We start from the raw sequence: 55,418 nt of genomic DNA, 5'->3' as shown, positions 1-55,418 counted from the left end.
GCCGATCTGGTGAAAATAATCTCCATCCCAGCGCTTTTCATGGGCGAGATAGGTCCACTTGCAGGTGACCGTGCAGGTCGAACGCGACAGATCGCCAGTCGCTCGCCAAGTCAGGAAATCTGCAAGGTCGAAGAATTGCCACGCGGCATCAAAAACCTCAGGGCGATTTTCCTTCAGCCAGAGGAGTTTGGGCGTTTCCATCTCAGGCGAGATACGGCCGCCGACGTAACGTAGGACGTCATGGCCGAGCGCATTGATGCGCTCCGCCTGCGGCACGGCGCGGTGGTCCATCCAGACGATGATGTCCCGGTTCGGATCTTCCGAAGGCCCGACAGGAAGCGGCTTACCGCCTTCGCCGAGGACGACGAGTGAACAGGTGGCATCGAACCCAAGCCCCATGACGGACGCCGGATCGATCCCGGCCGAGGAAACCACGTCGCGCACTGCCGCGCAAACGGCCGCCCAGATCTCGGTGCTCGATTGCTCAACCATGGAACCCGGCTCGTGAAACAGGGTGATATTCCGCTTGGCGGAGGCGAGCATCCGGCCGGTCAGGTCGAACAGGCCGGCGCGGGCGCTGCCGGTGCCGACGTCGACGCCGATGACATGTTTGGCATCTGCTTCTAGCGTGCGAGATGTGTCGCTCATTGTCTCTCCTTTGAAATCGGCAAGGATCAGGCTAATTGCAGTCTGGGCCGGTCTTTACAGATCCACGCTGTTCGGCAGAATCACCAGATCGCGGATCGTCACATTACGCGGCCGCGACAGGATGAAAAGGACGGCGTCGGCCACTTCTTCGGCTGCATCAGGCTGCCATTGGCCAGAGCTTCTCCATTTTCGCCCTCGGTCAGTCCTCGAGCAAGGCCGTGACGACAGGTCCTGGCAGCACCGCACCGACGCGCACGCCGTGCCGCGCCACTTGCCGGCGCGTGGAATGGACGAAGGCCTGAACTGAGAATTTCGAGGCCGTGTAGATCGGCTCCCACACGACCGGCGCGACGCCTGACGGCCGTCATTCCTGCGGAAACTGCTGCTACCACGCCATGAACGCTATTTCCACGTGCGCCTGCGCATCTCAGGAACTCTCCGGTCGCCCATTTGTTTTACATTTTGCACCGCCCAGAAGTTTGCCCCCAGATGCAATCGGCGACAAGTGGAGCTGATCCATGGATATGACGCGCATCCGAGATCGTATGGTGGAGCACCACGTGACGCGTCGTGGCATTCGCGATCAAAGCGTCATCGAGGCCATGCGCATGGTACCGCGCGAAAAATTCGTTCCTCCGGGCTCCGAGGAATTCGCCTATGAGGATGCGCCGCTGTCGATCGGCGAAGGCCAGACAATTTCGCAGCCGTTCATCGTAGCTTTGATGCTCGAAAAGGCCAATCTGGATGCCGGCGACACAGTGCTCGAGGTCGGAACAGGCTCGGGCTACGCTTCAGCCCTCATCAGCCGGATAGCCAGGCATGTCTACTCCATCGAGCGCCACGAAAGGCTGGCGGTTGAGGCCAAGGAACGGTTCGAGAAGCTTGGGTACCGCAACATCGACGTTCGCGTCGGCGATGGCAGCAAGGGCTGGGCGAAAGCCGCTCCATTCGATGCCATTATCGTTTCCGCGGGCGCACCCGAGGTGCCAACCGCCTTGAAAGAACAGCTGAACCACGGAGGGCGGCTCATCATCCCGGTCGGCGGCGGTGAAGGGCAGCGCCTGAAGCGGCTCACGCGCACCGGCGCTGCCGCATTCGAGGAAGAAGATCTCGGCGGGGTGCTCTTCGTTCCCTTGATCGGCGAAGACGCCTGGACAGCTTCACATCCGATGTACACGGCGACGGCCCCCTCACTGCCGGGAACTATCGCGTCCGTACCAAGTTCTCCGCAAGACGCACAGGGAGGGGGTATGGGAAAGATAGACACATTGCCCGCGCTGCCGGAAGGTGTGCTCGATCATAGCGAATTTCAGCAACGGTTCTGGGCTGTTCAACGTATTTCCTGGATCATATTCGCGCTTCTTTTGGTGACCTGCTTGCTGGGATTGCTGGGAAGAGGCGGTCCGTTTTCGCGGCAAACACTGCTGTTGCCCGAAGGATCCGTGGATTTTCCCGTCATCTCCCGATGGAATGCCCCCGAGGACGTGACCGTGACCTTCACGCCGTCATCCGAAGACAGGGTCTTCACGATCGATGCCGCCTTTCTTCAGAGCTTTTCAGTTCAGGGTATCGATCCGCCCCAAAAGGCGACTTTCGCGCGCGATGGCCGGATAGGCTATGTGTTCCCCGCCGACCCGGCTGGGCCGACGCAGATCGTCTTCCGTCTGCAAACGCAACTGCCCGGCCCTCGTCGCGCCCTCATCGGCATGGGCGGCGAGACGCGCACCCAATCGACTTTCATCTTTCCATGAGGGCGGCACGGTGGATGCGGTATTACGCGGACTGGCAATTTATTTCACGCTGCTCGTGATCATCCGTCTGTCGGGAAGACGGACATTGGCCCAGATGACGCCGTTCGATCTGGTGATCGTACTGGTGATCTCCGAAACCACCCAGCAGGCGATGCTAGGGGATGACTTCTCGATCACCAACGCCGTCATCTTGATCCTCACGCTGTTTACGACCGATATCGGCCTGTCCTACGTGAAGAGGTGGTGGCCTCGCGCAGCTCATATCATCGACGGCGTTCCAACCGTTCTGGTGACGGATGGCGTCTACGACGAACGCGCGCTCAAAGGCGCCCGGCTGCAGAAGGAAGATGTCATGCAAGCGGCTCGAAGCCAGGAAGGCATCGAGAGCGTGACGGAAATAAAATTTGCCATCCTCGAAGTGAGCGGCAACATCAGCATCATCAAGAAGCAGAAATCCGGCTGAGTCATTTCGAGCGGATAACCGCTTGGGGAAGCACTTCAGAAGGACAGATCGAGCACCCTGCCCTCGAACAGCCGGTCCCGAGAACCTTCGAGATGCGCCTTCATCAGTCTTTGTGCATCGTCTGGTCGGCCATCGGCGATCGCCTTGTAGATGGCGTTATGCTCTTCATAGACCTGTTCCAATCCTTGCCGAGGGCCGAGCAAAGAGAGGCCGTGGAGATGCATGCCAACGGCGATATGGGCCTTCAGCGCATCGATGGAGGCCGTGTAATAATGATTGTTGGCAGCCTCTGTCACCGCGCGGTGGAACAGAAAATCGGCGTCGGTCCGGTGAAGCTGATGGCTGGTCGCCTCGCGCAGATCCGCAAGCGCGCTGGCGATCTTCTGAATGGCCGATTCGTTGCGGCGTTTGGCGGCGAAATAGGCGGCCGCCGGCTCGATTGTCAGGCGGAATTCGTAGCAGCGCTGAATGTCGGCGATCGTCTTGACCGGCGAATAGGCAAGCTGCGTCGTTGGCGATCCATGCGCGCTGACGAAGGTGCCGGCGCCCTGCCGGGCATAGACCATGCCCTGATCGCGCAGGCGCGCCAGCGCATCGCGGACGATCGGCCGCGACACACCCAGCATCGAGGCAAGCTCATGCTCGCCGGGAAGGCGTGAATCCGGCGGATAGTTTCCGCCGCGGATACGCTCGAGCAACTGGTCGAAGACGCGATCGACCAGCTTGACGGCCTTGCCGCGTTCGGGCTTGCCCGGCGGGCCGGCTTCCGCGTTCAAAGATTCGCCATTCACTTCAGCCACGTCATTCTCCCCGGCGGTATCTTACTATGCCGCCCGATTCCAAAGAACCAGTCTTAGCAAACTATCGGGATTGCCGAAGCCCCCCGACTTCACGGCGCACCGAAAATGCCGCCCGTCGGCTGCCGTGACATCGAACCACGGCACGCCTGCCTCGATTTCACCCTTCGGCGCCACCACTCTGACATCGAGCGCCTGGAAAATGGCAAGGGCCGTATCGCCGCCGCCGACCATCAGCATGTCAGGCCTGGTATCGTCGATGACCGATCTGACGCCTGCCGCAAAACGGCTGGCGACCAATGCTGCATCGGCTGCCATATCGCCGGTGCAACGCAGCAGTGCAGGCAGCGCCATGCCCTCTCCGACTTCGACCTGCCCCATCGGCGCGTCCACCACCATGCGCAGGACACCCGAGGCTTCAAGCTGGTCCATCTGGGTAGCCGTAATCGGATCGCGTGATCCAAAGGCGAACAGGCTGCGTCGGGTCGCTACAAATTCCGGCATCGGCTGCCGCCCCATCTCGCCGAGATGGCGGGCAAGTGCAGCACCCAGACCCCGTGCGCCGACCGCTAGCGTCAGCCGCCAGTCATGATCGGCAACGATCTGGTCGAGATCACTATCGTCCTCCGCATCGGCAACAGCAACATTGCCCGCAAGGTCCTCGAACAGATCGGCGATCGGCAGTGGCTTGTCGACGCCGCGGCCGACAACACAGCCTCTGTAGGTCACACGCTCCTGATCGGGAATAGCGGGCGCCACCAGGATGGTCTCCAGGCCGAGCGCATCGGCCAGCGCCAGGCTTTCCGCCGCGACATTGCCCTTCAGCCGGGAGTCGATCTTCTTCATCACGACTGCGGGCTTCACACCGCAAAGCGCCTCGGTCGCCAAGCGCACCCTTTCGGCAGCTTCGCGCTCGCCGAGCGCGCGCGAGGCGGTATTGATAACGACAACGTCACAGCCGGTGGCGATCGCATCCTCTGCGGCCTCGACATCGACGGCGACCGCAACCGAAAGGCCGGCTTCGACGAAGGGCGTGCCGGTATCGAGCGCGCCCGTCAGATCATCGGCAATGATGGCGGCCTTCAACGTCATGCGGTCTGTCCGGTGTTGACGGCATGACAGGCGACGAGATGACCGGGCTTGGCCTCCTGCCATGCGGGAATGACCTTGCTGCAGACATCCATCGCGATTGGGCAGCGCGTGTGGAAACGGCAGCCGGTCGGCGGGTTCAGCGGGCTCGGCACATCGCCCTGAAGAATCTGGCGCTGGCGGGTACGCTCATGCTCCGGATCGGTCTCCGGAACGGCCGACAGCAGCGCCCTGGTATAGGGATGCAGCGGATTGTCGAAAAGTTCCTCGCGCGTCGCGAGTTCGGCGAGCCGCCCGAGATACATGACGCCGACACGGGTGCTGATATGGCGAACGACCGCGAGATCATGGGCGATGAAGAGATAGGTCAGCCCGTATTTTTCCTGAAGATCGAGCAACAAGTTGATGATCTGGGCCTGGATCGACACGTCGAGCGCCGAGATCGCCTCGTCGCAGACGATGAATTTCGGCTGGCAGGCGAGTGCCCGGGCAATGACGACGCGCTGGCGTTGGCCGCCGGAAAGCTCGTGCGGGTAACGCTGGGCAAACCGCGTCGGCAGGCCGACATCGGTGAGCAGCGTCGCCACCCTCTCCTTCAGTTCGGCCTTGGTGCAGAGCTTGTGAAAGAGGATCGGCTCGCCGATCGCCTCGCCCACCGTCATGCGCGGATTGAGCGTCGAATAAGGATCCTGGAAAACGATTTGCAGGTCGCGACGGAAGGGCCGCATCTGTTTTTCGTCGAGCGCCGCGAGATCCTGGCCTTTGTAGACAACCTTGCCGCTGGTCGCCTTGTAGAGGTTGAGGATGGTGAAGCCGGTCGTCGACTTGCCGCAGCCGGATTCGCCGACGAGGCTCAGCGTCTCGCCTTCCATGATGTCGAGGTTGACATTGTCGAGTGCATAGACGGTCGCCGAACGCTCACCGAAGGCGCCGAGCTTGACGTGGAAATGCTTGACCAGGTTTTCGATCTTGAGCAGCGGTTGAGCACCCATCATGCGGCTTCCTGCATTCTCTGGACGACGAAACAGGCGGCGCGGTGATTGGCGCTGCCGCTCAACGGTTCGAGCTGTGGTACCTTCTCGTGACAGATGTTCTCGGCAAGCGGGCAGCGCGGCGCAAATGGGCAACCCTTCGGCCGGCGGCCAGGCTCCGGCGGCGTGCCGCCGATCGAGCTCAGCCGGCTTGCCGGCGGGTCCGAGAGCTTCGGGATCGATGACAGCAGGCCGCGCGTATAGGGATGGCTCGGGCGGGCATAGAGCTCGTCGACCGGCGCATCCTCGACCACCGTGCCAGCATAGAGCACGGCGACGCGATCGACCAGGCCGGCGATCAGCGCCAGATCATGGGTGATCCAGACGACCGACATGCCAAGCTTGGCCCTGAGATCCTTCACCAGATCGACAATCTGGGCCTGGATGGTGACGTCCAGCGCCGTTGTCGGCTCGTCGGCAATTAAAAGCTTCGGATTGCAGGCAAGGCCGATCGCGATCATCACGCGCTGGCGCATACCGCCGGAAAGCTCGTGCGGATAGGCTTGCAGGCGCTCTTCCGGGCCGGGAATGCCGACAAGGCGCAGAAGCTCGACGGCACGGGCGCGGGCCTCCGTCTTCTTCATTCCGCGGTGATAGATCAGCGGCTCGCAGATCTGGGCACCGACGCGCATCACCGGATTGAGCGAGGTCATCGGATCCTGGAAGACGAAGCCGATATCGCCGCCGCGCACCTTGCGCAGTTCTCTATTCGACATCGTCTGCAGGTCGCGGCCGTCGAATGTCGCCGATCCCTTGGTGACTTTGACCTTGTTCGGCAGGAGCCGCATCAGGCTCAGCATGGTCAAGCTCTTGCCGCAGCCGGATTCACCAACGACGCCAAGGGTCTCGCCCCTGTCGACATGGAGATCGATGCCGTCGACGACGATGGCGGGGCCGTTGCGGCCGTCGACTTCGACAGTGAGGTTCCTGACATCCAGCAGGCGGTTGGTGCTTTTCGTATCCATCATTTGCTGCCCCGCGGATTGAGCGCGTCGTTGAGGCCGTCGCCGAGGAAACTGAAGGCAACCGAGGCAAGGCCGAGCACGGCCGCCGGAGCGGCGAGAAGATGCGGATAATGCTGCCAGACGCGCAGGCCGTCCGAGATCATGTTGCCCCAGCTCGGCGTTGGCGGATTGACCCCGACGCCAAGGAAGCTGAAGGCGCTTTCCAGCACCATCGCCGTGCCAAGACCGGCGCTGACCGAGACGATCAGGGGGCCTAGCGCATTCGGAATGACATAACGCTTGATGATGATCCAGTTCGAAAGCCCGAGCGCCTGGGCCGCGGTGATATAGGGTCGACTGCGGATCGACAGCACCTGGGCGCGCACGAGCCGAGCATATGGCGGCCAGGAGATCAGCGCCATAGACCCGAAGACGAGGGCGAAATCCACCCACATGGTTTCGCGATAGAAGGGATTGAGGGTCTCGAGATAACGCGCTTCCATCCATTTGCTGATCGGCGATTTCAGCGAGGCGTTGATGACGACGACGAGCAGCAGGTTAGGAACCGACATCGTTACATCGGTCAGCCACGTGATGGCGCGATCGAAGGGATTGCCGAAGAAGCCGGCCACCGCGCCGAGCGTAAGGCCGATCACCACGGCGAAGAAGGTGACGATCACGGCGACAAGGAAAGCCGTGCGTGTGCCGAAGACCACACGGCTGAAGACGTCGCGGCCGAGATCGTCGGTTCCGAAAAGGTGGCTCATCGACGGCAGGACGTTGCGGGCGTCGAGATCCTGGCTCAGATAATCATAAGGCGTAAGGTAGGGGCCGAAGATAGCCGTGAAGCCGAGGATCACGACGATGACCAGACCGAAGACGGCGAGCTTGTTGCGCTTCAGCCGATACCAGGCGTCGCGCCACAGGCTGACCGGCTCTTCGACGGTTTCGATGGTGGGAAGAGGGATGGCGGACATGGTCAGCGGCTCCTTCTTGAATCATTGGCTCGCGGGTCGAGCAGCGGATAGAGCACATCGACCAAAAGGTTCGACACCATCACCAGGAACGACCCGATCAGCGTGATCGCCAGAATGACCGGATAATCGGAATTGATCAGCGCCTGTACCGTCAACCTGCCAAGGCCCGGCAGGCCGAAGACGAGTTCGACGAAAATGGCGCCGTTGACGATGGTGATCATGATCAGGCCGAGCTGCGTGACGACGGGCGTCAGCACCGGCCGCAGGATATGGCGCAGCGCCACGATGATCTCCGGCACGCCCTTGGCGCGGGCAGTCCGGACGAAATCCTCCGACAGCACCTCGATGACGGCGGCACGCGTCTGGCGCACGATCAGCGCGATCGGCTGGAACGAAAGGACGAGCAGCGGCAGCAGGATACGGACATCGAAGATGCCGCCCCAGCCATAGGGCACGCTCGCACCGGGCAGCAGCACGATGAGGCCGACCATCAGCAACGGGCCGGCGACATAGGCCGGGATCGCCCAGAGGAAGAGTGCGGAGCCCAGAATGGCATAGTCGATGCGCGAATTCTGGTTGAGCGCGGCGATCATGCCGAGCGGGATCGCGACGACGGCCGTCAGGATGATGGAACAGAGGGCAAGCTGGAAAGAGACGGGTGCCGCGGCCGAGACCATCGCCCAGACGGAGCGGCCCGAGGTTAGCGAATTGCCGAACTGGCCGTGCAGCAGGTTCCAGATGTAAAGGCCGAACTGGACGATGAAGGGCTTGTTGAGGCCGGCACTTTCGCGAATGGCTTCGATACGCTGCGGATTATAGGCGACATCGCCAGGCGCGCGCAGGAAGATCAGCTTGATCGGATCGCCGGCGCCATAGAAGGCCAGCGCGTAGACCGCCAGCATCACCACCAGAACGGACGGAATCCAGATGGCAAATCGGGTTAGCACGTAGCGCAGCAAGGGCCACCTCTCACCTGTTGTTCGATGCGTTCCCGCTTTTGGCTGCGATCGCATCTCTTCGTCTTGAAACTTGCGCGAAGACCTTGCGGCCTTCGCGCGTTTTGCCAGGAACTATTGTTCCGGATCAACCGATGGAAATGTTCCAGGGTTCGACGACCTGCCAGTCAAGGTTCTTTTCAAGGCCCTTGACCTCCTTGGTGGCCCAGCGCGACATCGCCTGAGAATACCATGGGATGAAGGCCCAATCCTCGCGGAACGCCTTCTGGGCTTCCTGGGCGAGAGCGATGCGCTGCGGATCATCCGCAGCCTTGGTCGTGGCCTCGGCAAGGGCACTGTCGACCTTGTCGTTCTTGTATCCGCCAAGCTTGTTCTGGGCGTTCGACGAGGTCGAGGCAATGCTGCCCGCCAGATAGGAGACGGCATCCGGCACGCGGGTGCCGACGTCGTCGCGGAAGATCTGGACCGAGTTCTGATCCGGACCCGCATAGGAATCCTGCTGAGGCTTCATGTCGACGGCGGTGATGCCGAGATTCTGGCGCCACTGCTCGGCGATGAACTGGGCGGCAGCCTGAATGGCTGGCCCCGAGATGCCGACGAACAGGATCTTCGGTAGCCGCTCCGGGCCACCATAGGTCGATTCCGCAAGCAGCTTCTTGGCAGCCTCAGGATCATAGGGATAGGCCTCGAAGCCGGAATTCTCCGCACCCGGGACCGAATTGAGGATCTGGTCCGCCTTCTTATGCGGCCCGTCGGGATAGGACGCCTTGAACAGGCCGTCGCGATCGACCGCCATGATCAGTGCCTGGCGGACTTTCGGATCGTCCATCGGCGCACGGGAAATGTTGAACCAGAAGTGCTGGCTGGTCGGGATCAGCGGGCCGGCCGAGAATTCCGGGCCGAGATCCTGGATGATGGTCGAGGTGATGAGTTCGGTATGAGCGTTGAACTCTCCCGACTTGATCAGCGACGTCGCGCTGACGTTGTCCTCGATCGAGGTGACCTCGATGCGCGCAAGCTTCGGCTTCGGTCCGAAGAAGTTCTCATTCGGCTCGAAAGTGAGTTTGCCGGCGTCGATATCGATGCTCGTCAGCTTGAAGGGACCTGAGAAGGCCGGCTTATTGTCAGGCTTATACCAATCGATGATCTCCTCACCGTCGCTACCGCGCGACTGCGATGCCTTGGTGATCGGCGCGATGTGGTTTGCCAGGCGCATGAAAAAGATCGGATCGGCGGCGGCCAGCGTCACGACGACCGTCCCCTCGTCGGGTGTTGCGACACCCGTCAGCTCGTTGCCGGAGCCGGCGGAGATTTCGGCATAACCCTTAACCTTGCTCAGCACCTGGTCGGCGCGCTGGCTCTTGGTGTTCGGCATCGAGGCGACTTCCCACGATCCCTTGACGTCGGTCGAGGTGATCTTGCTACCGTCGGAGAAGACGGCCTTGGGGTCAATTTTGAAGGTCCAAACCGTATTGTCAGCCGATTCCCAGCTGGTGAAGACGTAAGGTTTGATATTGCCTTGGGTGTCGAAATACATCGGCGATGCCCACCAGATTGAATTCCAGCGGAACGTCCTGCCGCCGCCGCGCAGCGGCGACCAGTCCTGGTCGAAAGCCGGATGCGCGACCTTCAGGACCTGGCCTTCATCGGCCATGACGATGCGGGCATTTATCCCGAAAACGGTGAGGCCGACGCCGGCCGCAAGGCCGAGCTTCAGCGCGTTACGACGTGATATATTGGTCTTATCCGATTGATCAGACATGGCATTCCTCCCAGAGTGAATTCGGCAGCGCTCTCCCTGCACCTGCCAGGCGCAGCACAATCCGCTCCGTATCGTTCTCTCGTTATTGTAAATATGTCAACAAAAAATCGCGATTTCAATTCCAACAAAATTTTCTTCTGAAAATATATAAGTTATAACAGATAGATAACTTTTCGAAACAGCGTCACAGCATTTTGTCTTCTTGACAAAAGCGCGGCAATGGAAAAGTTCTTTGCACTCCACAGCGACAGACCAATGACATTGCATGCGCAGCCGGGCGGTTCGAACACGGATCCAGCCAGACAGGACGCGCCGAGGAGGGCGAAATGAGCCATCACAGGATTACCGGAGTTTTCAGCGCCTCCGCAACGCCACTGACGGCGGACAACAGGCCGGATTTCGCACTTTTCACCGATCATTGCCGACAGTTGCTGGCCGACGGATGCCATGGCGTGGCGCTGCTTGGTACCACGGGCGAGGCCAATTCCTTCTCCGGCGCCGAGCGCCGCGCCATTCTGGAAGCAGCACTGAAGGCCGGCATTCCTGCCGACAGACTCTTGCCGGGCACCGGAGTCGTCGCCATTCCCGAGACTGTGGAACTCACCCGGCACGCACTGTCGCTTGGCGTTACCAAGGTGGTGATGCTGCCGCCTTTCTACTACAAGGGCGTCTCCGACGATGGTCTCTTCGCCGCCTATTCGCAGGTGCTGGAGAAGGTCGCCGACACGCGCCTGCAGGTCATCCTCTATCACATTCCGCAGGTCTCTGGCGTTCCGCTATCCATTCCGCTGATCGGGCGGCTGATTGCGGCCTTCCCGGAAACGGTCGTCGGCATCAAGGAATCTTCCGGCGATTTCAACAACATGCAGGCGATCATCGCTGCCTATCCCGGCTTCTCGGTGCTCGCAGGCGCCGATCCACTGCTGCTGCCGCTCTTGAAGGCGGGTGGTGCCGGCTGCATCACCGCCACCTCCAATCTCGTGGCGAATTCGCTGCGCACCGTCTACGACCATGTCCATGACGAGGCGCGCGCCGCCGATGTCGAGGCGGCGCAGGCACGCATCAACGCCTATCGCACGCTTTCCAATTCCTACGTCCAGATCCCGACCATCAAGGCGATGGTGGGACTGAAGACCGGCAATCCCGCCTGGAAGCGCACACGTGCGCCGCTGATGCCGCTCAGCGATGCCGACTATGCCGCGCTCGCCGAAAGCTATGCCAAGCTGCCTTGAGGAGATCCGTCATGAGTTTTACCGGCCTACCCCCGGAAGCCGTTCCGGCCCTGATGACCGGGACCATCACCCCTCACCCCACCATCGAGGCTCGTGCGGATACTTATCTGCCCTCCCCCTGCATCCAGAACCACGCCGCAAATCTCGCCTTTCTGCCCGACGGCACGCTAACCTGCGTCTGGTTCGGCGGCACGATGGAGGGCATGGGCGATATCTCGATTTACATGTCGCGCCTGGCGCCGGGCTCCGAGCGCTGGTCCTTGCCGGAAAAGATGAGCGACGATCCGGAGAAATCCGAACAGAACCCGTTGATTTTCAACGCCCCGGACGGAAAAGTATGGCTGCTCTATACCTCGCAGACCTCGGGCAATCAGGACGGTTCTGTTGTCAAATGCCGGATTTCAGGTGATGGCGGCCAGACCTTCGGCCCGGTCCAAATGCTCTGCGACAGTCCCGGCACCTTCGTTCGCCAGCAGATCGTCGTCACCGGCAAAGGCGATTGGCTGCTTCCGGTGTTCCGTTGCGTCGGCCTGAACGGCCAGCGCTGGAGCGGCGATGCCGATACGGCTGCGGTGCTGATGTCGCGTGATGGCGGCGCGAGCTGGCAGATGCGCGATATTCATGACAGTATCGGCGCGGTGCACATGAACATCCTGCCGCTTGGCGGCGAAGAGATGATCGCCTTCTACCGTAACCGTTTCGCCGAGAACATCCTGTCCAGCCGATCATCCGACGGCGGCGAGACATGGAGCGCGCCCGAGCCCGCCGAACTGCCGAACAATAACTCCTCGATCCAGGCCACGATCCTGAATGATAGAGTAATCGCAATAGTTTACAACCATTCGAATGCCGGCATGTCGGATGCGCGGCGCCAGTCTCTCTATGACGAAATCGAGGGTGGCGAGGCTGGAGAGACCGCCGTCGTTGCCGATAGCAGCGCACGCAAGGCCGTCTGGGGTGTTCCGCGTGCGCCGCTGAGCCTTGGGATATCGAGGGATGGCGGCAAGAGCTTTCCGCATCGCATCGATCTCGATACCGGCGACGGCTTCTGCCTCAGCAACAATTCGAAGGAATCGCTGAACCGCGAATTCTCCTATCCCTCGATCGTCCAGGGCGGCGACGGCACGCTCCATATCGCCTACACCTACTACCGGCGCGCCATCAAATATGTGCGCCTCGCCCCGCAATTCCTGCCGTAAACAAAGCGGCGTTATGAAAATTGTTCATCCTGCATCCGCTCGCATGGGAAAGGTGCGGGATGACAGCACGTGTTGGGTTGCCTGACGAAAAATTTGACAACAGGTCGGATAATTCACCGCCGCCGCGAAGAGATGGCGAGCTGGTGTCTGACATGTCGTGTTCATCATGAAATATATCATAACACACTGAAATCTCTATTGATATGAGCACGCTAAGGCGCCGCTAAGCGCACATCAAAGCGCACATCAGACCATAAAAAATTCGGCTCGCAGGAATGTCGGCTTGACATTGACCTTACAACTTTACATTAAAGAGGGCGACGATAGTGCCGCAAGATCTTGCAGGGAGGACTGGTTCATGGCCAGCTTGGATTCGCCGATCACGATAGTTCGGCCGCATCTGATCGAATTCGGCGTCGGCACGGCGGGAAAGCTCGGCAGATGGGCCGCCGAAAAGGGCTATCGGCGCGCACTTGTCATCTCCGATGCCTTCAACGCCTCGCGCATCGACGTGCTGGAGCTGATGGGTGAGGTAACCGTCTTCTCCGACGTGATGCCCGAGCCGGATACGGCCAATCTCGAAAAGGTCCTAGCGGCGGCAAATCGCGCCGATGCCGAGCTAATTGTCGGCTTCGGCGGCGGCAGCGCCATGGACCTGGCAAAACTTGCCGCCGTGCTTGCCGGCTCCGCCCAGACGCTGCACGAGGTTGTGGGCCCGAACAAGGTGCATGGGCCGCGCAAGGTGGCGCTCGCCCAGGTGCCGACGACATCGGGCACCGGCAGCGAGGCCGGCATCCGCGCGCTCGTCACCGATCCCGCCACTATGGCCAAGCTTGCGGTAGAAAGCCTGCATATGCTGGCCGACATTGCCGTCATCGATCCTGCTTTGACCTTCAGCGTTCCTGCCCGCACCACGGCGGCCACCGGCGTCGATGCGATGGCCCATTGCGTCGAGGCCTTCACCAACCGCAAGGCCCATCCGATGGTCGACATCTATGCGATCGAGGGAACGCGCCTCGTCGGCAAATATCTCGCCCGCGCCGTCAAGAACGGTAATGACGCCGAGGCGCGCGCCGGCCTCTCGCTCGCCTCGCTTTACGGCGGCTTTTGCCTCGGCCCGGTCAACACCGCCGGCGGCCACGCGCTTGCCTATCCCCTCGGCACGCGCTGGCATGTGGCCCATGGCGCGGCAAATGCGTTGATTTTTCCGCATGTTCTCGCCTTCAATACACCGTCCGCGCCTGAGAAAACCAAGGCGGTGATGGAAGCGCTTGGGCGTGAAACCTCCGGGAACGTCACCTCCGTCTTCGATGCGGCTTACGCTTTCTGCGCCGAACTTGGTATCGAGATGAAACTTTCCAGTCTCGGCGTGCCGGAAAGCGATCTCGACGCCATGGCCGACGACGCCTTTGCTATTCGCCGTCTGCTCGATAACAATCCGCGCGATCTCTCGCGCGCCGATATCCGCGCAATCTACGCAGCCGCTTTCTAAATAAGGAATTCGATCGATGGACAGGAATGCGAAAGTCGCGGTGACGCTCGGCGATCCGGCCGGCGTCGGCCCCGAGGTAATCGTCAAGGCCTTGGCAGCTCTGCCCAGGGAAGAGCGCCGCGATTTCGTCATTGTCGGCAATGTCGAAGCGCTGGAGCGCGCCGACCGCGTCACCGGCACCGGACTGCGGTTCGGGCCTGCCGATGCCCCCGGTGACGACAGGATCGCCGTCGACGAAGTCGCGCTCGGCGCGGCTCTACCCGAAATCGGCAAGGTCAGCCCCGTCGCCGGCGATGCCTCGGTGCGCTACATCACCCGCGCCGTCGATCTCGCCATGTCGGGACAAGCCGACGTCATCGTCACCGCGCCGATCAACAAGGAAGCGATGAACCTCGCCGGCCATCACCATGACGGCCATACCGGGCTGCTCGCGCATCTCACCGGCTCGAAGAGTTCCTTCATGCTGCTTGCCTCCGAGCGGCTGAACACCATCCACGTCTCGACCCATATCTCGCTGAAGGGTGCGATCGAGCGCGCCAAGACCGAGCGGGTGCTGGCCACCATCGAAGCTGGCCATCGCCACTTCCTGCGGCTCGGCAAGACAGCACGCATCGCCGTGGCCGGCCTCAATCCCCATTGCGGCGAAAACGGCCTGTTCGGCACCGAGGACACGGAATTCCTGGCGCCCGCCGTCGAGCAGGCGCAGGCAAAGGGGATCGACGTCGTCGGCCCGATCTCGGCCGACACGGTGTTCGCCCGCGCCTATAACGGCGCCTTCGATCTGGTCATCGCCCAGTATCACGACCAGGGCCATATCCCGATCAAGCTCGTCGCCTTCGACACGGCGGTCAACGTCTCGCTCGGCCTGCCGATCGACCGCGTCTCGGTCGACCACGGCACCGCCTTCGACATTGCCGGCACCGGCAAGGCCAACCACGTCAACATGCTCTCGGCCATCGCCTATGCCAGGCTGATGGCTCGCTCGCCGCGGCAGAGAACGTGATCGCGGCTTCCAGAAGGACCGACCGGCGCCGATCGCCGACACAACGATTTCGAACTTCGTTATGACACCTCATAGCAGAACCGGACTCGTCGTTCAGGACCGTCCCGTCGTTGACGCACCAGCATTTCGCGCGTATAGCTAGACAGTCTAGCCAGGAACAGAATCGATGGAATGGCAACTACAGGACGCCAAGAACCAATTTTCGAAGGTCGTGCAGAAGGCCCGACAAGAAGGGCCGCAGGTGGTTACCGTGCGGGGCGAACGCACGGCCGTCGTTCTGTCCGCCCGCGACTACGACGCCCTGCGCGCCGGCAGGCCGACGCTAGTCGACGACTTGCTCGGTGGCCCCGCCTGGGATGATGAGTTCGCCGATGCAGTCGAAGCACGCAACAAGACTCCCAGCCGCGACGTTGCCTTCTGATGTACCTGGTCGATACCAACATCGTCTCGGAGGCGCGACGCGGCACGCCGCAGGCGGTCTCCTGGCTGCGCTCCGTCGATCCGCTCACCATCCACCTGAGCGCGCTGACGCTTGGCGAGATCATGCGCGGCATTGCCCTTAAACAGAAGTCGGATCCGAAGACCGCGGCCCATCTTACCGAATGGCTGCGCAAGCTGCGTTATGATCATGGCGACCGGATCCTGCCGGTGACAGACGAGATCGCCGTCGAATGGGGCCGTATCGCCGCCATCCGGCCGCGTGGCGATATCGACGGGCTGATCGCCGCAACCGCGATCGTTTATGATCTGATTGTCGTCACTCGCAATGTCGGCGATTTCGACGACACCGGCGCAGCGGTGATAAATCCGTGGGAGACGGACGCTTGAGCAGTCGAGGCAGCCACCTCCTTGTTGAAAATGGCCTTCTGTGCCTTTGGATAAAGGATCTGGCTACGTCGGGCCGAGAACGATTGTCGGTGCGTTGATGGCAGCATCGTGATCTGCTGACCAAGTCTCGTCTGCCCGGCGTTTTGGTCTGCTCTGCGGAAACGCTGATTGCATCGTCCGGCCCATCACATGCCAAACAAGCGACGATCCCAGAAGACCGGTTGGTGGAGGCTTACTGAGATCGACGCGAATTCTGGGTGGGCCGGGTTGATCAATATGTTGTTGTCGACGCGGGCGACGACGCTTGGGACCAGCAGGATGGCGCTGCGCTTTTCCTGGCACCAGCGTTCGCCGAAAGCCTTGCTGACGTTTGCCGGCATGCTGTCCCAGCCGGGCAGCGCGGGCTGAGAGAAGACCTCGTAGCTTAGCCCCCTCGGTAGGGTGATCGTGATATAGTGCTGATTGGGCGGCAGCCTTCCGCTGCCATGGACGAGCTTTTCGAGCAGCGCCGTCGAATAGTGCTCGCTCGTATAGATGATCGGGCTGCCCGATGTGTTCCACCGCCCCGGCGCGATGGTCGAGCCGGTGGCGTCGAAGATTGGATAGGTTCCGTTGGGATCTCCGATGCGGATGGATGTCAGCGTACGGTCGAGATGCTGTGTGCTCACGCAGCGCTGCCGTATTTCAAGCTTCCGAGGATATCGAGCACGAGTTCGCCGCCGATCTCGCTCTGGATGACCACGTCGATCGGCCGCCTGTCCTCCAGCATTGCATGCGGACGAAACAGGAAATCTCGCGCCTCGGTCTCGGTCTGCCAGACATCAAGCGCCGATCCCCAGACACGCGCGAGGCGGGCGAGTTTTATGCCCTCGTCGGAAGAGAGCCGATGCTTGGATTTGCGCCGCTCATAGGTGGCCTTCGGAACGAGCCTATACTTGAACTGGGTATCATCAGGTGCCAGAAGCAGCGCCATGCGATCAAGCGCCTTGACCGGCAAGCCTTCCTCGATGCTGGAGAGCAGGCCAAAGGCTGAGCGCGATGCCGGTTCCCTGGCGGGCAGTCCGAGAACGTCGGCGATGGCTGCAAATCCCATCATGGCAAAGCTCCTTTTCACTTGAGGTTATATTTAGCCTCAAGTGAGACAATCTTCAAGAGTGCCATTTGGCTTATCTTCGATAGCGGCAGGTTGCCGTGCGCGCCGGAGACCGCTATCTCTTCCGAAGGCACACGAACAAGAAGGAGGTTGCCTATGTCACCGCGGGACGCCTGATCCAGCAATATCAAGACTTCTGCCTTTCTAAGGGCATTGATTTCATACGCATCGAATCCGTACGGCCGCATGACGATACCACGCTCTTCTGCAGCGCTGGAATGCAGCAGTACAAGCCCCTCTTCTCCGATCCCTCCCATCGCGGAACCGTCGCAAACAGCCAGGCCTGCCTGCGCATGGGCGACCTCGACGAGATCGGCGACGGAACTCATCTTCTCCATTTCACCATGCTCGGCCTTTTCTCCTTCAGGAAAATGACCGTCGGCAACGCCATCGATTTCTGGCTCGAGTTTCTGGAAACGCTGGGGCTCGTGCCGGATCATGTGACGATCCATCCGGACCGTCTGGTGGAATGGACGCCGCTCTATCGCGGGCGCGTGCCCATCGTGCCGGATCCGGAATGCATGTGGAGCGATGGCAGCATCAGCGGATACTGCACGGAGTTCTACAAGGATGGCGTCGAGATCGGAAACATCGTCAATCCGCTCGGAACCTGCATCGACGTCGGCTTTGGTCTCGAGCGTCTCGACATGATCGTCAACGGCACGCCGCAGGACGATGCGCTTGGGACACTGTGCGAGACAGTCATGACCATCGTGGAAAGCGGTTACCGGCCGGGCAACAAGGAGCAAGGATACGTCTTGCGAAAATTGCTCCGTCGCACCCATAAGATGGGCGGCACGCTCGATCACCCCTTCTTCGCGGAAGAGGTCGAACGCCAGAAGCGACTGCGCGCCAAATATCTGCGCCTGCGTGATCGCCATTCCGAGATGAGTCCCGACTGGTGGTTCGACACCCATGGCATCGATCTGTTCGACATCCGTGAGAGCATGGAGGAGTAGCAACGGGCAAGGCCTCCCGCAGATAACATCGGGGGGCCTTGTCATATCCTGGGAAAGTGTCAGCGTTGCAGCGCCCGCATTGAACGCTTTCAGCTCTGCCCCGGCTGCAGCCGACGGAAAATCCGCTCGATCTGGGCAACGGCGGCAAAAAAGACGATGCCGGAGAAGGAGGCGAGCACGACGGCGGCAAAGAGCCTTTCCGCCTGATAATTGAATGTCGACTGGATGATGACAGCGCCCAGGCCCTGGTTCGAGCCGATCCACTCCCCGACAATCGCGCCAATCACACAGGTGGTTGCCGAAATACGCAGCGACGCAAAGACCAAGGGGGCAGACCGTGGGGCGCGCAGGCGCCAGAAGGTCTCCCACCCGCTCGCCGAAAGCACATGCATCAGGTCAAGCTCGCTCGCAGTCGCCAGGTTGAGGCCCCGAGCGGTATTCACCAGGGTTGGGAAGAAGCAGATGAGAGCAGCGATGATGACCTTTGGCAGCATGCCGAGGCCGAAGATGAGGATGATGATCGGCGCAAGCGCCAGCACCGGGATGGTGTTGAAGAGCAGAACAACGGGAAAATAGGCGGCCTGGAACCGCGGATTATAGACAAAGGCAACCGCCAGGATCACAGCGAGACTATTGCCCAAAAGGAAGCCGAGGCCCGCCTCACCCCATGTCGGGATCGCATTCGACAAAAGGAAGCGCCATTCGATGCCAAGCGTGCGTAGGATCGCCAGCGGCGTTGGAACGATATAGGCCGGAATACCAAGAGCCGGCACCAGCCATTGCCAGGCGAGAAGCAGCGAAAGGGCGCCGATGACAGGAAGGCCGATTGCCTCGGAGAGTGACAACGGACGATGCGTCATGCAGCCGAACTCCCCTGCTGCAGCAACTGGCGCAGATGGGCTGCGGTCTCCTGAACATCGAGGCTCTCGCGCCGACAGAGGCCGCGCTCGTCTTTCAGCGGTGCAAGGTCGATCAGAGCCTGGACGCGGCCCGGATTGGCCGCCAGGACCAGCACGCGTCCGCCGAGATAGATCGCCTCGACGACGCTGTGGGTGACGAACAGGATGGTCGTGCCGGTTCGGCGCCAGACATCCAGAAGCTCGTCGTTCAGTCGTTCGCGCGTGATCTCGTCGAGCGCACCGAAGGGTTCGTCCATGAGCAGGATATCCGGCTCGCATTGAAGCGCGCGCGCAATGGCGACACGCTGGCGCTGGCCCCCGGACAGTTGATGCGGATAGCGGTCGGCCAGATGCGACAGGCCGACCAGTTCGATCCAGTGGTCGGGCCGTGGATTGACCGATCGCGAGACGCTCTTCTTCCCCACCTGAAGCGGCAGCGCGACATTCTCCCTCACGGTCCGCCAAGGCAACAGCGTTGCGTCCTGAAAGACGAAGGCGACTTCGCGCCGCCAGCGCGCCTCCGAGGCTGTCCTGCCGAGCACCGACAGCCGCCCGTCAAGCGGCGGAAGAAGATCCGCCACGGCACGCAGGAAGGTCGACTTGCCGCAGCCGGAAGGACCGAGAATGGTCAGAAACTCGCCCCTGCCGACACTGAGATCGACGCCGGACAGAATGCGGGTCGTCTCGCCAGCGCCGGCATAACCGACTGCCAGATCCTTGGTTTCGATAGCCGCTGCTTCAGGCAAATCCGCTCTCACGCAATCTTCGGGCGGACGTCCGCCGTCATGTCGAGTATCTCAGTCGTATAGCAGTCCTCCAGCTTCGGCGCGCCGCTCTTGAACTGGCCGATTTTGTCGTAGACGGAAATCTGCTCGGCAAGAGCGGCCGGATCGAAGCTGCCCCAGCCATCCTTGCCTGTTGTCGCATCGAAGCTCAGTGACAATATGCGCGGCACCGTCGTCAATTCCACGGCAAGATCGAGCTGCGGATAGGCCTCCACCGTCAATTTGACTGCCTCTTCAGGGTGTTCATGCGTCCAGGCCCAGCCCTTGGCGACCGCACGCAGCACCTTTGCCAGTGTCTCGGAATGGCCGCTCACGGCATCGTCGGTGGCGAAATAGACATTGGCGTAAGACGGCAGGCCCGTGTCCTTCATCATCAGATCGATGCGGTCGGGACCAATGATGGAAAGGGCCTGCGTGTTGGTGATCCATCCGGTCACGGCATCGACCTGGCCGGTCGTCAGCGGCGTCATGTCGAAGCCGATATTGGTGATGGTCAGGCTCGATGGATCGATATCGTTCTTCAACAGAATGGCATCGAGCACATAACGGGCCGTCGGCTGGATGCCGATACGCTTGCCGACCATATCCTTGACAGTGCGGATCGGCGCCTTGGGCAGCGAATAGAAGGCGAAAGGCGCCATGCGGAAACCGCAGGCGAAGATCTTGATCGGCACGCCGGATGACCTGGCAAGAAGAAGCTGGGCCGAATCCGAGAATTGGCCGAGCTGCGCATCACCCGTGATCACGGGCGGCACCGTTGCTGAGTTGGGACCGCCAGGTGAAAACTCGACGTCGAGACCCTCGGCCTCGAACAGGCCTTGCTTGACTGCGACGATATCGCCGATCTGTCCGTTGCTCATCAACCAGTCGTATTTGATAACGACCTTGGATGCGGCGGCATTCGAGTGACGCGGTACGAACACGCTGATCCCTGCCGTCGCTGCAGCAAGGGCAAAGGCTCCGCCCTTCAGGACGGTACGCCTGCCGACCACGATTTGCTTGTCATCCCTGTTCATTTGCTTGCCTTTCCCCTTGTTGGATTATTGGACGACCGGCCGATTGCGCTCGCTATTGCGGGTCGATGTCACCGATCGGGCCGCCGGCGGACCACGCATAGATTTCCCAGAGATTGTCGTCAGGATCGGCGAAATAGACGCATCGCGCGTTCCAAACATAGTCCTGCGGCGGCGCGTGGAAGAGCACGCCCGCAGCTTTCAGCTCCGCATAGGCAGCATCGACCTGCTCTGGCGAGGCGAGCTCGATGGCGGCGCAGGCCTTGTGCGCACCTGGAGGCGCACGGCGGTTTGAGACACCGGTATTTTCGGCGATATGCTCGATCTCCCACAGCGCCAGCGTCACGCCCGCCCCTTTGAAATCGGCAAAGCCGGGAGCACGGCGGCGAGGTTTGAAGCCAAGTCGCTCGACATAGAAGGCCGATGCTTTGTCGATATCCTCGACCAAGAAGCAAATGTCGGTAATCGGATTGGTTTGGGCAAAAGCGGTCATACGGGCCTCCTGATGGGAAAAGCCTGGCAGACCGCAGCCTCAAAAGATTTCAAATTCGTGCGGTTGTCTTTCGCAAAGCTGCTGATCTGTCATCAGCAAGAGCCGGATCAAAGACGGACCGAACGTTGGTATTCCTTCGGGGTCGCCCCCATCAGACGGCGAAAGACGTTGGAGAAATGCGCCTGGCTGGAAAAGCCGGTGGCATAAGCGATGTTTGCAAGCGTCTCCTTGCCGTCGGCGAGGTAAAGCCGTGCTCGCTCGATCCTGCGTTCGAGAACGAAGCGATGCGGCGCCATGCCGGCCGCCCGTTTGAATTCCCGGCTGAAGTGAAAGGGGCTCATATGGGCCACCCCGGCCAGTTCCTCGACACTCAGATCGGATTTGCCAAGCAGGTTCTCGATGTAATCGATCACACGCCGGAGATTGTCCGATGTCAGCGGACGATCGCCGGCTTCGGGTTTGGCGCCCAGCAGCTTTACAACGCAGCAGGCGAGCGCCATCCCCAGATGCTGCATCAAAAGCGGGTCGTCGCGCCCGGTCTTGTCGGCGGCAAATGCAAGGGAGAGCGCGACCTGCAGCGTTGTCGGATCAGTCGTCGCGCTAAGCGCGTCGCTATCCCAATGGTCGGGATCGAAGCGAGAGCCGCCGATGCTGCTGTAGAGCGCCGGTGACTGGAAGATCGAGATATAATCCGCCGCATCGCCATCGACTTCGAGGACCGTGGCGGCCGGTTGAAATCCCAGGGTGAACGGCGGCCTCTCAACTTTGCGGAACGCCCCGCTTCCAAGCCGATAGGCGTAGCTGCCGTGCGCCGTGCGGTTGATCGAAATTCTATGAAGGGAGCCCCTCGAAACCATTTGCCCCGCGGCGCTGCGATAGGTCTCGACGATCATGTCTCGTTGAACGAAGGCCTTGTAGCCTCCGAGGGATGGCCGGCTTATTGAGAAAATCTGCGGGTCGATGTCGGGCATTGTTTCATTCTCCCTGGCAAGGGAGAGGCAAGTTGCGCGCCAAGTGGAGCGAAGCTTCGCGCTGGATATCAACGTCGCAGCATAAAACCAGACGGTGTCCATTAAATCGTGATTTTACGCCTGCTGCGGCGCCCCACGCCACCACGGCCTAGCAGGAGTTGACCCTCGGCAAATTTGGTCGCATGCGCAAGAATTATGCAGTGCATGTTTCTTTTTGATCGGCCCGCTCGCGGGAAGCCGCAGCCAGAAATAAGCGTTCGCTCCGTCCACTCTTTTCATCGGAGAGCGTCTTTTTGGAAATTCCTTTCTCCCCATTCTCATTAGTCTACTTAATTTATAGACATAACTGAATTGGAGAGAGTGGCAATGAGCATCGAAAAGTCCGGAAGTGGTCTCGGAAGACGAGATCTGTTGAAACTGTCTGCCGCGGCCGGGGCCGTCGTCGCGGGTGCATCGCTCATCGGGCAGAAGCCGGTTTTCGCGGCCGACGAAGAACTGTCGCTGAAAGGCAAGCGCATCGCCATCAGCGCAACCGGCACCGATCACTTCTTCGACCTGCAGGCCTATAACGCCCAGATCGAAGAGGTAAAGCGCCTCGGTGGCGAGCCGATCGCTGTCGATGCCGGACGCAACGACGGCAAGCTGGTCTCGCAGTTGCAGACGCTGATTGCCCAGAAGCCGGATGCGATCGTTCAAATCCTCGGCACGCTCAGCGTCATCGATCCCTGGCTGAAGAAGGCGCGCGATGCCGGGATCCCGGTTCTGACCGTCGACGTCGGTTCGACCAATTCGATCAACAACACCACCTCGGACAACTGGGGGATCGGCAAGGATCTGGCGCTGCAGCTCGTTTCCGATATCGGCGGCGAAGGCAATATCGTCGTCTTCAACGGCTTTTACGGCGTAACCCCCTGCGCGATCCGCTACGACCAGCTGGTCAATGTCGTCAAATATTTCCCGAAGGTGAAGATCCTCCAGCCGGAACTGCGCGACGTCATCCCGAACACCGTGCAGGACGCCTTCACGCAGATCACGGCCATCCTCAACAAATATCCGGAAAAGGGTTCGATCAAGGCGATCTGGTCGGCATGGGACATTCCGCAGCTTGGCGCGACCCAGGCTTTGGCGGCCGCCGGGCGGACCGAGATCCGCACCTACGGCGTCGATGGCAGCCCGGAAGTGCTGCAGCTCATCGCCGATCCGAATTCGCCGGCCGGGGCCGATGTCGCCCAGCAGCCGGCGGAAATCGGCCGCACCGCCATTCGCAACGTCGCCAAGCTGCTCGCCGGCCAGACACTGCCGCGCGAGACCTATGTTCCGGCACTGCTCGCCAACAAGACCAATGTCGGCGAAGTCACCAAGAAGCTCGGCATCGGCTGACATTGAACACGAGCGATCCGGCCATGTCGGATCGCTCGGAATCTGCCCGCCAGGAGAGATCGACATGACGGCCATTTCGTTGAAGCAGCCGGTAACGGCACGCGACGACATCATCCGCTTTGAAGGCATCGTCAAACATTTTGGCGGCGCGCAGGCGCTTGCAGGTGCGTCGCTCATCGTCAGGCGCGGCACAATCCACGGTCTCGTCGGTCAGAACGGCGCCGGCAAGTCGACGCTGATCAAGCTGCTGGCCGGTCTTCACCAGCCCGATGGCGGCAGGATCGAGATCGAAGGGCAAACATTCGACAGGCTAACACCGCATCTTGCCGAAGAGCTCGGCATCCACTTCATTCACCAGGATCGACTGCTGGTGCCGACCTTCACCGTCGGCGAAGCCCTGTTTCTCGGCCGGGAACCACGCATCGCGGGCACACCGTTCCTCGACCGGCGACTGATGCAGCGCCGTGCGTCTGACATTCTCAACGACTATTTCGGCGTCCGGCTGCCGAACAGCGCCCTGATCGGCGAATTGTCGACTGCCGAAAAGCAGATCGTGCAAATCACCCGCGCGCTTCTCGATCAGCCGAAGGTGCTCGTCTTCGACGAGCCGACGGCCGCTTTGGTGCGCCGCGAGGCCGATACCCTCTTCCGGCTGATCCGCCGCCTGCGCGAAGAAGGCGTCACCATCATCTATATTTCGCATTACCTGAACGAAATCGAAGAGCTCTGCGACCACGTCACCGTGCTGCGCAATGGGCTGGACGTCGCCTCCCTGCCGATCGGGGAGACCTCGGCCGGTGCGATTGCGCGGCTGATGGTCGAGCGCGACATCAAGGAGATGTTTCCGAAGGCGCAGGTGACGCCTGGCGAAGACATCCTCAAGGTCGAGCAGCTGTCGGCGCCGGGGAAATATAGTGGCATCAGTTTCACGCTTCGCCGCGGCGAGGTGCTCGGCCTCACCGGCCTACTCGGCTCCGGCGCAAAGGAGGTGGTCCGCACTCTCTTCGGTCTGGAGACCCCGGCTTCCGGTCATATCGAGATCAGCGGCAGGGCTGCCCGTTTCACCAATCCCACCCAGGCGGCCGGCCGCGAAATCGCGCTGGTGCCGGAAGATCGGCGTCGCCACGGTGTCGCGCTTGACCTCAGCGTCGCGGAAAATATCAGCCTTTCGAGCCTTGGCCGCTTCACGCGTTTCGGCTTTCTCGATCGCAGACGCGTGCAGCAAGAAGTGGACGCTCTGGTTGCGCGGCTGCAGGTGAAGACCAATGGGCGCAATGCCCTGCTGCGCACGCTTTCGGGCGGCAACCAGCAGAAGATCGCCATCGCCAAGTGGTTGAGCCGCCGTTCCGAGGTCTATCTCCTGGACGAGCCGACAGTCGGCGTCGATATCGGCTCCAAGGTCGAGATCTATACGCTGATCGGCGAACTCGCGGCGCGCGGTGCCGGCGTCATCGTGCTGTCTTCGGATCTGCCCGAACTCGTCGGCATCACCGATCGCATCCTTGTGCTCTTCCGCGGCCGCGTGGCGCGGGAATTGATATCGTCGGAGACCACGGCGGATGCCGTGCTGGCTCTATCGACCGGATCATCCGAGGGACATCGCCATGTCGGCTGAAGTGGAATTCGCGCCTTCCGGTTTTTCCGCTGCGGAACCGCCGCCCCGGCCGGCCGGCAATATTGCAGCGACCGCGTTGCGCTTCGGATCGCTGATCGCATTTGCCGCCATCCTGATCATCTTCTCGCTGACTGCACCCTATTTCCTCAGCATCGGCAATATCGGCAACGTGCTCGGCCAATCGGCCATCTCCGGTGTGCTTGCCATTGGGTTGACGATCGTGCTGATCGCCGGCGGCTCCAATGTCGTCACCGGCGGCATCGACCTGTCGCTTGCTGCCAATATGGGCCTCAGCGCCGCCGTCTATGCGAGCCTGACGCAACTCGGCTACGGCGATGCGACGGCGATTGCGGGGGCGATGTTGACCGGGGCGCTGATCGGCACGGTCAATGCCGTTGCCGTCGTCTATGCCGGCATCGTGCCGCTGTTAGCCACGCTGGCCGTCATGAACGTCGTCGCCGGCCTGGAATTGGTGCTGACCGGCAATACCGTCCTGCCGGCCTCGACGCCTTTTCTGTCGGCGCTTTCGGCCTCGGATGCTTTCGGCATCCCGGTCCTTGCCTATGTGCTCCTCGGCTTCACGGCGATCACCACGGCGATCGTGCAATATACCCCGCTCGGCCTGCGCCTCTATGCCGTCGGTGAGTTTCCGGATGCGGCGCATGCCGCCGGTCTGCCGCTTCGCCGGTTGCTGGCCGGCGCCTTTGTCGCCAGTGGCGTCTCCGGCGGCATCGCTGGCATTCTGTCGGTTTCCTATCTGAGCGGCAGCACGACCGGCGCCGGCGAGATGCTGTTGCCCGTCGTCGTGACGGCCCTGCTCGGCTCGGTCTTTTCGCGCCGGCTGGTTCCGACGGTCACCGGGACGCTGCTTTCGACCCTTTTGGTCGGCTTCCTGGTCAACGGTTTCCAGCTGCTGAACATTTCGAGCACGCTGGTCAGCGGCGTCCAGGGCGTGCTCATTCTCATCGTCGTTTCCGCGACCACGCTGCTGCGCCGGCAGGAGGCCTGACCATGTCGCTCCAGACCCCTACCCCCGCCACCATCGGCTTGCCACGTCTGATCGCCGGCGGCCTAGTGCGCTATGGGCTGATCCTCGCCCTGGTTGCGGTGTTTGCCGCCTTTTCCGTGGCAACGCCGACATTCCTGACGCCTGCCAACCTGCAGAGCATCCTGGTCAACAATTTCACGCTGCTTGCCATTGTTTCCATCGCCATGACCTTCGCCGTCGCATCGGGCGGCATCGATCTTTCGGTGGGAACGGCAATGGATTTCGCCAGTTTCGCCTTTGTTTCGCTCGTGCTCGCCGGGCAGCCGGTGGCAGTCGCCGCACTCGCGGGACTGGCCGCCGGAGCGTTCGTTGGCGCCTTCAACGCGCTGCTGATTTCAGGGATCGGCGTGTCGCCGTTCCTCGCCACGCTCGGCACGCTGTTCATCGGCCGCAGCGTGCAGCAGCTGCTGACCAATGGCGGCAATCCGGTCTATCTGCCGCCGAACGGCGTGCCGGAAACCTTCCGTTTTCTCGGCCATGGCACGATCGCCGGCTTCCCGGTGCCGCTTGCCGCTGCCATCGTCGTCAGCGCGGCGGCTGCGGTCGTTTTTGCCCGCACGCGTTTCGGCCGCATCATCCTGTCGATCGGCATCCAGCCGGGCGTTGTGCGCTATTCCGGCATCGCCGCGCCGGCCCATGTCGCGGTGACATTCATCCTGGTCGGGTTGATCACGGCAATCGCCGGCCTGATCCTGACCGCAACCGTCACCACCTACATCCCCTCCTCCGGCAATGCCTTCCTGTTGAATGCCATCGGCGCGACCTTCATCGGCACGACGCTCAGCCCGCTCGGACGGCCAAATGTCGGCGGAACCGTTCTCGGCGCGCTGCTGCTCAGCATCGTCGCCAATGGGCTGCTGCTGACGGATCTGAACTTCTATTGGCAGCAGGTTGGCACGGGCACGCTGATTTTCGCCGTGCTCGCCCTGAGCTTCATCAACAGAAAGGCTGCCGGCGCCGCTTAAGAGAAGCCGCCACTGCGGTCCTATTCTGGGAAGCTGTTCTACCCCACTGAGGCGTCGGAAATCATTCGCGATACGGCATTCTTCCAGCCGATGATCTTGCCCTGCCGCTCGGTCTCATCCATCGAAGGGCTGAAGCGGCGGTCGCAAGCCCAGGCCTGCGCAAAATCCCGCTTGCCGGGCCAGATGCCGGCTTTCGAGCCGGCGAGCCAGGCTGCGCCCAGCGCCGTCGTCTCGCGGATCGCCGAGCGGTCGACAGGGTTTCCGGTCATGTCGGCCAAGCACTGCATCGTCCAATCCGAAGCCGCCATGCCGCCATCGACGCGCAGCACCGTTTCCAGCTGGTTGACGCCCCAGTCCTTCTTCATCGCCACCAGCAGATCGAGAGTCTGGTAGGCGACCGATTCAAGCACGGCGCGGGCAAATTCCGCCGGCCCGCTGTTTCGCGTCAGACCGAAGATCGCGCCGCGCGCCGCCGGATCCCAATAGGGGGCGCCGAGCCCGGTGAAGGCTGGAACGATGTAGACCTGCTGTCCGGGATCGGCCTTGGCGGCAAGCACGCCCGCCTCCGACGCCTGACCGATGATGCCGAGGCCGTCGCGCAGCCATTGCACGGCGGCACCGGCGATGAAGATCGAGCCCTCGAGCGCATAGGTCGTCTCGCCGTCGAGCCGGCAGGCGATCGTCGTCAGCATCCGATTGGAGGAGGAAACACGATCCCGGCCAGTGTTCAACAGGGCAAAGCAGCCGGTGCCATAAGTGGATTTCATCATGCCGGGCTCGAAGCAGGCATTGCCCATCGCCGCTGCCTGCTGGTCGCCGGCGACCCCAAGGATCGGAAGTTCCGCGCCGAACAGCGCCTTGTGGACGCAGCCGAAATCATCGGCACATTCCTTGACTTCAGGAAGCATGGCGGCGGGAATGCGGAGAATACCGAGAAGCTCCTCGTCCCAGGCACCTTCATCGATATTGTAGAGCAGCGTTCTCGACGCATTGGTCGCGTCGGTGGCATGCACGCGTCCATCAGTCAGATTGTAGATCAGCCAGCTGTCGATCGTGCCGAAGCAGACATCGCCCACTTCCGCCTTCTCACGCAGGCCATCGACATTATCGAGCAGCCAGCGCAGTTTCGTTCCGGAAAAATAGGGGTCGAGCAACAGCCCGGTCTTGGCGCTGAACAGCTTCTCGTAGCCGTCGGCCTTCAGGCTCTCGCACATTTCTGCGGTGCGCCTGTCCTGCCAGACGATCGCGCGGTGAAGCGGTTTTCCTGACCTGCGGTCCCAGACGACCGCTGTCTCGCGCTGGTTGGTAATACCGATCGCGGCGATGTCGGCGGCATTAATACCAGCATCGGTGATCGCCTTGCGCACAGTATCGACGACGGATCGCCAGATTTCGGCGGCGTCGTGCTCCACCCATCCGGGCTGCGGATAATATTGGGTGATCTCCGCCTGCGCCGAGCCGGCCATTTTCATGTCGCCATCGAAGATGATCGCGCGCGACGATGTCGTGCCCTGGTCGATCGAAAGAATATAGCCGCTCATATCCGTCTCCGGCTCGCACGAAACCGCTCCGCCTGCAGAGGACAGCAGGACGCGGACGTTTCATGAGAGAAAGATTGTGGGTGCCACCGGCTTTCTGCCGGTGGCAAGAAGTGATGGCCGGAAGCCTCGTCGCCTCCGGCCTGGTCCGCCTTACTATTTCTGCCAGCTCTTGACGAGTTCGTCGTAGTTGACAGTGACCGGCTTGTCCTTCTCGTTCTCGATCTTCAGCTGCGGGGCAAGGTTGCCGTTCTTCACCGCATCCGCGTTCCAATAGGCGAGATCATGCTCCTCGGCGAGTTTCGGGCCGATGTCGCCCTGGACCTTGGCGCGTTCCAGGCGCTGCAGCACCTTTTCCTGCTCGGAGCAAAGCGAGTCCATCGCTTCCTGTGCCGTCTTGGCGCCGGAAGAGGCATCACCAATCGCCTGCCACCAAAGCTGAGCGAGCTTCGGATAGTCAGGAACGTTCGTACCGGTCGGCGACCACTGCAGGCGGGCCGGCGAACGATAGAATTCGATCAGACCGCCGAGCTTCGGCGCACGATCGGTGAAGGACTTGTGGTCCAGAGTCGACTGGCGAATGAAGGTCAGGCCCATGTGGCTCTTCTTCACGTCGACAGTCTTCGAGGTGACGAACTGGGCATAGAGCCAGGCCGCCTTGGCGCGGTCGTCAGGCGTGGACTTCATCAGCGTCCACGAACCGGCGTCCTGATAGCCGAGCTTCATGCCGTCCTTCCAGTAGACGCCATGCGGGCTCGGTGCGAAACGCCATTTCGGCGTGCCGTCCGCATTGACGACCGGCAGGCCTTCCTTGACGAAGTCGGCGGTGAAGGCCGTGTAGGTGAACATCTGCTGGGCGACTTCGCCCTGCGACGGGACCGGGCCGGATTCGGAGAAGGTCATGCCTTGGGCGGCAGCCGGTGCATAGGCCTTCATCCAGTCCAGATATTTCTGGATGGAATAGACCGCAGCAGGGCCGTTGGTATCGCCGCCGCGCGCGACGCAGGAGCCAACCGGACGTGAGTTCTCGTCGACCTTGATGCCCCATTCATCGACGGGCTTGCCGTTCGGGATGCCCTTATCGCCGTTGCCGGCCATCGACAGCCAGGCATCGGTGAAGCGCCATCCGAGCGACGGGTCCTTCTTGCCGTAGTCCATATGACCGAAGACCTTCTTGCCATCGATCTCGCGGCCGGTGAAGAACTCGGCAATATCCTCATAGGCCGACCAGTTGACCGGCACGCCGAGATCGTAGCCGTACTTCGCCTTGAAGTCCGCCTTGTTCTTCTCGTCGTTGAACCAGTCGTAGCGGAACCAGTAGAGGTTCGCGAACTGCTGGTCAGGCAGCTGGTAGAGTTTGCCGTCAGGCGCAGTGGTGAAGGACTTGCCGATGAAGTCGTCGATGTCGAGGCCGGGATTAGTGACATCCTTGCCTTCGTTGGCCATCCAGTCGGTCAGCGAGCGGGCCTGCTGATAGCGCCAATGGGTGCCGATCAGGTCGCTATCGTTGATATAGGCGTCATAGATGTTTTCGCCGGACTGCATCTGCGTCTGCAGCTTCTCGACCACGTCGCCTTCGCCGATGAGGTCGTGAGTGATTTTGATGCCGGTGATCGCCGTGAAGGCGGGCGCCAGCACCTTCGATTCGTATTCATGGGTCGTGATCGTTTCGGACACGACCTTGATGTCCATGCCGGCGAAAGGCTTCGCAGCGTCAACGAACCACTGCATTTCCTTTTCCTGGTCGGCGCGCGGAAGCGTCGAGAGGTCGCCGACTTCCTTGTCGAGGAACGTCTTGGCCTCGTCCATGCCGGCATAGGCCGATGCTGTCATTGCCAGCAGCAAGCCTGCTGTCGTCGTCAATAAGTGCCTTCGCATAATATCCTCCCAGGGTTTGCGATTGCAGTCACGTCTCAGGCGGCCAGTACCCCCGGCCATCTGTCTTTCTCCTTGCCGTCACACGTAGCGGAAGACGCCGATGGCGTAGACCACGGAGATGGCAAGAGCCCACCACAGGTTGGGCCCACCGAACCCAAGCCATGCAAGATGAATGAAAGCTGCACCCAGCAGCGAAATGAAGAGCCGGTCGCCGCGCGTCGTCTCGAAACGCAGCACGCCCGTGCGCGGCGAGCCGCCTGGCGAAAAATATTCCCAGACGCTCATGGCAATCAGAAGCGCCAGGATCGTCAGGAAGAACAGCGTCGTCGGCAGCGTCCAGGCCATCCAGGAAAAATTCATGACCGTCTCCTCCTCAAACGCGCCCGAGCGCGAAGCCCTTGGCGATGTAGTTGCGGACGAAATAGATGACGAGTGCGCCCGGAATGATGGTGAGCACGCCGGCCGCCGCCAGCACGCCCCAGTCCATGCCCGAGGCGGACACCGTTCGCGTCATGATCGCCGAGATCGGCTTTGCCGCCGTCGTCGTCAGCGTGCGGGCCAGCAGAAGCTCGACCCACGAGAACATGAAGCAGAAGAAGCCCGCGACACCGACGCCGCTGGCGATCAGCGGAATGAAGATCTTGATGAAGAAACGCGGGAAGGAATAACCGTCGATATAGGCGGTTTCGTCGATCTCCTTCGGCACACCGGACATGAAGCCTTCGAGGATCCAGACGGCGAGCGGCACGTTGAACAGGCAGTGGGCAAGCGCCACGGCGATATGCGTGTCGATCAGGCCGAAGGCCGAATAGAGCTGGAAGAACGGCAGCGCGAAGACCGCCGGCGGTGCCATGCGGTTGGTCAGCAGCCAGAAGAACAGGTGCTTGTCGCCGAGAAAGCGGTAGCGCGAGAAGGCGTAGGCAGCCGGCAGCGCCGCCGCGACCGAGATCACCGTGTTCATCACCACGTAGATGATCGAGTTGATATAGCCATTATACCAGGACGGGTCGGTAAAGATGACCGTGTAGTTACGCAGCGTCGGGTTCGTCGGCCAGAGCGAGAAGGCGCCGGTGATCTCCGAATTTTCCTTGAAGCTCATATTGACGAGCCAGTAGATCGGCAGGATCAGGAAGACGATATAAATCGTCGGAACGAGCCAGGAGAGGCTGCCTGCAGGTTTGTTTTTGTTGCTCATATCTCGCCCTCCCTTAGCTCGCGTCGCTGCTGGTCATCACGGTGTAGAACACCCATGAGAGCAGCAGGATGATGAGGAAGTAGATGATCGACATTGCCGCCGCCGGGCCAAGATCGAACTGGCCGACGGCCATCTTCACGAGGTCGATGGAGAGGAAGGTCGTCGAGTTGCCGGGGCCGCCACCGGTGACCACGAAAGGCTCGGTATAGATCATGAAACTGTCCATGAAGCGTAGGAGCACGGCGATCAGCAGCACCCGCTTCATCTTCGGCAGCTGAATGTAGCGGAACACAGACCAGCGCGAGGCGCCGTCGATCTTGGCGGCTTGGTAATAGGCATCCGGGATCGAGACCAGGCCGGCATAGCAAAGCAGCACGACGAGGCTTGTCCAGTGCCAGACGTCCATGACGATTACGGTCACCCAGGCATCGATCGGATCGCGGACATAATTATAGTCGAGACCGATCGCTTCGAGCGTGTGGCCGAGCAAGCCGATATCGACGCGTCCGAAGACCTGCCAGATGGTGCCGACGACGTTCCACGGAATGAGCAGCGGCAGCGCCATCAGCACCAGGCAGACGGGAACGCCCGGTCCTGATTTCGGCATGTTGAGCGCGATGAAGATGCCAAGCGGAATCTCCAGTGCCAGGATGATGAAGGAAAACAGCAGATTGCGCTCGAGCGATTCCCAGAAGCGGTCGGAATGCAGGGTCTGGACGAACCAGTCGGTACCGGCCCAGAAGAACTCGTTGTTGCCGAACGTATCCTGCACCGAATAGTTGACGACGGTCATCAGCGGGATGACGGCCGAAAACGCCACGAGCAGCAGCACCGGCAGGACCAGAAACCAGGCTTTGTTATTCCACGTCTTCTGCATGGCTCAGGCCTCCCTGCCGACACGCCAACTGTCGGCGTAGATGCTGATGGCGGACGGATCGAAGGTGACGCGGGCGTCCGCGGGAATGTCGGCGTCTTCAGGCACGACGATGGCGATCGGCTGGCCGGCAAAGCGGGCGCGCACAATCTTCTGCCGGCCGATATCCTCGACCTTGCTGACGGTGACCGGCATGCCCTCTCGTCCGAGGCGAATGAATTCGGGGCGGATGCCGAGTTCGGTTTTGGCCATGCCTGCCGTCTTCGGCGCGTAATCGAGCGTCAGCGTCTCGTCTCCGACCTTGACGGCACTGCCCTCGATCCTGGCCGGCATGAAATTCATGCCCGGCGAACCGATGAAATAACCGACGAAGGTATGGCTCGGCCGCTCGAAGAGCTCGGCCGGCGTGCCGATCTGGACGATCTGGCCGTCATACATGACGACGACCTTCTCGGCGAAGGTCAGCGCCTCGGTCTGGTCGTGGGTAACATAGACCATGGTGAAGCCGAACTGCTTGTGCAGCCGCTTCAGCTGCGAGCGCAGCACCCATTTCATATGCGGATCGATGACGGTCAGCGGCTCGTCGAACAGGATGGCGTTGACGTCGTTGCGCACCAGCCCGCGGCCGAGCGAAATCTTCTGCTTCTGATCGGCCGTCAGCCCCTGCGCCTTGCGCCTGGCCCAGCCGGCGAGATCGATCATTTCGAGGATATCGCGGACACGCCGGTCAACATCAGCCTCGGCCACGCCGCGGTTGCGCAGGGGAAAGGCGAGATTGTCATAGACGGTCATCGTGTCGTAGATGACGGGAAACTGGAACACCTGGGCGATGTTGCGGCTCTGCGTCGAAAGGTTCGTGACATCGTTGCCGTCGAACAGGATGCGGCCGTGCGAGGGCTGCAGCAAGCCGGAGATGATGTTGAGCAGCGTGGTCTTGCCGCAGCCGGAAGGGCCGAGCAGCGCATAGGCGCCGCCATCGTTCCATTCGTGATCGACTTCCTTCAGCGAATAATCCTTGTCGGACTTCGGATTGGTGCCGTAGGCGTGGCGGATATGGTCGAGCGTGATGCGTGCCATTGTGCTCTCCTATGCCTTTCCAGCCGCAGCGATGGCGCGGCCGTCGCTGCCGAAGGCCATCAGATGGCGGGTGTCGAGAAAAGCTTCGACCTCCATGTCGGGATCGATGTCGTGAATACCGTGCGCCAGCATCACCCAACGCACACCGTCATATTCCAGGTGAACGAAGCTCTCCGAGCCGGTGATCTCGGATACCAGCGTGCGCGCCTGCAGGCGGGCCGCGTCGCCCGTCTGCGGCGCAAGGCCGAGATGATGCGGGTGAAAGGCGATGGTGACGGGACCATCCGGCACGACGGCCAGATGCGAGGGAACCGAGATCGTCACCCCGCTCGGACGCGTGAAGACATTGCCGGATTTCGTGACGTCGAGGGTGTTCAACGGCGGGTCGGCGAAAATGCCGGCGGTGGCGAGATTGACGGGTCGGCGATAGACCTCGATCGTCGGTCCGAACTGGGTCACCCGGCCCTGGTTCAGCGTTGCCGTGTTGCCGCCAAGCAGCAGCGCCTCGGAAGGCTCGGTCGTCGCATAGACGAAGATCGCGCCGGATTGGGCAAAGATCTTCGGCAGTTCCTCGCGCAGTTCCTCGCGCAGCTTGTAATCGAGATTGGCGAGCGGCTCGTCCATCAGCACGAGGCTGGCATTCTTGACGAGTGCGCGCGCAAGCGCGGTGCGCTGCTGCTGGCCGCCGGACAGATTGAGCGGGGTGCGGTCGAGATAGGGCGTGAGCTTCAGCAGCTCGGCCGCCTTGCGCACCTCACTGTCGATCGTGGCACCATCCTTGCCCGATATGCGCATCGGCGAGGCGATGTTGTCGTAGACGGTCAGCGCCGGATAGTTGATGAACTGCTGGTAGACCATGGCGACGTTGCGCTTCTGCACCGGCATGCCGGTGACGTCAGTGCCGTCGAAATGGATGGAGCCGCCGGTCGGCCGGTCAAGCCCCGCCATCAGCCGCATCAGGGACGTCTTACCCGCGAGCGTCGGCCCGAGCAGGACGTTCAGCGTGCCCCGCTCGAGAACCAGATCGGTCGGATAGATATGATAGTCCGCGCCCACGATCTTGGCGGCGTTTCGCAGTTCCAGCATTCCGATTCCCGTGCCTCCACGCATCGGGGACCACATGACTCCTATCCGGCCATCGCCGGCATGGCAGCCATGTACTCCTCCAGTGACTGGGCCTGCTCCTTCGAAAGGCGCAGACCATCCTTTGTTCTCCTCCACAGCACGTCTTCGGCGTGCCGGGCCCATTCATGTTCGACGAGATAGGTGACCTCCGCCTCGTAGAGATCGCCGCCGAAAAGCCGTCCGAGATCGTCGATGCCGCTGGCATTGCCAAGCAACAGCTCCGCCTTGGTGCCGTAGCGGCGCACCAGGCGGCGGGCAAGCGGATCGGCGAGAAACGAATAACGCCGCCTCAGCTTGTCAACCTGTGCCTCGTAACCGCGGACCGGGAAGTCGCCGCCCGGCAGATGGCTTTTGGCCGTCCACGGGGCGCCCTTGACGCCGATCGCAGCACCGATCTTCTCCAGTGCATGTTCTGAAAGCCGGCGATAGGTGGTGAGCTTTCCCCCGAAGATGTTGAGCAGCGGCGCGGCGTCACCTTCACCCTCTAGCTTCAGCACATAGTCGCGCGTCGCCTCCTGCGCCTTCGAGGCGCCGTCGTCATAAAGCGGCCTGACCGCCGAATAGGTCCAGACGATATCTTCGGGCCTGACCGGCTCCTTGAAATATTCCGACGCCGCATTGCAGAGGTAGACCGTCTCCTCCTCCGAAATCCTGACGTCCCTGGGATCGGCGGTGTAGTCGCGATCCGTGGTGCCGATCAAGGTAAAGTCGCCCTCGTAGGGGATGGCGAAGATGATGCGGTTGTCGGGGTTCTGAAAGAAATAGGCTCTCACATCATCGAATTTCTTCTTAACGACGATATGGCTGCCCTGGACGAGGCGGACATGATGGGCTTCGTTCTGGCCGATGGCGGAACGAATGACATGGTCGACCCAAGGACCGGCGGCATTGACCAGCATGCGGGCCTGATGGCTGTCATTGCGACCGGTGAGGGTATCGGTGGTCTCGATATGCCACAGGCCATTCTCGCGCCTTGCCGACACCACCTTGGTGCGCGGCATGATCAGCGCACCCTTGTCAGCGGCATCGCGGGCGTTCAGCACTACCATGCGGGCATCGTCGACCCAGCCGTCGGAATATTCGAAGGCCTTGGAAAACAGCGCCTTCAGCGGCTTGCCGGCCGGATCGTGACGCATGTCGAGCACGGCTGTCGGCGGCAGCAGCTTGCGACCACCGAGATGATCGTAAAGGAAGAGACCAAGCCGGATCAGCCAGGCCGGACGGATGCCGCCCTTGTGGTAGGGCAGTACGAAACGCAGCGGCCAGATGATGTGCGGCGCCATCGCCCAGAGGATCTCGCGCTCCATCAGCGATTCACGCACCAGACGAAACTCGTAATGCTCGAGATAACGCAGGCCGCCATGGATCAGCTTGGTGGCACCCGACGAGGTACCCGAGGCGAAATCGTTCATCTCCGCCAGCGCCACCGAATAACCGCGCCCGACGGCGTCGCGCGCAATGCCGCAGCCGTTGATGCCGCCACCGATGACGAATATGTCGTGAATATTTCGGCCCAATTCCCCCTCCGAGCCCGCCGTCGATTTCGCATCGCACAAAACTTGCGCAATTGCGAAAGCAACATCAGTTAAAACGAAAGGAATACGAATGTCAAACGAATGTTTGTCAGGGGTCAGTTGTCTAGCGAAATCTGCCGTTCGTTTCGATAAGTTTCACATTGTTTTCGAGGCAGAGATTGCGGATCGACGGCACAGGACAGTGATCAGTGATGAAGGTATGAACCTGGGAAAGCTGGCCGATCCGGACCGGTGCGGTGCGTTCGAACTTCGTCGAATCGGCAACGAGAATCACATGCCGGGCATTGGCGATGATGGCCTGGGCGACCTTCACTTCGCGAAAATCATAGTCGAGAAGCGCGCCGTCGATATCGATCGCCGACGCGCCGATCACGGCGTAGTCGACCTTGAACTGGCGGATGAAATCGACGGCCGCCTCGCCGACGATCCCACCGTCCGAACCACGCACGACCCCGCCGGCAATGACCACCTCGATTGCCGGGAAAAGTCGCAACCTATTGGCAACATTTATATTATTGGTAATCACCATCAGCTCGTGGTGGTCGGCAAGCGCCTCGCCCACCGCCTCTGTCGTCGTTCCGATATTGATGAAGAGCGAGGCCCCGCTCGGGATCAGCTCGACCGCGGCAATCCCGATCGCCTGTTTCTCGGAAGCGGCGATCTGGCGGCGTGCCTCGTATTTGACATTCTCCGTCCCGCTCGGGAAGGTGGCGCCGCCATGGATGCGTGTCAGTACCTGCGCATCGCAGAGATCGTTCAGGTCCTTGCGGATCGTCTGCGGCGTGACCGAAAAGCGGGAGGCGAGTTCCTCGACCAGCACCCTGCCGCTGGATTTCGCAATCGCCACGATTTCAGTTTGCCGGTCGGTCAAGAACATGAGCGTGCGCCTTTCGATCTGCTTTCGTTTTAAAGAAAGCGAACTGCAGCGCAATGCCTATCTGTTACAAAGCCGCCTTCACGGCCTGAATTCACCGCTACCGCTTCCGCATCACGTTGACGACCAGCACGCCGAGGATTGCCATGACGCCGCCGACCGCGCCGAGCGCCGTCGGCGTCTCGCCCAGCCAGACGAACCCGATCAGCGTGGCGACTGGCGGAACGCCGTAGAGGAAATTCGAGGCGCGGGCGGCCGTCAGCCGCTTCAGGGCGATCGCCCAGGTGAGGTAGCCGATCGCGGTCGGAAAGACAACGAGATAAGCAACGCCCCAGTTCACCTCCGTCGGTGCGGCGGCCAGCGCCTGAATCGTCGCCGGGACGGCCGGAAACAGTGGCACGGAACCGATGAGCAGGATCCAGGCAGTGACGGCAAGCGCCGGCAAGCGCCCGAGCAGCGGCTTCTGCAGCACGCTGGCGATCGCCGAGCAGAGCGCTGCGCCCAGGATGAGGACGGCATTCGGATCGAGCTTGAAGCCGCCGTCGGAGGCGACCGCAATCAGCGCCACGCCGCCGAAGGAAACCGCGGTGCCCACCCAGCCCCAACGGCCGAAGCGCTCGCCAAGCGCGAATGTGGCAATGAGGGCGGTGAAGACGGGCATGGTGTTGATGATGAAGCTCGCCGGTCCCGCCGCAACGGTCTGCTCGCCGGTGTTCAGCAGAACCGCATAGGCGGCGATGAAGAGTACCGCCGCAACGGAGAGCCGGAAAAAATCGCGTTTTTCCGGCATCGGCCGATAGATGACGAGATAGACGAGGGCGATGACGCCGGCTGCCACATAGCGCGCCGTCGCCAGTTCGATCGGCGTCAGCGGTCCGAGACAGATGCGGATCACCACGAAGGAGGAAGCCCAGGAGAGGATGGTGACGACGATCGCCGCAAAGGCCACCAGATCGAACCCGCCTTGCTGTTTCGTCGAAATCGGTGCGCATGCCGCCATGCTCATTTTTGCCTCCATGTGTTTCTGCGATAGTGAATTAGGCCTTCGATGCGTGCTTGAAAAGCATCGCAATCGATGATCAAATGTGCGCATGGTTCACAGCTCGCCAGTTCTTCCACCGCTCGATACACTCGAGACTTTTGCCCGCGCCGCGCGCCTCGGATCATTTTCCGCCGCGGCCGAGGAAAGCGGCATCACTCACGGTGCGGTGTCGCGGCAGGTCTCGCGCCTGGAGCGCTGGATGGGCGTTCGCCTGTTTGCGCGCGAAGCCCGAGGCGTGCGCCTGACGCCGGAAGGCATGCGGTTTTTCGCGCGGGCGGAAGAAGCACTTACGCTGCTCGGCAATAGCGGCGAACGCTGGCTGCCTCGCCGCAACAAGGCGGTGGTGCGCCTTTCGGTGACGCCCTCTGTCGCCTCTCTATGGCTGTTTCAACGCCTGCCGAAGCTCGAAGGAAACGAGCTGCATGTCGAGCTGACGCTCGAACACCGGCTGGCAGATTTCGGCGAAGGCACGGATCTTGCCATTCGCTGCGGCAAGGGACCATGGGCCGGCGTGCGCGCCCTGCCGCTCTGGCAGGAGAAATCGTTTCCGATCGCCGCCCCGGCGCTGGCGGAGCGGCTCGGGCAGCGCTCCGATGCCTCGGCGCTGCTCGATCTGCCGATCCTGCACGATTCGAATATTGAAGGCTGGCGGCGCTGGCTCTCCCGTGAGGGCGTCGACTATATACCGCGCGGCCACGATCGGCGCTTCGAGGACTATAATCTGGTGATCGATGCCTGCGCCCAGGGGCTCGGCATCGCACTCGCGCGGCCGCCGCTGTCGGATGCCGCGCTGGCCACCGGGCGCGTCGTCGCCGTATCCGAGCGGACGCTCGATTACCATGTGGCCTTTCACCTGATCCGACCGGACGATGCGCTCAGAAGCCCTGCCATCGAATTCGCCAGCCGCTTCCTGCGCGAGGCCGGCCATGACGAGACGACGATCGCTACTTTTATCGCACCCGGCCGAGCGAAAGTATAGGCGGAAAGCTGGGCGGCGGCTCCGGCGATCGCCGGTCGCTACTCCGCGGTAAACTTCAGGCGCATTTCCTTCGCCAGTTCGAAACCAGCGGCCCGATAGACGGGTTCGCCGGCATCCGAGGCATGGATGACTGCGGTCGTGCAGCCGATCGATTTCAGATAGTCGACAGCCTTGTTGGTCAACGCCAGTGCGATGCCGCGCCGGCGGAAGGCGTCGGCAACATAGACGGACCAGATGTAACCGTGCAGCCGCTGTTCCGGCCGGATGACCTCCGGAAACGGCGCTTGGTGCAGCTGGCAGGATGCGGAACCGGCAATGTCGCCGTCGACGATGGCAAGGAACGAGGTCAGGCAGCGCTCTTCGCGACCGCTTCTGATGAAAGACAAGATCCGCGCCACCGCATCGGGCCTGTAGTGTTCCGGTGGTGTGCCGTAGCTGTCCCAGATCTTCAGATAGTGCCCAACCACGATCTCGTCCTCGCCGGGCGTTGCCATTCGAATATCCATCATGTCGTGATCCGGCTTGGGCATGCGAGGGTGCGAACGCGCCTCAGACGAAATGACATCCCCCGCCGCGACGCGGCAGGGGATGTCAAAAAGGCCATATCAATTCGCTGGTGTGAGCGTCATCGAGGCGCTGCCGGCTGCAACGTTGAGGCCGAGTTGACCGGTCAGGCTGACCGTCTGCAGATGGATCGAGCCGGAGGTGCCGCCAACCAGGAGATTGGCGCCGACACCAGCGCCGAGCGTCGCTTCGGCGGTAGCGCCGACATAGAGGCCGGCGAGGGATCCGCGGTGATAGCCAGCCGTCGGCGCGAACACGGCCCAGATCAGGCGGCTGCGCGTGGTGAAACCAAGGTCGATGCCGAGCTTTCTCACTTCGCCCGTATAGCGATCCGAAAGTTCGTTGCCGACGGTCGACTGGAAGATGCAGTCGGCTTCTTTGGAGGAACCGAGCACATAACCCGTGCCGCCGCCGATATCGCAGGTGAGGTAACCGATCTTCACGCCATTGCGCAGATCCGGCTCTTCATAGGTCCTGGTGCCGAGGTCGGCGGCATTAACCGCCCCAGCGCCGACCAGCGTCAACGATACCGCGGCAAACGCCGTCGCAAGAATTTTTTTCATAAGTTTCTCCTTCTCAAATCGTGACGGGAGCATACCCGGCTACTCGCCACCAGATTCGGCAACAGATAACGGATGGAACCGCAAAACGGTCCCGATCCGGCATCATTTTACGCATCGCATATCAAAGCGCATGGGAGGGCGCAGGCGACAAACACGCTTACGGTTCAGCTCCCATTGGGACATTTCGAAGGCATCTTTTCGCGTCATCCGGTTATTTCACGATGTTGTCAGGGATGGTTGCCGGAAAGGCACGATCCTGATCGCCGTCAACTCTCAACGAGCGGTATCATGCAAATTGCAGGCGCCCTATTTGGATAGGCGATTGATGATCGCGAAGGTTGCCATGCCGTATAGATAGCTGTACTATTTGAAAATACTCTCCATGCAGCACCGCAACTGGAGAGGAAACGGCATGATTGCTTGGCATTGCCACAGAATTTCCGCTTGCTGTCCGGAAAACTGCTTCTGTTCGAACAGAAACCAAGTCTGAATTTGAGAAATATAATCAGGCGATATTTTCGCGGGGGCCGGACAATCGTACGCCCGCTCATCTCTATTGGAGATAGCGGGTAATTTATCGGGAGGGAAAGATGCGCATACGCAAGACAAACATCATACTGGCGGGATGCCTTGCCGTCTCCGCTTGCCAGTCCGGGCCGACGTCGCAGGCCGTCTCGGATCGTAATTCCGAATTCGGCTGCATCGCGGGAACGGTCGGCGGCGCGATTGTCGGTGGCTTGATCGGCAGTACGATCGGCGCCGGAACCGGGCAGGTGCTTGCTATCGGCGCCGGCATAGGCGGCGGCGGTTTCGTAGGCAACCGCCTAGCTTGCCGATAATTGGGGAGGGATATCAAGCGATGAAAACCTTGGCTTTCGCGACGACACTCATCCTGTGCCAATGTGTTGGGGCAGTGGCGCAACAGCAGCAACAGCCCGGATCGATGTATCAGGGCCAGATGGACCGGCTCGACGGCAATGCCAGCAAGGCCGTCGACCGTTCGGAATACGAGACCTTCATGGGCACAGCTTTCGGAAGTCTCGACAAGAACAAGGACGGCAGCCTGCAGTCCGACGAGACGGTGCAGATCCTGACGGTCGAGCAATTCACTTTGACCGACGCGAACCACAACGGCCGAATCAGCCGAAGCGAATTCATGCAGCGGGTGATGTCGGATTTCGCGACGGCCGACCACGACCGGGACGGAAACCTTCAGTGATGTAGACGTCAAAGCGAGTGTGGCAATAAAGAAAAACCCGGCAATGTGTTTCGCCGGGTTTTTATACTTTAATCTGTCCGCGTTATACTTTTCGCATCAGTCGCATGACGAGCGATACGACGAACAGCACCAGGAAAATGAAGAACAGAACCTGGGCAATGGAAGCTGAAGCCCCTGCGATGCCGCCAAATCCAAGGACGCCGGCAATCAAGGCCACGACGAGAAACACCAGAGCGTAATAAAGCATCGCAATCTCCTTTTACGTTGCTGTGGAGATAACGGAGGCCGCCCCATTTGGTTCCCGTCCGTCTCATGGTCGGCATATGCAACGTGGCTCCGGCTGATTTCAGCCGAAGTGAAAAACGCCGCTGTACCTCCGGTCGCCTTCATTCGGCTCGGGAGGCTCGGCCGCATCGAGATAGGCCTTGAGCGGCCCGGTCAGTACGAACCAGATGCTGGCTCCCAGCATGAAACAGGCTCCGACCGGATCGTCGATGCGGGCGACGAACGGAAGGCAGGCTGATGCGAACAGGACGATGATCCGCACCGACCACTCCGCCTCACGTTTGGAGAGGGCGCGCGCTCTCAGCGATTTATATTCCCGAGCACCGTAGCCGCCTCCCCCTGCCTTCACAGCCGAAAGCAGTTTTCGCGCGGACGGCAGCGCCAGCATGATCAGCGCGGCAACACTGAGCGTGAAAGTCTCGCCGGCCATGACGTGCCCGCTCGCGATCAAGAGAAAGGAGAGCACGACGAGATTCCATGTCGGCTCCAACAGTTCCGGCGGTTGCCGCGTGCGGAGATGCCAACTCCGCAGCAAACCCGCCGCGCCGTGCAGCAGCGGCTGATCGATATAACGATTGATCCAGTCCATGCCGTTGTGCCCGTCCCCGATTGCATGAAGAGGCCTTCGAACAACACGGAATTTGGTCATCATCGTGGCGATAGCCGTCGAATCCGCTCTTCGCACAGACGAAGTGGCTTGCAGAGACGCGTCGATGGGGCCGAAGGCGCGGACCCCCACGTCTCACGCTCCCTAAATTTCAAGGCAGCCTCAGAGCGCGCGACACCCTCCTAGCGCAATTCTTGCGCAACTTCCCAGACATGACCCGACGGATCCGCAAAGGCCGCGGTGCGGCGGCCCCATGGACGATCGATCGGACCATTAAGCAGCGTGACCCTAAGTTCGCGCAGTTCTGCACAAACCGCATCAACGTCATCGACCTTGATCGTCAGCAGCATGCGTGCGCCCGAACCGGTCGCTGACACTGCGACTGGCTCCACCAGCTGAGGCGCCTGCGCTGCATCGAGCAGGTTGATCATCGTTCCCGAGAATTTCAGGACCGCCGATACCGCGTCCTGATAGACGACATCGGGCGCAAAGACCTTTTGGTAGAAGGTTTTGGCCTCGTCGATATCATCGACGAACAGGGTGACGACCTCGATCCGATCCAACAGCATGGGCATTTTCTCCTCCGTTGCTTCGACCGGTCAACCGATATCGCTGGCCGGCTCTCCGCTGGTCGCTTCGACGCTGGCGGTTTCGACATGCCGCGCAAAAATAATCGTCAGCTTCGCAGGCCAGGCGCCTCCTGGCCGGTGCGCGCCACATATTCGGTATAGCCGCCGCCATATTGATGGATGCCCTCCGGCGTCAGCTCCAGCACCCTGTTCGAGAGGGCGGCGAGGAAATGCCGGTCGTGGGAAACGAACAGCATGGTGCCCTCATATTGCGACAGTGCCTTGATCAGCATTTCCTTGGTGTCGAGGTCGAGATGGTTCGTCGGCTCGTCGAGCACGAGCAGGTTCGGCGGGTCGAACAGCATCATTGCCATGACCAGCCGCGCCTTCTCACCGCCTGACAGCACCCGGCACCGCTTCTCGATATCGTCGCCGGAGAAGCCGAAGCATCCGGCCAACGCACGCAAAGGCCCCTGCCCTGCCTGAGGAAAACGGTGTTCCAACGATTGGAAGACGGTGTGCTCGCCGTCGAGAATATCCATGGCGTGCTGGGCGAAATAGCCCATCTTGACGCTGGCGCCGAGAGCGACGCTGCCTTCGTCAGGCTCGGCGGTGCCCGTCACCAATTTCAACAGCGTCGATTTACCGGCGCCGTTGATACCCATGATGCACCAGCGTTCCCGGCGCCGCACCATGAAATCCAGCCCTTCATAGATGCTTCGACTACCGTATTTCTTGTGAACGTTCTTCAGGCTGACCACGTCCTCGCCGGAACGCGGCGCCGGCTGGAAGTCGAAGGAGACCGCCTGACGGCGCTTGGGCGGCTCCACCCGGTCGATCTTCTCCAGCTTCTTGACGCGGCTCTGCACCTGCGAGGCATGCGAGGCACGCGCCTTGAAGCGCTCGATGAATTTGATTTCCTTGGCGAGCATCGCCTGCTGGCGCTCGAACTGGGCCTGCTGCTGTTTCTCGTTCTGCGCCCGCTGCTGCTCGTAGAATTCATAGTCGCCGGAATAGGTCGTCAAGGTGCCGCCGTCGATCTCGATGATCTTGGTGACGATGCGGTTCATGAACTCGCGGTCGTGCGAGGTCATCAGCAGCGCGCCTTCATAACCCTTCAGGAATTCCTCCAGCCAGATCAGGCTTTCCAGATCCAGATGGTTGCTTGGCTCGTCGAGCAGCATGACATCCGGGCGCATGAGCAGGATGCGGGCAAGCGCCACGCGCATCTTCCAGCCACCCGACAGCGCGCCGACATCGCCATCCATCATCTCCTGGCTGAAGCTCAGGCCCGCGAGCACTTCGCGCGCCCGTCCCTCGAGCGCGTAACCGTCCAGCTCCTCGTAGCGCGCCTGCACCTCGCCATAGCGCTCTATGATCTTGTCCATGTCGTCGGCCTGCTCGGGATCGGCCATGGCGGCTTCGAGCTCGCGCAACTCCGCCGCAACGATGCTGACCGGCCCGGCGCCGTTCATCACCTCGGCAACCGCGCTGTGGCCGGCCATCTCGCCGACGTCCTGATTGAAATAGCCGATGGTGACGCCCTTCTCGCAGGAAACCTGGCCTTCATCGGGCTGCTCTTCGCCATTGATCATCCGGAAGATCGTCGTCTTACCGGCACCGTTCGGGCCGACGAGACCGATCTTCTCGCCTTTGTTGAGCGCTGCGGACGCCTCGATGAAGAGGATGCGGTGGCTGAGCTGCTTGCTGATATTTTCGATACGGATCATGGTTTGCGCGGGAGCCTGAAAAGAGGTTTTGGCGCCCTTATGCCACGCGTCGACACGGCAGGATAGGCCTGTTTCCCGCCCTCTCGATGTCAGGAGCATGATGCTGAAACTGTGAGCGGTTTTTCGACGACATCATGCTCACCTTCTTTAATTTAGGGCTCGATTGGATAATATTGTGGCCCACGCTAACGGGAACCTGTGCCAATGAGCGTTCGTCCGCCACAGTCCTTCAGACAATCCCAGCAGAATTCAAACGGTTTCAACGTCCTCGAATACGAGCTGATGTCGGAACGCGCCGATACGCTTGGACGTCACGGGCTGAAGGTAGAGGCGGCGCTTGCCGCTCTGAAGGCATGGACTTCCGACCGCCAAAGTGCCGAAGACCGCGAGAAGCTTCTCAACGAAGCGTCCGACGCCGTCTGGGCGTTCTTGATCCAGCGTGAGATATGCGGGTTGCGGAACAACCGCGACGCCATTCAGCGCTACGGCATTCCGAACGAAGTGATCGCGAGATTGGGCGCGATCCGGAAATAACGAGGGCGATGGCTGGTGTGGCTGCCGTGGCGCCCTCTATTGGGTGGAAATCCCCGGTTCGGAACGGTATGGCTGGGTGCCGAACCAATGCGAAAGGAAACGCGATGCCAAGCTCAATCCGGATCGGGAATCAGGATCTCACCGTCGATGTCTCCTCCCTCGGCGCCGAGATGCAGGCGCTCACGTCAAGCGACGGACGCTCTTGGTTATGGACCGGCGATGCAACCTTCTGGACCGGGCGGTCGCCGATCCTGTTTCCGATCGTCGGCAAGGCGCCGGATGACAAGGTAACGATCGACGGCACGGTCTATCCGATGGCCCAGCATGGTTTTGCCCGCCGCAGCGAATTCGTACTTGCGGCCTCCTCTGAGACGATGTGCCGGTTCGAACTGGCCGCCTCGGATGCGACCCGGGCGGTCTATCCTTTCGAATTTCAGCTGGCCGTGGTGCATGCGGTCGAGGGCCGCGCGTTGACTGTCTCGGCGGAGGTTACCAATCGCGACCAGAAGGCGATGCCGTTCGGCCTCGGATTCCATTCGGCCTTCGCCTGGCCATTGCCGGACGCTTCCGGACGCGACCACATCGTAACGCTCGACAATAAAGGCGAGCCGGGTCTTGTGCGGCTGGAAGGCGGTCTCATCAATCCAGCCGACCTGCCCTCGCCGTTCGATGCCGGCCGGCTGGTGCTCGATCACGCCATGTTCGAGCAGGATGCGATGATTTTCCCGAGCGGTGCGGGCGAAGGTTTGAGTTACGGCGCCGAAGGCCGGCCGGCCATGCAGTTCCATTTCGAAAACCTGCCCAACCTTGCGCTATGGACCAAACCGGGCGCGCCCTTCCTCTGCATCGAACCCTGGCACGGGACGGCTGCGGAAGCCGGGGGCTCGGGCGAGCTTTCGAAGAGGCCGTCTACCACGATGCTCGCGCCGGGCGCGGTGGCGAGCTTCGCCTTCACGGTCAGAATTCCGGAATAGGGACAGACAGAAAAGCGCTCGCCGGGAAAGCCGGGCGAGCGCCAGGGATATTCAATGAGCGCCGGCGCCACCACCAGCCCGCGGTTTTTGGGTGAGCAGCAGGGCCACCGCTGCAATGGCAAGAACCACGCCGATGACGGCGAATGTATCGGCAAAACCCAGGATGAGGGCCTGGCGTTTGACGACCTGGCCAAGCGCCACGACGGCCTTCTGGGCTGCGACGGCATGGTCGGAGACACCATGCTGCAGGAAGTAGCCTGTCAATTGGTCGAGACGGGTGCGGACTTCATCGCGGCCGAGCGTCACCGACTGGCCGATGATGTTCGAGTGGAACTGCTCGCGTTTGGTCAGCACCGTGCCGAGCGTCGCCGTGCCGACGGCGCCGCCGAGATTGCGCAGCATGTTGGTCAGGCCAGAGGCGGCGGCCGCATCTGAAGGCGCAATGCCGGCAGTGGTGATGGCGGTGATCGGCGTCAGCACCAGTGCCTGGCCGATGGCGCGGATGATATTCGGGATCCAGAACTGGTCACCTGCCGTGTCGGCCGAAAGCGTGATGTTCATGAAGCAGCTGATCGCAAAGATCGAGATGCCGATGAAGCCGATATACCGCGCATCGAAGCGCTTCATCATCACCGGGACGAGCGGGATCAAAAGCAGCTGCGGCAGGCCGGTCCAGGCCAGCACGTTGCCGATCTGCTCGGCATTGTAGCGCTGCACCTGGCCGAGATATTGCGGCAGGATGTAGACGGTGCCGAAGAGGGCGACGCCGACCAGCACGTTGACGGCAACGCCGATGCCGAAATTGCGCTGCCTCAGCAGACTGAGCTTGACCAGCGGCTTCTTCACCGTGAGCTCGATCCAGATGAAGGCGACGAGGAAGGCAAGCGCAAGGATACTGAGCTTGACGATGAAGGGCGAGGAGAACCAGTCCTCCTTATTGCCTTCCTCGAGCACCGTCTGCAGCGCCGACAGACCGATGGCCATGGTGAAGATCCCCGCCCAGTCGCCTTCCCTCAGCAGGCCGAGCTGCATCGGCTGCTTGTCGAGCGTCAGGGCAAGGGCGACCGCCATAATGGCGCTCGGAATGGCATTGATGAAGAAGATCGTCTGCCAGCCGTAATTTTCGGTGAGGTAGCCGCCGATGGTCGGGCCGATCGCCGGTGCGAAGGTGACCGAGAGCGCGAAAATCGCCAGGCCGAGCGGCTGCTGCGACTTCGGCAGCTTGGTCAGCACCATGGTGAAAGCCATGGGGATCAGCACGCCGCCGGCAAAGCCCTGCAGGCCGCGCAGCACGATCATCGTGCCGAGATCATGCGCGAAGGCGCAGGCGATCGAAAACAGCGGAAAGAGGACGGAATTGACGAGGATATAGCGGCGGAAAGAGAAGACATTGCTGAAATAGGCCGTCAGCGGGATGACGACGATCTCGCCAATCAGATAGGAGGTGGAGATCCAGGCGCCGTTGTCGACGCCTGTTCCGATGCCACCCTCGATGTCGAGAAGCGAGGCATTGGTGATCTGGATGTTGAGGATCGCCATGAAGGCGCCGATCATGCCGGCGAGAACGGCGATCCAGTCTCTGGTGCTGGCGCCGGCTTTCGGCTGCGGAACGGCGATGGCTGTTGCTGCGATGGTGGACATGACACGAACTCCTCGTCCCCCGGTCCTAGCTGCGGTCGTTCTTGGTATCGATGCTCGGCTGGACGGACATGCCGGGGCGCAGGTCGCCGTTTGCGGCGGCGTCACCGTCGAGCACGATCTTCACGGGAATGCGCTGGACGACCTTAGTGAAGTTGCCGGTGGCGTTGTCAGGCGGCAGCAGCGCGAATTCCTGGCCGCTTGCCGGCGCGAGGCTGTCGACATGGCCGTGATAGGTGCGGCCCGGGAACATATCGACCTCGATATCAACAGGCTGGCCGGCTTGGACGTCAGTGAGCTGGGTTTCCTTGTAGTTGGCGATGACATAGGCAGCCGTCGTCGGTACGACCGACATCAGCTGAGTGCCGGCCTGGACATATTGGCCGACGCGTAGCGTCCGGTTGCCGACGGTGCCGTCGACGGGCGCGGTGATCGTCGCATAAGAGAGATTGAGCTCGGCCTGGTGCTGGACGGCCTGGCTGCGCGCAAGGGCCGCCCTCGCCTGGGCAAGCTCTGCGTTCAGCAGATCGACCTGCTTGACGGCGGCGTCGAGCGAGGCGCTGTCGCGGACGATGGTCGCCTGGGCGGCAGCGATCTGCGCGGCGGCCTGCTGCGCCGTCTGAACCGGAGCATAGCCGCTGGTGGCGAGGTTCGAATAACGCTTGTTGTTCTGCTCGGCAAAGGTCTCATTGGCGCGGTCGACGTCGACGGTCGCGCGGGCGGCGGTAATCGTCGACTGCTGGATATCGAGTGAAGCCTGCTTGGCGTTGACGGTAGCTTCGGCCGCGGCGACGTCGGCCTTGGCCTGATCGAGGGCCGCCCTGAAGTCGCGGTCGTCGATACGGGCAAGCGGCTGTCCGGCCTTCACCGTCTCGTTGTCCATGACCAGCACCTCGGCGAGATAGCCGGAAACCTTGGGGGCGATGGTGCTATTGTCGGCCTTCACATAGGCATCGTCTGTCGAGATATGGAAGCGGCCGACCGTCCAGTAATCATGACCGTAATAGGCGCCGGCGGCGATCAGCACCAGCGCGGTGGCGCCGAGAAGCAGGGAGCGGCCGCCGCGCCTGCGCGCGGGCTTTTCCTCGGCAACGGTGGCGGCAGCTTCCGCGACGCGCGGCGGCTGGCCGGCGTCCAGGCTTGCAGGTACGGCTTCGGCAGTGTTTTCGACGGCAGTATTGTTGTTCAAGGCATGCAGCGTCTTGATGGTCATTGTCTTTCTCCTAATGACGGTCGCCGTCACTTGGGCTGCGGCCTTTGAATTCGAATGAAATGCACTTTAGGAAACTTGATATTTTCCAAAATATGCATTAGAAAATAGATGTCAATAAAAATTTGGAAAATTGTCATGGTCCAAAATCACAAAATCGAGAAGAAGCCGCGAGGACGCCCGCAAGTCCGCTGCGACGAGGATACGAGAAGCGTGATCATCGAGGCGGCAAACAGGCAGTTCCACGAGAATGGCTATGCCGCGGCTAGCATCGCTGCGATCGCGCAGGAGGCCGGCATTTCGACCAAGACGCTCTACCGCCTGTTTCCGACGAAAGGAGATCTCTTTTCAGAGATGATCACGGAGCGCACGGAGCGTTTTTTGTTGGCGCTTGACCCCGGCACACTCGCCGTGGCCGATCTCAGGCAAGGGTTGGAACGCATGCTGATGGCCTATGGCATGCTGACGCTTTCGGTCGATACGATCACCGTGACCCGGCTCGTCATCAGCGAGTCTGATCGATTCCCCGAGATCGCCAACGCCTTCTACGAAAAGGCAGTCGTCAGGACCAATACACTGATGGAGAACTGGCTGCACAAGCAGATCGATCGTGGACTGATTGCGCTTGATGATCCGCATGCGGCCTGCGGCATGCTGCGCGGGATGATGATCATGGAGCCGCAGCGTGCCGCGATGCTGCGCCAGGAGCCGCCGCCGAAGATTGAGACGATTGCGGCTCGGGCGAAGATGTGCGCCGATCTTTTCCTGAAAGGTTGCGCGCTCTGAAGCATCGCTCGGGGCTTCCGAGCGCGATGATTTTCCTTACGAGCGGCCCGGTGCGGCTTGCTCCCCTCTTCTCCCCAGCGGGGAGAAGAGTCGTGTGGCAGCGTCTTGCCATCTCTTGCCCGATACCCTTCGACGATACCCTCAGTTCGGCGGAGCGCCAAGCGCATGCAGGATGCCGCGCAGTTCGGCGAGGCCGCGCATGCGGCCGATGGCCGGGTAGCCTGGTGTGACGACCTTGTCGAGGTCGTCGAGCATGCGATGGCCATGGTCCGAGCGGAAGACGATGGTGTCTTCGGGACTGCGGCGGCGGTCTTCCGCGACCAGTTCGCTAAGGACGGCGACCATATCGACGTCGCCTTCCAGATGCGCGCTCTCATGGAATGTCCGGCCGTCACCCTCGCGCGTCGTGGCGCGCAGATGGGCGAAGTGGATGCGCGAGGCAAAGCGCCGAGCGATCGCCGGCAGGTCGTTTTCGGCGCGCACGCCGAGGCTGCCGGTGCAATAACACATGCCGTTCGCCGCCGATGGCACCGCATCGAAGAGAGCGGCATAATCATCGGCCGTCGAGGCGATGCGCGGCAGGCCGAACAGCGAACGCGGCGGATCGTCTGGATGCAGCGTCAGCTTGACGCCGCGCGCTTCGGCAGCCGGCGTCACCGCCTCCAGGAATTCGATCAGATGCCGCCGCAGCCGAGCGGCATCGATGCCGCTATAGGCGACAAGCTTTTCGCGGAAGGCCGGAATGGTCAGAGGTTCGGTGGTCGACCCCGGCAGAGCCGAGGTGATGATGCGGGTGATGTCGGCGACCTCGTCATCCGTCATCGCCTCGAAGACGATACGCGCCCGTTCGCGGTCTTCCCTCGAATAATGCTGCGCCGCATCCGGCCGTTCCAGGATGAAGAGATCAAAGGCTGCGAAGCGTTCATGATCGAAACGCATGGCAGTAGCGCCCGTCGGTGTCACGAAATCGAGTTCGGTGCGGGTCCAGTCCACCACCGGCATGAAATTATAGCAGACGATCGGAATGTCACAGGCGGCGACCGCTTCCAGGCTGGCGATCCACGCCTCGATTTCGGCCTTGGCCTCGCCGCCCTTGCGCTTGACGGCGTCGGGGATCGGGATGCTCTCGACGACCGACCAGACGAGCGGCGAGCGGTCGCCGGGCGTCGTCTCGATCAGAGCCTGGCGTTCACGCACTTCCTTCTCCGTCCAGGCCCTGCCGATCGGCACCTGATGCAGTGAAGAGACGATATTCGTCGCACCCGTCTGGCGGACGTCATCCAGCGTCACCGGCGCTTCCGGTCCGAACCATCTCCAACCCTGTCGCATCCTTATTCCTTCCCTCTGGCTTTTCGTTTCGTGTTAGCCTGCCGTCAGCAGAAATAATCGGGGTAACGCGCGCGCAACTCGTCGACATCGGGAATGACGGCACTCAGATGATGGGTCATCGCGCTGCGTGCCGCCGCCGCATCATGGGCGGCGAGCGCATCGCGGATGATCATGTGTTCGTGCACGACATTATCCGTGCGCCCAAGCACCGGCAACGTCAGGCGCCGTGCCCGGTCGATCTGCACCTTGACCGTTTTCAGGATTGCCCAGATGCCGGGATAACCCGATATCTGCGTGATCGTCTCATGGAAGGCCTCGTCCTCCTCATGGAAGCTCGAGGCATTGCCAGTCGCGGCATGCGCCCGCTGCCGGGCAATGATGGTATCGAGACGAGCGATATCGGCGGCCGTCGCGGTGAGAGCCGCAGCCTCGACGGTCGCGCCTTCGAGCGCCTTGCGTACGACGACCGCTTCAGGGATCGCCGAGACCGGCACCCGCGACACGACGGTGCCTGACTGCGGGTAGATGTCGACCAGTCCGCCTTCGGAAAGCCGGAGCAGCGCCTCGCGCACCGGCGTGCGGCTGACGCCGAAATCAACGGCGATCCGCTTTTCCTGCAGCAACATGCCGGGCGGCATCCGCAGTGACACGATGTCAGCGTAGAGGCGATCGTAGATGGCGCCGGCCGTGGTGATACGGCGCAGCCTGCCCCCGACCTCCCGCGACGTCGGGGATACCAAGACTTCAGCTTCTGATGCCTGGTGCATGACATACCGGGACGTTAGGAGTTTCCGGCATACTAGTATATCAATTTTACAACCCTGCCAAGACACGCCGCAGACGAGTGACGGTATGACATCGCATCTGGAGATTCAGCGCTTCGCGAATGAGCATGTCGACGCGCGGACCTCAGGCTCGACAGGTCGAAAGCATGGGACGGGAATTGCGGTGTAAGCGCTGATGAACGGCATAGGCCTCGCGGAATCGGAAGCCCGAGGCACTCTTTGTTTGGAACTTAGATCGGCCAAGTTGGTTGAGATCCGCAAGGAGACCCTCATGAAAAAGCCAGCACGACGCAAGACAAGCGAAAATACGGCTGACGGCGGCCGGCCGGAAGCTCTACCCGCTGCGGACGCAACCGGACGGAAGATGGCTCGGCGAGCCGCCAACGAAATCGACAGGCAGAGCGGAGAGTCGCCGGCAGCCGCCCGCGAGCAGGAGATCCGAAAAAGGGCATATTCCCTGTGGGAGAAGGAAGGGAGACCGGAAGGCAAGCACGGGCATCACTGGACGCTGGCTGAACATGAACTCGATGCACAGCAGGGTGAAGGCGACAATCCTCCAAACCTCGCAGCACTGCGAGAGGCCTCGCGCCAACATACCGATGCATTCCTCGTCAAGACCGATCTCGAGGACGCCGATCAGCGCGAAGCCTCCCCCGGCACGCGCGAGCAGGATTGAACTTTCCGCCTCGCGCCAATCTCAGACCTCGTTTCATTCAGAAAGGTCCCCGACATGACCGACAAACACAACTTGAACGCCGGATTCACCGGAACGCCCACTGAGCAGCCGGAGGGATTGACTAAGGTCGCGAAGTCGGCAGCCAAAGAGATGAAACGTGAGGCTTATGCCGTCGCCTTCGGTGCCAGACAGCACCCGCGCACCGCAAGCGCATTGTTGCTCACCACCGGCATCGTCGCGTTCGGGCTTGGATATCTCATTGGTCGATCATCGGCGGAAGGTTCGACACGCCCATATTGGCGATAGCCGCCGCCGATCACTTCAACGAGGCGCTGCATCGTTTCTTCGACTGCCCGTGGCCACCCCGATTTGCCGCTTCTCTCCGCCGGCACACCCGCCGGCCGCTGGACGAGCAAACCTTCAAATCAAAGCCCGCACCTCAGACGTGTTTTCTGTTGAAGTTGGCCTTACCGTCGCACCCATTTGCTACCCATCATCGAACAGAACCACGTCTGTCCGGGCGCCTGTTGCCGGAATACCACGTCGAATAAAGCCATAGATTGCACGCTCATCACAGCTTGACAGCTGTGATGACGATCCTTAGCGAGTCAGCATCGACACGGTCAGGACCGGCAAAGTGAATTATTTCAGACAACTCAAGATGGCAGTGCTTGGTTCAGGGGATGAGGCCGGAAGCGCACTCGACCGAAACAACCGCATTGCCGTCTTCCTCTTTGCAATCCTTCCAGGGCTTTCCCCAAACTTTAACTCCTTCATCCTCCTCGCGTCGATGGTGTGGGGCATTTACTGTCTAGCGACGGGCCGCCTCGCCTTGAACCTGTCGAAATCCGACCGGCTGGTTGCCATTGGCATGTCGATCTACCCGCTGGTGATGATCGCCAGCATCTTCATCAATCCGCCTTACTCCGAGGTATCGGACTGGATATTCCGGCTCCTGCCCTTCTTCTCGGTCTGGCTGATATTGCCGCGGATGCGCCAATCTCCCGATGGCCGTCTCGTGCCGCTCTTTATCCTCGGCGCGGGCATCGGCATGATCGTCACCTTTCTTTTCAGTCTCCTGCAGATCATGTTTCTGATGGATAGGGCAGAGGCTGGGACTTCGAACGCTGCACTCTTGGGCGTGATAGGTATTCTGTTCGGCGGCATTGCGCTTCTCAACATTCAGTCTCCCAGGAGCGTCGAGCAAAGAATTGCGATATTGGGATATGCCGCGGGTCTAGGCTGCGTTCTGCTTTCCGGAACGCGCTCGGCCTGGCTGGTCATTCCCATCCACATCGTCATCTTTCTCTGGTATTTTCGCAAACACAGCTTCCATTTGAGTTTGCGCAGCCTCGCCATTACCAGCGCTTTGCTGTTGGCGGGACTTATCACCCTGGGCAGCGGCCAGATCCTCCATCGCATCCAGGCTCTTCAAGAAAATCTGACATCGCTCGAACGCACCGACGGCGAAATTACGTCGCTCAGTGCGCGGTTCGCCTTGTACAAAGGCGCCCTATCGGCAATCAGTAAGGACCCGTTGACTGGTTATGGCCCTCAGAACCGGATGGCTTCGGTTTTGGCAGAGCTGCCCGATAACATAAGGCCGCAGCTGCCTTACTCGCATGTCCACAACGGCTTCCTGACCGCGGGAATCGACGCCGGCGTTTTCGGCATTGCGGCACTTTCGCTGATGCTGCTGACGCCCGTGATAGGCGCGTTGAGAAAGGAAGCGGGACCGGGCCGGGATTTAGCTATTGCGCTCGCTCTTCTGCTTGTCAGCAGCTACGTCATAACGGGCAGCTTTGGCATCATGTTCAATCAGAAAGCCTTGGATCCGATCTTCGCTTACCTCGTCGCTCTTATTTGTGCGGATCGCGGCAGCACGCGCTTTGCGCCCGTCGTTCGAAGCTGACGTCTGGCACGTGAGCCTGCTGACTGGATGGCTCAGGCGGCGGTATTGGCCTCTGCGCCGGTGAAAGCCAAATCCGAGACCTCACCCGTTGACGAATAGCCGGAAACAAGTTCCGCCAACGTCGCACGTGCAGCGATCATATCGTTTCGGTCCAATGCCGTATTGAGCGCGTTGAGCCTTCGCGACAGCTCGGGCCAAGACAGGAAATCCTCACGCGCCTTCATAATCCGGGGATGTTCGGTTGTTTCAGGATTATCCCCGATCAGCAGTTCTTCATAGAGCTTCTCGCCGGGCCTGAGACCGGTAACGGAAAGCTCAATATCGCCCTCGGAATTGTTCTCGTCGCGGACCGTCAACCCGGAAAGCTCTACCATTTTGCGGGCGAGATCTGCGATGCGAACGGGCTCTCCCATGTCGAGCAAGAAGACATCGCCGCCGTCGGCCATCGCGCCGGCCTGTATGACGAG

At 61.2% G+C, this 55,418-nt stretch carries 57 protein-coding genes and 2 pseudogenes (1 of these 59 running past the window's edge); 22 read left to right on the top strand and 37 right to left on the bottom strand.

Annotated elements, in window-relative coordinates:
- Both G9X64_RS08230 and G9X64_RS08225 read right to left on the bottom strand, forming a co-directional pair.
- Nucleotides 1-648, bottom strand: the start of a protein-coding gene (locus G9X64_RS08230; protein ID WP_168307679.1) for an FGGY-family carbohydrate kinase. The gene continues 990 nt to the left of window position 1, outside the view; the window shows 648 of its 1,638 coding nt (coding positions 1-648); its start codon is at nt 646-648; its stop codon lies off the left edge, out of view.
- A 54-nt stretch (nt 649-702) separates the two neighbouring features.
- Nucleotides 703-1,006 (bottom strand): annotated as a pseudogene (locus tag G9X64_RS08225) (SDR family oxidoreductase); the annotation flags it as partial.
- 160 nt (nt 1,007-1,166) lie between these two features.
- Here G9X64_RS08225 and G9X64_RS08220 point away from each other — a divergent pair.
- Together G9X64_RS08220 and G9X64_RS08215 are read left to right on the top strand one after the other, a co-directional pair.
- Nucleotides 1,167-2,399, top strand: a complete 1,233-nt coding sequence (locus G9X64_RS08220; protein ID WP_171376346.1) for a protein-L-isoaspartate(D-aspartate) O-methyltransferase — start codon at nt 1,167-1,169, stop codon at nt 2,397-2,399.
- A gap of 10 nt (nt 2,400-2,409) precedes the next feature.
- Nucleotides 2,410-2,862, top strand: a complete 453-nt coding sequence (locus G9X64_RS08215; protein ID WP_064248489.1) for a DUF421 domain-containing protein — start codon at nt 2,410-2,412, stop codon at nt 2,860-2,862.
- A 35-nt stretch (nt 2,863-2,897) separates the two neighbouring features.
- Here G9X64_RS08215 and G9X64_RS08210 read toward each other — a convergent pair whose 3' ends face one another.
- The 7 genes from G9X64_RS08210 to G9X64_RS08180 all read right to left on the bottom strand — a co-directional run bounded on the left by G9X64_RS08210 (nt 2,898) and on the right by G9X64_RS08180 (nt 10,418).
- Nucleotides 2,898-3,662, bottom strand: a complete 765-nt coding sequence (locus tag G9X64_RS08210; protein ID WP_027687225.1) for a FadR/GntR family transcriptional regulator — start codon at nt 3,660-3,662, stop codon at nt 2,898-2,900.
- 24 nt (nt 3,663-3,686) lie between these two features.
- Entirely contained in the window at nt 3,687-4,751 is a 1,065-nt protein-coding gene (locus G9X64_RS08205) for a four-carbon acid sugar kinase family protein (RefSeq protein WP_168307677.1), read from the bottom strand.
- Nucleotides 4,748-5,740, bottom strand: a complete 993-nt coding sequence (locus tag G9X64_RS08200) for an ABC transporter ATP-binding protein (protein ID WP_168308094.1) — start codon at nt 5,738-5,740, stop codon at nt 4,748-4,750. The genes G9X64_RS08205 and G9X64_RS08200 overlap by 4 nt, the downstream gene beginning before the upstream one ends.
- Nucleotides 5,740-6,747, bottom strand: a complete 1,008-nt coding sequence (locus tag G9X64_RS08195) for an ABC transporter ATP-binding protein (protein ID WP_171376344.1) — start codon at nt 6,745-6,747, stop codon at nt 5,740-5,742. Before G9X64_RS08195 ends, G9X64_RS08200 begins: the two co-directional genes overlap by 1 nt.
- A complete protein-coding gene (locus G9X64_RS08190; protein WP_171376343.1) occupies nt 6,744-7,700 on the bottom strand; it encodes an ABC transporter permease in 957 nt (318 codons plus the stop codon). The genes G9X64_RS08195 and G9X64_RS08190 overlap by 4 nt, the downstream gene beginning before the upstream one ends.
- 2 nt (nt 7,701-7,702) lie before the next feature.
- Entirely contained in the window at nt 7,703-8,659 is a 957-nt protein-coding gene (locus G9X64_RS08185; protein WP_029875013.1) for an ABC transporter permease, read from the bottom strand.
- A 124-nt stretch (nt 8,660-8,783) separates the two neighbouring features.
- Nucleotides 8,784-10,418: an ABC transporter substrate-binding protein gene (locus G9X64_RS08180; RefSeq protein ID WP_171376342.1), complete on the bottom strand. Its 1,635-nt coding sequence runs from the start codon at nt 10,416-10,418 to the stop codon at nt 8,784-8,786.
- Between the two features lie 326 nt (nt 10,419-10,744).
- Between G9X64_RS08180 and G9X64_RS08175 the strand changes: the two genes are divergently transcribed.
- The 6 genes from G9X64_RS08175 (at nt 10,745) to G9X64_RS08150 (ending at nt 16,172) form a co-directional block, all read left to right on the top strand.
- Entirely contained in the window at nt 10,745-11,650 is a 906-nt protein-coding gene (locus G9X64_RS08175) for a dihydrodipicolinate synthase family protein (protein WP_168307674.1), read from the top strand.
- Between the two features lie 11 nt (nt 11,651-11,661).
- Nucleotides 11,662-12,849 (top strand): sialidase family protein, encoded by a 1,188-nt coding sequence (locus G9X64_RS08170; protein ID WP_171376341.1) that lies wholly within the window; start codon nt 11,662-11,664, stop codon nt 12,847-12,849.
- A gap of 358 nt (nt 12,850-13,207) precedes the next feature.
- On the top strand, nt 13,208-14,341 hold the full coding sequence (locus G9X64_RS08165; RefSeq protein WP_171376340.1) for an iron-containing alcohol dehydrogenase: 1,134 nt from the start codon (nt 13,208-13,210) through the stop codon (nt 14,339-14,341).
- Between the two features lie 16 nt (nt 14,342-14,357).
- Entirely contained in the window at nt 14,358-15,344 is a 987-nt protein-coding gene (pdxA, locus tag G9X64_RS08160; RefSeq protein WP_168307671.1) for a 4-hydroxythreonine-4-phosphate dehydrogenase PdxA, read from the top strand.
- Between the two features lie 166 nt (nt 15,345-15,510).
- Nucleotides 15,511-15,765, top strand: a complete 255-nt coding sequence (locus G9X64_RS08155) for a type II toxin-antitoxin system Phd/YefM family antitoxin (protein ID WP_011649626.1) — start codon at nt 15,511-15,513, stop codon at nt 15,763-15,765.
- Complete coding sequence (locus tag G9X64_RS08150; protein WP_168307670.1) at nt 15,765-16,172, top strand: type II toxin-antitoxin system VapC family toxin; 408 nt, start codon at nt 15,765-15,767, stop codon at nt 16,170-16,172. The genes G9X64_RS08155 and G9X64_RS08150 overlap by 1 nt, the downstream gene beginning before the upstream one ends.
- 185 nt (nt 16,173-16,357) lie before the next feature.
- Here the strand turns inward: G9X64_RS08150 and G9X64_RS08145 are convergent, their stop codons facing one another.
- A complete protein-coding gene (locus G9X64_RS08145) occupies nt 16,358-16,840 on the bottom strand; it encodes an RES family NAD+ phosphorylase (RefSeq protein WP_168307669.1) in 483 nt (160 codons plus the stop codon).
- Nucleotides 16,837-17,268: an antitoxin Xre-like helix-turn-helix domain-containing protein gene (locus G9X64_RS08140; RefSeq protein ID WP_168307668.1), complete on the bottom strand. Its 432-nt coding sequence runs from the start codon at nt 17,266-17,268 to the stop codon at nt 16,837-16,839. The genes G9X64_RS08145 and G9X64_RS08140 overlap by 4 nt, the downstream gene beginning before the upstream one ends.
- Nucleotides 17,269-17,358: 90 nt before the next feature.
- On the opposite strand from G9X64_RS08140, the pseudogene G9X64_RS08135 reads away from it, so the two are divergent.
- A pseudogene (locus G9X64_RS08135) lies at nt 17,359-18,284 on the top strand (alanine--tRNA ligase-related protein).
- A gap of 89 nt (nt 18,285-18,373) precedes the next feature.
- Here G9X64_RS08135 and G9X64_RS08130 read toward each other — a convergent pair.
- From G9X64_RS08130 to G9X64_RS08110, 5 genes are all read right to left on the bottom strand, one after another.
- Nucleotides 18,374-19,144: an ABC transporter permease gene (locus G9X64_RS08130; RefSeq protein WP_168307666.1), complete on the bottom strand. Its 771-nt coding sequence runs from the start codon at nt 19,142-19,144 to the stop codon at nt 18,374-18,376.
- Complete coding sequence (locus tag G9X64_RS08125; protein ID WP_168307665.1) at nt 19,141-19,929, bottom strand: ABC transporter ATP-binding protein; 789 nt, start codon at nt 19,927-19,929, stop codon at nt 19,141-19,143. Before G9X64_RS08125 ends, G9X64_RS08130 begins: the two co-directional genes overlap by 4 nt.
- A gap of 8 nt (nt 19,930-19,937) precedes the next feature.
- Nucleotides 19,938-20,984 carry an ABC transporter substrate-binding protein gene (locus G9X64_RS08120; protein ID WP_168307664.1) on the bottom strand — a complete coding sequence of 349 codons (1,047 nt, stop codon included), beginning with the start codon at nt 20,982-20,984 and terminating at the stop codon, nt 19,938-19,940.
- A gap of 52 nt (nt 20,985-21,036) precedes the next feature.
- A complete protein-coding gene (locus G9X64_RS08115; protein ID WP_168307663.1) occupies nt 21,037-21,474 on the bottom strand; it encodes a VOC family protein in 438 nt (145 codons plus the stop codon).
- A 107-nt stretch (nt 21,475-21,581) separates the two neighbouring features.
- Nucleotides 21,582-22,445 (bottom strand): helix-turn-helix transcriptional regulator, encoded by an 864-nt coding sequence (locus G9X64_RS08110; RefSeq protein WP_168307662.1) that lies wholly within the window; start codon nt 22,443-22,445, stop codon nt 21,582-21,584.
- Nucleotides 22,446-22,811: 366 nt separating this feature from the next.
- Between G9X64_RS08110 and G9X64_RS08105 the strand changes: the two genes are divergently transcribed.
- The 4 genes from G9X64_RS08105 (at nt 22,812) to G9X64_RS08090 (ending at nt 27,453) form a co-directional block, all read left to right on the top strand.
- Nucleotides 22,812-23,825, top strand: a complete 1,014-nt coding sequence (locus G9X64_RS08105) for a sugar ABC transporter substrate-binding protein (protein ID WP_168316205.1) — start codon at nt 22,812-22,814, stop codon at nt 23,823-23,825.
- Between the two features lie 64 nt (nt 23,826-23,889).
- A complete protein-coding gene (locus tag G9X64_RS08100) occupies nt 23,890-25,440 on the top strand; it encodes a sugar ABC transporter ATP-binding protein (RefSeq protein WP_168307660.1) in 1,551 nt (516 codons plus the stop codon).
- Nucleotides 25,430-26,449 carry an ABC transporter permease gene (locus G9X64_RS08095; protein WP_168316207.1) on the top strand — a complete coding sequence of 340 codons (1,020 nt, stop codon included), beginning with the start codon at nt 25,430-25,432 and terminating at the stop codon, nt 26,447-26,449. The genes G9X64_RS08100 and G9X64_RS08095 overlap by 11 nt, the downstream gene beginning before the upstream one ends.
- A gap of 2 nt (nt 26,450-26,451) precedes the next feature.
- Nucleotides 26,452-27,453 (top strand): ABC transporter permease, encoded by a 1,002-nt coding sequence (locus G9X64_RS08090; RefSeq protein ID WP_171376339.1) that lies wholly within the window; start codon nt 26,452-26,454, stop codon nt 27,451-27,453.
- Nucleotides 27,454-27,491: 38 nt separating this feature from the next.
- On the opposite strand, the gene glpK is transcribed toward G9X64_RS08090, so the two are convergent.
- The 10 genes from glpK to G9X64_RS08040 all read right to left on the bottom strand — a co-directional run bounded on the left by glpK (nt 27,492) and on the right by G9X64_RS08040 (nt 38,567).
- Nucleotides 27,492-28,994, bottom strand: a complete 1,503-nt coding sequence (gene glpK / locus G9X64_RS08085; RefSeq protein ID WP_168307657.1) for a glycerol kinase GlpK — start codon at nt 28,992-28,994, stop codon at nt 27,492-27,494.
- A gap of 153 nt (nt 28,995-29,147) precedes the next feature.
- A complete protein-coding gene (locus G9X64_RS08080; protein WP_168307656.1) occupies nt 29,148-30,869 on the bottom strand; it encodes an ABC transporter substrate-binding protein in 1,722 nt (573 codons plus the stop codon).
- A 78-nt stretch (nt 30,870-30,947) separates the two neighbouring features.
- On the bottom strand, nt 30,948-31,229 hold the full coding sequence (locus G9X64_RS08075; RefSeq protein WP_168307655.1) for a DUF2160 domain-containing protein: 282 nt from the start codon (nt 31,227-31,229) through the stop codon (nt 30,948-30,950).
- Nucleotides 31,230-31,242: 13 nt separating this feature from the next.
- The gene (locus tag G9X64_RS08070) at nt 31,243-32,064 is read right to left on the bottom strand and encodes a carbohydrate ABC transporter permease (RefSeq protein WP_168307654.1); all 822 of its coding nucleotides are present in this window, start codon (nt 32,062-32,064) and stop codon (nt 31,243-31,245) included.
- A gap of 13 nt (nt 32,065-32,077) precedes the next feature.
- Nucleotides 32,078-32,941 carry a carbohydrate ABC transporter permease gene (locus G9X64_RS08065; RefSeq protein WP_168307653.1) on the bottom strand — a complete coding sequence of 288 codons (864 nt, stop codon included), beginning with the start codon at nt 32,939-32,941 and terminating at the stop codon, nt 32,078-32,080.
- Nucleotides 32,942-32,944: 3 nt separating this feature from the next.
- Complete coding sequence (locus G9X64_RS08060; protein ID WP_168307652.1) at nt 32,945-34,015, bottom strand: ABC transporter ATP-binding protein; 1,071 nt, start codon at nt 34,013-34,015, stop codon at nt 32,945-32,947.
- 9 nt (nt 34,016-34,024) lie between these two features.
- Nucleotides 34,025-35,101, bottom strand: a complete 1,077-nt coding sequence (locus tag G9X64_RS08055) for an ABC transporter ATP-binding protein (RefSeq protein WP_171376338.1) — start codon at nt 35,099-35,101, stop codon at nt 34,025-34,027.
- 41 nt (nt 35,102-35,142) lie between these two features.
- Nucleotides 35,143-36,657, bottom strand: coding sequence for a glycerol-3-phosphate dehydrogenase (gene glpD, locus G9X64_RS08050; RefSeq protein ID WP_168316211.1), 1,515 nt, complete (start codon nt 36,655-36,657; stop codon nt 35,143-35,145).
- 121 nt (nt 36,658-36,778) lie between these two features.
- The gene (locus G9X64_RS08045) at nt 36,779-37,552 is read right to left on the bottom strand and encodes a DeoR/GlpR family DNA-binding transcription regulator (protein WP_003549541.1); all 774 of its coding nucleotides are present in this window, start codon (nt 37,550-37,552) and stop codon (nt 36,779-36,781) included.
- Between the two features lie 97 nt (nt 37,553-37,649).
- Nucleotides 37,650-38,567: a DMT family transporter gene (locus G9X64_RS08040; RefSeq protein WP_171376337.1), complete on the bottom strand. Its 918-nt coding sequence runs from the start codon at nt 38,565-38,567 to the stop codon at nt 37,650-37,652.
- 73 nt (nt 38,568-38,640) lie between these two features.
- On the opposite strand from G9X64_RS08040, the gene G9X64_RS08035 reads away from it, so the two are divergent.
- Nucleotides 38,641-39,570 carry a LysR substrate-binding domain-containing protein gene (locus tag G9X64_RS08035; protein WP_171376336.1) on the top strand — a complete coding sequence of 310 codons (930 nt, stop codon included), beginning with the start codon at nt 38,641-38,643 and terminating at the stop codon, nt 39,568-39,570.
- Nucleotides 39,571-39,608: 38 nt separating this feature from the next.
- On the opposite strand, the gene G9X64_RS08030 is transcribed toward G9X64_RS08035, so the two are convergent.
- Together G9X64_RS08030 and G9X64_RS08025 are read right to left on the bottom strand one after the other, a co-directional pair.
- A complete protein-coding gene (locus G9X64_RS08030) occupies nt 39,609-40,076 on the bottom strand; it encodes a GNAT family N-acetyltransferase (RefSeq protein WP_246270933.1) in 468 nt (155 codons plus the stop codon).
- A 99-nt stretch (nt 40,077-40,175) separates the two neighbouring features.
- Nucleotides 40,176-40,697, bottom strand: coding sequence for a DUF992 domain-containing protein (locus tag G9X64_RS08025; protein ID WP_168307647.1), 522 nt, complete (start codon nt 40,695-40,697; stop codon nt 40,176-40,178).
- A gap of 590 nt (nt 40,698-41,287) precedes the next feature.
- Between G9X64_RS08025 and G9X64_RS08020 the strand changes: the two genes are divergently transcribed.
- Nucleotides 41,288-41,536, top strand: a complete 249-nt coding sequence (locus G9X64_RS08020; RefSeq protein WP_003549546.1) for a YMGG-like glycine zipper-containing protein — start codon at nt 41,288-41,290, stop codon at nt 41,534-41,536.
- A 20-nt stretch (nt 41,537-41,556) separates the two neighbouring features.
- Entirely contained in the window at nt 41,557-41,916 is a 360-nt protein-coding gene (locus G9X64_RS08015; RefSeq protein ID WP_168307646.1) for an EF-hand domain-containing protein, read from the top strand.
- Nucleotides 41,917-41,998: 82 nt separating this feature from the next.
- On the opposite strand, the gene G9X64_RS08010 is transcribed toward G9X64_RS08015, so the two are convergent.
- From G9X64_RS08010 to G9X64_RS07995, 4 genes are all read right to left on the bottom strand, one after another.
- A complete protein-coding gene (locus G9X64_RS08010) occupies nt 41,999-42,163 on the bottom strand; it encodes a DUF1328 domain-containing protein (protein ID WP_003549551.1) in 165 nt (54 codons plus the stop codon).
- Nucleotides 42,164-42,262: 99 nt separating this feature from the next.
- Nucleotides 42,263-42,853, bottom strand: a complete 591-nt coding sequence (locus tag G9X64_RS08005; RefSeq protein WP_168308093.1) for a hypothetical protein — start codon at nt 42,851-42,853, stop codon at nt 42,263-42,265.
- 137 nt (nt 42,854-42,990) lie between these two features.
- Nucleotides 42,991-43,383, bottom strand: coding sequence for a VOC family protein (locus tag G9X64_RS08000; RefSeq protein WP_168307645.1), 393 nt, complete (start codon nt 43,381-43,383; stop codon nt 42,991-42,993).
- A gap of 101 nt (nt 43,384-43,484) precedes the next feature.
- Nucleotides 43,485-45,107 (bottom strand): ABC-F family ATP-binding cassette domain-containing protein, encoded by a 1,623-nt coding sequence (locus tag G9X64_RS07995; protein WP_168307644.1) that lies wholly within the window; start codon nt 45,105-45,107, stop codon nt 43,485-43,487.
- A 204-nt stretch (nt 45,108-45,311) separates the two neighbouring features.
- Here G9X64_RS07995 and G9X64_RS07990 point away from each other — a divergent pair, with 204 nt between their 5' ends.
- Nucleotides 45,312-45,641, top strand: a complete 330-nt coding sequence (locus G9X64_RS07990) for a DUF6665 family protein (protein WP_168307643.1) — start codon at nt 45,312-45,314, stop codon at nt 45,639-45,641.
- A 104-nt stretch (nt 45,642-45,745) separates the two neighbouring features.
- Nucleotides 45,746-46,615, top strand: coding sequence for an aldose 1-epimerase family protein (locus G9X64_RS07985; protein ID WP_168307642.1), 870 nt, complete (start codon nt 45,746-45,748; stop codon nt 46,613-46,615).
- 51 nt (nt 46,616-46,666) lie between these two features.
- On the opposite strand, the gene G9X64_RS07980 is transcribed toward G9X64_RS07985, so the two are convergent.
- Nucleotides 46,667-48,256 carry a DHA2 family efflux MFS transporter permease subunit gene (locus G9X64_RS07980; RefSeq protein WP_168307641.1) on the bottom strand — a complete coding sequence of 530 codons (1,590 nt, stop codon included), beginning with the start codon at nt 48,254-48,256 and terminating at the stop codon, nt 46,667-46,669.
- A 25-nt stretch (nt 48,257-48,281) separates the two neighbouring features.
- The gene (locus G9X64_RS07975; protein ID WP_171376334.1) at nt 48,282-49,466 is read right to left on the bottom strand and encodes an HlyD family secretion protein; all 1,185 of its coding nucleotides are present in this window, start codon (nt 49,464-49,466) and stop codon (nt 48,282-48,284) included.
- 135 nt (nt 49,467-49,601) lie between these two features.
- Between G9X64_RS07975 and G9X64_RS07970 the strand changes: the two genes are divergently transcribed.
- Nucleotides 49,602-50,249 (top strand): TetR/AcrR family transcriptional regulator, encoded by a 648-nt coding sequence (locus tag G9X64_RS07970; RefSeq protein WP_168307639.1) that lies wholly within the window; start codon nt 49,602-49,604, stop codon nt 50,247-50,249.
- Nucleotides 50,250-50,390: 141 nt separating this feature from the next.
- Here G9X64_RS07970 and uxuA read toward each other — a convergent pair whose 3' ends face one another.
- Together uxuA and G9X64_RS07960 are read right to left on the bottom strand one after the other, a co-directional pair.
- The gene (gene uxuA / locus G9X64_RS07965; protein WP_171376333.1) at nt 50,391-51,578 is read right to left on the bottom strand and encodes a mannonate dehydratase; all 1,188 of its coding nucleotides are present in this window, start codon (nt 51,576-51,578) and stop codon (nt 50,391-50,393) included.
- 44 nt (nt 51,579-51,622) lie between these two features.
- Entirely contained in the window at nt 51,623-52,345 is a 723-nt protein-coding gene (locus G9X64_RS07960; protein WP_168307637.1) for a GntR family transcriptional regulator, read from the bottom strand.
- A 289-nt stretch (nt 52,346-52,634) separates the two neighbouring features.
- Between G9X64_RS07960 and G9X64_RS07955 the strand changes: the two genes are divergently transcribed.
- The 3 genes from G9X64_RS07955 to G9X64_RS07945 all read left to right on the top strand — a co-directional run bounded on the left by G9X64_RS07955 (nt 52,635) and on the right by G9X64_RS07945 (nt 54,951).
- Nucleotides 52,635-53,039 carry a DUF2934 domain-containing protein gene (locus tag G9X64_RS07955; RefSeq protein ID WP_168307636.1) on the top strand — a complete coding sequence of 135 codons (405 nt, stop codon included), beginning with the start codon at nt 52,635-52,637 and terminating at the stop codon, nt 53,037-53,039.
- 54 nt (nt 53,040-53,093) lie between these two features.
- Nucleotides 53,094-53,345: a hypothetical protein gene (locus G9X64_RS07950; protein WP_168307635.1), complete on the top strand. Its 252-nt coding sequence runs from the start codon at nt 53,094-53,096 to the stop codon at nt 53,343-53,345.
- Between the two features lie 331 nt (nt 53,346-53,676).
- A complete protein-coding gene (locus G9X64_RS07945) occupies nt 53,677-54,951 on the top strand; it encodes an O-antigen ligase family protein (protein ID WP_171376332.1) in 1,275 nt (424 codons plus the stop codon).
- A gap of 32 nt (nt 54,952-54,983) precedes the next feature.
- Here G9X64_RS07945 and G9X64_RS07940 read toward each other — a convergent pair.
- Nucleotides 54,984-55,418 (bottom strand): polysaccharide biosynthesis protein (locus G9X64_RS07940; RefSeq protein WP_171376331.1); only part of this gene is annotated, 435 nt, incomplete at its 5' end.

Source organism: Rhizobium sophorae (assembly GCF_013087515.1).
In the GTDB taxonomy this organism is placed as follows: Bacteria; Pseudomonadota; Alphaproteobacteria; order Rhizobiales; family Rhizobiaceae; genus Rhizobium; species Rhizobium sophorae.
This window is presented reverse-complemented; position numbering and strand designations above follow the sequence as displayed.

What these genes read in the sequence shown, in the direction of transcription:
- G9X64_RS08195 (WP_171376344.1), bottom strand. Translation starts at nt 6,747, where the DNA reads ATGATGGATACGAAAAGCACCAACCGCCTGCTGGATGTCAGGAACCTC.
- G9X64_RS08130 (WP_168307666.1), bottom strand. Translation starts at nt 19,144, where the DNA reads ATGACGCATCGTCCGTTGTCACTCTCCGAGGCAATCGGCCTTCCTGTC.
- G9X64_RS08100 (WP_168307660.1), top strand. Translation starts at nt 23,890, where the DNA reads ATGACGGCCATTTCGTTGAAGCAGCCGGTAACGGCACGCGACGACATC.
- glpK (WP_168307657.1), bottom strand. Translation starts at nt 28,994, where the DNA reads ATGAGCGGCTATATTCTTTCGATCGACCAGGGCACGACATCGTCGCGC.
- G9X64_RS08115 (WP_168307663.1), bottom strand. Translation starts at nt 21,474, where the DNA reads ATGACCGCTTTTGCCCAAACCAATCCGATTACCGACATTTGCTTCTTG.
- G9X64_RS08180 (WP_171376342.1), bottom strand. Translation starts at nt 10,418, where the DNA reads ATGTCTGATCAATCGGATAAGACCAATATATCACGTCGTAACGCGCTG.
- G9X64_RS08025 (WP_168307647.1), bottom strand. Translation starts at nt 40,697, where the DNA reads ATGAAAAAAATTCTTGCGACGGCGTTTGCCGCGGTATCGTTGACGCTG.
- G9X64_RS08060 (WP_168307652.1), bottom strand. Translation starts at nt 34,015, where the DNA reads ATGGCACGCATCACGCTCGACCATATCCGCCACGCCTACGGCACCAAT.
- G9X64_RS08045 (WP_003549541.1), bottom strand. Translation starts at nt 37,552, where the DNA reads ATGTTCTTGACCGACCGGCAAACTGAAATCGTGGCGATTGCGAAATCC.
- G9X64_RS08220 (WP_171376346.1), top strand. Translation starts at nt 1,167, where the DNA reads ATGGATATGACGCGCATCCGAGATCGTATGGTGGAGCACCACGTGACG.
- G9X64_RS07960 (WP_168307637.1), bottom strand. Translation starts at nt 52,345, where the DNA reads ATGCACCAGGCATCAGAAGCTGAAGTCTTGGTATCCCCGACGTCGCGG.
- G9X64_RS08095 (WP_168316207.1), top strand. Translation starts at nt 25,430, where the DNA reads ATGTCGGCTGAAGTGGAATTCGCGCCTTCCGGTTTTTCCGCTGCGGAA.
- G9X64_RS08150 (WP_168307670.1), top strand. Translation starts at nt 15,765, where the DNA reads ATGTACCTGGTCGATACCAACATCGTCTCGGAGGCGCGACGCGGCACG.
- pdxA (WP_168307671.1), top strand. Translation starts at nt 14,358, where the DNA reads ATGGACAGGAATGCGAAAGTCGCGGTGACGCTCGGCGATCCGGCCGGC.
- G9X64_RS08010 (WP_003549551.1), bottom strand. Translation starts at nt 42,163, where the DNA reads ATGCTTTATTACGCTCTGGTGTTTCTCGTCGTGGCCTTGATTGCCGGC.
- G9X64_RS08175 (WP_168307674.1), top strand. Translation starts at nt 10,745, where the DNA reads ATGAGCCATCACAGGATTACCGGAGTTTTCAGCGCCTCCGCAACGCCA.
- G9X64_RS07995 (WP_168307644.1), bottom strand. Translation starts at nt 45,107, where the DNA reads ATGATCCGTATCGAAAATATCAGCAAGCAGCTCAGCCACCGCATCCTC.
- G9X64_RS07980 (WP_168307641.1), bottom strand. Translation starts at nt 48,256, where the DNA reads ATGTCCACCATCGCAGCAACAGCCATCGCCGTTCCGCAGCCGAAAGCC.
- G9X64_RS08005 (WP_168308093.1), bottom strand. Translation starts at nt 42,853, where the DNA reads ATGATGACCAAATTCCGTGTTGTTCGAAGGCCTCTTCATGCAATCGGG.
- G9X64_RS08155 (WP_011649626.1), top strand. Translation starts at nt 15,511, where the DNA reads ATGGAATGGCAACTACAGGACGCCAAGAACCAATTTTCGAAGGTCGTG.
- G9X64_RS07970 (WP_168307639.1), top strand. Translation starts at nt 49,602, where the DNA reads ATGGTCCAAAATCACAAAATCGAGAAGAAGCCGCGAGGACGCCCGCAA.
- G9X64_RS07955 (WP_168307636.1), top strand. Translation starts at nt 52,635, where the DNA reads ATGAAAAAGCCAGCACGACGCAAGACAAGCGAAAATACGGCTGACGGC.
- G9X64_RS08035 (WP_171376336.1), top strand. Translation starts at nt 38,641, where the DNA reads ATGGTTCACAGCTCGCCAGTTCTTCCACCGCTCGATACACTCGAGACT.
- G9X64_RS08030 (WP_246270933.1), bottom strand. Translation starts at nt 40,076, where the DNA reads ATGGATATTCGAATGGCAACGCCCGGCGAGGACGAGATCGTGGTTGGG.
- G9X64_RS08075 (WP_168307655.1), bottom strand. Translation starts at nt 31,229, where the DNA reads ATGAATTTTTCCTGGATGGCCTGGACGCTGCCGACGACGCTGTTCTTC.
- G9X64_RS08190 (WP_171376343.1), bottom strand. Translation starts at nt 7,700, where the DNA reads ATGTCCGCCATCCCTCTTCCCACCATCGAAACCGTCGAAGAGCCGGTC.
- uxuA (WP_171376333.1), bottom strand. Translation starts at nt 51,578, where the DNA reads ATGCGACAGGGTTGGAGATGGTTCGGACCGGAAGCGCCGGTGACGCTG.
- G9X64_RS08205 (WP_168307677.1), bottom strand. Translation starts at nt 4,751, where the DNA reads ATGACGTTGAAGGCCGCCATCATTGCCGATGATCTGACGGGCGCGCTC.
- G9X64_RS07975 (WP_171376334.1), bottom strand. Translation starts at nt 49,466, where the DNA reads ATGACCATCAAGACGCTGCATGCCTTGAACAACAATACTGCCGTCGAA.
- G9X64_RS08055 (WP_171376338.1), bottom strand. Translation starts at nt 35,101, where the DNA reads ATGCTGGAACTGCGAAACGCCGCCAAGATCGTGGGCGCGGACTATCAT.
- G9X64_RS08090 (WP_171376339.1), top strand. Translation starts at nt 26,452, where the DNA reads ATGTCGCTCCAGACCCCTACCCCCGCCACCATCGGCTTGCCACGTCTG.
- G9X64_RS08140 (WP_168307668.1), bottom strand. Translation starts at nt 17,268, where the DNA reads ATGATGGGATTTGCAGCCATCGCCGACGTTCTCGGACTGCCCGCCAGG.
- G9X64_RS08120 (WP_168307664.1), bottom strand. Translation starts at nt 20,984, where the DNA reads ATGAACAGGGATGACAAGCAAATCGTGGTCGGCAGGCGTACCGTCCTG.
- G9X64_RS08065 (WP_168307653.1), bottom strand. Translation starts at nt 32,941, where the DNA reads ATGCAGAAGACGTGGAATAACAAAGCCTGGTTTCTGGTCCTGCCGGTG.
- G9X64_RS08165 (WP_171376340.1), top strand. Translation starts at nt 13,208, where the DNA reads ATGGCCAGCTTGGATTCGCCGATCACGATAGTTCGGCCGCATCTGATC.
- G9X64_RS07985 (WP_168307642.1), top strand. Translation starts at nt 45,746, where the DNA reads ATGCCAAGCTCAATCCGGATCGGGAATCAGGATCTCACCGTCGATGTC.
- G9X64_RS08070 (WP_168307654.1), bottom strand. Translation starts at nt 32,064, where the DNA reads ATGAGCAACAAAAACAAACCTGCAGGCAGCCTCTCCTGGCTCGTTCCG.
- G9X64_RS08200 (WP_168308094.1), bottom strand. Translation starts at nt 5,740, where the DNA reads ATGGGTGCTCAACCGCTGCTCAAGATCGAAAACCTGGTCAAGCATTTC.
- G9X64_RS08080 (WP_168307656.1), bottom strand. Translation starts at nt 30,869, where the DNA reads ATGCGAAGGCACTTATTGACGACGACAGCAGGCTTGCTGCTGGCAATG.
- G9X64_RS07990 (WP_168307643.1), top strand. Translation starts at nt 45,312, where the DNA reads ATGAGCGTTCGTCCGCCACAGTCCTTCAGACAATCCCAGCAGAATTCA.
- G9X64_RS08040 (WP_171376337.1), bottom strand. Translation starts at nt 38,567, where the DNA reads ATGGAGGCAAAAATGAGCATGGCGGCATGCGCACCGATTTCGACGAAA.
- G9X64_RS08020 (WP_003549546.1), top strand. Translation starts at nt 41,288, where the DNA reads ATGCGCATACGCAAGACAAACATCATACTGGCGGGATGCCTTGCCGTC.
- G9X64_RS08105 (WP_168316205.1), top strand. Translation starts at nt 22,812, where the DNA reads ATGAGCATCGAAAAGTCCGGAAGTGGTCTCGGAAGACGAGATCTGTTG.
- G9X64_RS07950 (WP_168307635.1), top strand. Translation starts at nt 53,094, where the DNA reads ATGACCGACAAACACAACTTGAACGCCGGATTCACCGGAACGCCCACT.
- G9X64_RS08015 (WP_168307646.1), top strand. Translation starts at nt 41,557, where the DNA reads ATGAAAACCTTGGCTTTCGCGACGACACTCATCCTGTGCCAATGTGTT.
- G9X64_RS08000 (WP_168307645.1), bottom strand. Translation starts at nt 43,383, where the DNA reads ATGCCCATGCTGTTGGATCGGATCGAGGTCGTCACCCTGTTCGTCGAT.
- G9X64_RS08110 (WP_168307662.1), bottom strand. Translation starts at nt 22,445, where the DNA reads ATGCCCGACATCGACCCGCAGATTTTCTCAATAAGCCGGCCATCCCTC.
- G9X64_RS08170 (WP_171376341.1), top strand. Translation starts at nt 11,662, where the DNA reads ATGAGTTTTACCGGCCTACCCCCGGAAGCCGTTCCGGCCCTGATGACC.